This window comes from Bacillus sp. BP-3, from assembly GCF_028401955.1.
Lineage (GTDB): Bacteria > Bacillota > Bacilli > Bacillales > Bacillaceae_G > Bacillus_A.
Genome location: NZ_JAQOTJ010000001.1, coordinates 124909 through 182579 on the forward strand (window position 1 = coordinate 124909; position 57671 = coordinate 182579).

General features: G+C 35.0%; 57 protein-coding genes, 2 tRNA genes and 2 pseudogenes (2 of these 61 only partly in view). 41 read left to right on the forward strand and 20 right to left on the reverse strand.

The genetic code is table 11. The annotated features are described in order from the left end of the window. The 4 genes from PLX19_RS00670 to PLX19_RS00685 form a co-directional block, all read left to right on the forward strand. A protein-coding gene (locus PLX19_RS00670) for an MFS transporter (RefSeq protein ID WP_272186594.1) crosses the window boundary here: on the forward strand, nucleotides 1-390 show its end. Its footprint begins 798 nt before the window's first position; 390 of the gene's 1188 nt are visible here — the last part of the coding sequence; its start codon lies off the left edge, out of view; it ends in the stop codon at nucleotides 388-390. 853 nt (nucleotides 391-1243) lie between these two features. Next, nucleotides 1244-2464, forward strand: coding sequence for an AAA family ATPase (locus tag PLX19_RS00675; RefSeq protein WP_272186595.1), 1221 nt, complete (start codon nucleotides 1244-1246; stop codon nucleotides 2462-2464). Between the two features lie 185 nt (nucleotides 2465-2649). After that, the gene (locus tag PLX19_RS00680; protein ID WP_272186596.1) at nucleotides 2650-3228 is read left to right on the forward strand and encodes an HNH endonuclease; all 579 of its coding nucleotides are present in this window, start codon (nucleotides 2650-2652) and stop codon (nucleotides 3226-3228) included. Nucleotides 3229-3327: 99 nt separating this feature from the next. Beyond that, nucleotides 3328-3456: a hypothetical protein gene (locus tag PLX19_RS00685; RefSeq protein ID WP_272186597.1), complete on the forward strand. Its 129-nt coding sequence runs from the start codon at nucleotides 3328-3330 to the stop codon at nucleotides 3454-3456. A gap of 48 nt (nucleotides 3457-3504) precedes the next feature. On the opposite strand, the gene PLX19_RS00690 is transcribed toward PLX19_RS00685, so the two are convergent. Beyond that, complete coding sequence (locus tag PLX19_RS00690; RefSeq protein WP_272186598.1) at nucleotides 3505-3873, reverse strand: hypothetical protein; 369 nt, start codon at nucleotides 3871-3873, stop codon at nucleotides 3505-3507. Between the two features lie 255 nt (nucleotides 3874-4128). Between PLX19_RS00690 and PLX19_RS00695 the strand changes: the two genes are divergently transcribed. Continuing rightward, a complete protein-coding gene (locus PLX19_RS00695) occupies nucleotides 4129-5055 on the forward strand; it encodes a DNA-binding protein (protein WP_272186599.1) in 927 nt (308 codons plus the stop codon). A gap of 79 nt (nucleotides 5056-5134) precedes the next feature. Here the strand turns inward: PLX19_RS00695 and recJ are convergent, their stop codons facing one another. Then, nucleotides 5135-6796, reverse strand: a complete 1662-nt coding sequence (gene recJ / locus PLX19_RS00700; protein WP_272186600.1) for a single-stranded-DNA-specific exonuclease RecJ — start codon at nucleotides 6794-6796, stop codon at nucleotides 5135-5137. Between the two features lie 144 nt (nucleotides 6797-6940). Next, nucleotides 6941-7279, reverse strand: a complete 339-nt coding sequence (locus PLX19_RS00705; protein WP_272186601.1) for a helix-turn-helix domain-containing protein — start codon at nucleotides 7277-7279, stop codon at nucleotides 6941-6943. Nucleotides 7280-7318: 39 nt separating this feature from the next. On the opposite strand from PLX19_RS00705, the gene PLX19_RS00710 reads away from it, so the two are divergent. The 3 genes from PLX19_RS00710 to PLX19_RS00720 are packed head-to-tail and all read left to right on the forward strand — an operon-like array spanning nucleotide 7319 to nucleotide 10618. After that, on the forward strand, nucleotides 7319-7507 hold the full coding sequence (locus tag PLX19_RS00710) for a hypothetical protein (protein ID WP_272186602.1): 189 nt from the start codon (nucleotides 7319-7321) through the stop codon (nucleotides 7505-7507). Continuing rightward, a complete protein-coding gene (locus PLX19_RS00715) occupies nucleotides 7504-9039 on the forward strand; it encodes a recombinase family protein (RefSeq protein ID WP_272186603.1) in 1536 nt (511 codons plus the stop codon). Before PLX19_RS00710 ends, PLX19_RS00715 begins: the two co-directional genes overlap by 4 nt. Next, nucleotides 9026-10618 carry a recombinase family protein gene (locus PLX19_RS00720; protein WP_272186604.1) on the forward strand — a complete coding sequence of 531 codons (1593 nt, stop codon included), beginning with the start codon at nucleotides 9026-9028 and terminating at the stop codon, nucleotides 10616-10618. The genes PLX19_RS00715 and PLX19_RS00720 overlap by 14 nt, the downstream gene beginning before the upstream one ends. Before the next feature lie 826 nt (nucleotides 10619-11444). On the opposite strand, the gene PLX19_RS00725 is transcribed toward PLX19_RS00720, so the two are convergent. The 5 genes and pseudogenes from PLX19_RS00725 to arsB form a co-directional block, all read right to left on the reverse strand. Further along, nucleotides 11445-11615: a hypothetical protein gene (locus PLX19_RS00725; protein WP_170933246.1), complete on the reverse strand. Its 171-nt coding sequence runs from the start codon at nucleotides 11613-11615 to the stop codon at nucleotides 11445-11447. 280 nt (nucleotides 11616-11895) lie between these two features. Further along, nucleotides 11896-12408, reverse strand: a complete 513-nt coding sequence (locus PLX19_RS00730) for a ferritin (RefSeq protein ID WP_251228914.1) — start codon at nucleotides 12406-12408, stop codon at nucleotides 11896-11898. A 60-nt stretch (nucleotides 12409-12468) separates the two neighbouring features. Continuing rightward, complete coding sequence (locus PLX19_RS00735) at nucleotides 12469-13074, reverse strand: cupin domain-containing protein (RefSeq protein WP_272186605.1); 606 nt, start codon at nucleotides 13072-13074, stop codon at nucleotides 12469-12471. A gap of 416 nt (nucleotides 13075-13490) precedes the next feature. Beyond that, nucleotides 13491-15146 (reverse strand): annotated as a pseudogene (locus PLX19_RS00740) (FAD-dependent oxidoreductase). 30 nt (nucleotides 15147-15176) lie between these two features. After that, on the reverse strand, nucleotides 15177-16229 hold the full coding sequence (gene arsB / locus PLX19_RS00745; RefSeq protein WP_272186606.1) for an ACR3 family arsenite efflux transporter: 1053 nt from the start codon (nucleotides 16227-16229) through the stop codon (nucleotides 15177-15179). 277 nt (nucleotides 16230-16506) lie between these two features. On the opposite strand from arsB, the gene PLX19_RS00750 reads away from it, so the two are divergent. The 7 genes from PLX19_RS00750 (at nucleotide 16507) to PLX19_RS00780 (ending at nucleotide 21300) form a co-directional block, all read left to right on the forward strand. Then, nucleotides 16507-16836 carry an ArsR/SmtB family transcription factor gene (locus tag PLX19_RS00750; protein WP_272186607.1) on the forward strand — a complete coding sequence of 110 codons (330 nt, stop codon included), beginning with the start codon at nucleotides 16507-16509 and terminating at the stop codon, nucleotides 16834-16836. 25 nt (nucleotides 16837-16861) lie between these two features. After that, nucleotides 16862-17263 (forward strand): arsenate reductase (thioredoxin), encoded by a 402-nt coding sequence (gene arsC / locus PLX19_RS00755; RefSeq protein WP_272186608.1) that lies wholly within the window; start codon nucleotides 16862-16864, stop codon nucleotides 17261-17263. 56 nt (nucleotides 17264-17319) lie between these two features. After that, nucleotides 17320-17679 carry an arsenite efflux transporter metallochaperone ArsD gene (arsD, locus tag PLX19_RS00760; RefSeq protein WP_272186609.1) on the forward strand — a complete coding sequence of 120 codons (360 nt, stop codon included), beginning with the start codon at nucleotides 17320-17322 and terminating at the stop codon, nucleotides 17677-17679. A gap of 19 nt (nucleotides 17680-17698) precedes the next feature. After that, entirely contained in the window at nucleotides 17699-19465 is a 1767-nt protein-coding gene (arsA, locus tag PLX19_RS00765; RefSeq protein ID WP_272186610.1) for an arsenical pump-driving ATPase, read from the forward strand. A gap of 27 nt (nucleotides 19466-19492) precedes the next feature. Then, nucleotides 19493-19774 (forward strand): HesB/IscA family protein, encoded by a 282-nt coding sequence (locus PLX19_RS00770; RefSeq protein ID WP_272186611.1) that lies wholly within the window; start codon nucleotides 19493-19495, stop codon nucleotides 19772-19774. A gap of 40 nt (nucleotides 19775-19814) precedes the next feature. Then, a complete protein-coding gene (gene sigZ / locus PLX19_RS00775) occupies nucleotides 19815-20396 on the forward strand; it encodes an RNA polymerase sigma factor SigZ (RefSeq protein ID WP_272186612.1) in 582 nt (193 codons plus the stop codon). Between the two features lie 79 nt (nucleotides 20397-20475). Continuing rightward, nucleotides 20476-21300 (forward strand): arsenite methyltransferase, encoded by an 825-nt coding sequence (locus PLX19_RS00780; protein WP_272186613.1) that lies wholly within the window; start codon nucleotides 20476-20478, stop codon nucleotides 21298-21300. A 119-nt stretch (nucleotides 21301-21419) separates the two neighbouring features. Here PLX19_RS00780 and PLX19_RS00785 read toward each other — a convergent pair whose 3' ends face one another. Further along, nucleotides 21420-21878: a DUF2231 domain-containing protein gene (locus PLX19_RS00785; RefSeq protein ID WP_272186614.1), complete on the reverse strand. Its 459-nt coding sequence runs from the start codon at nucleotides 21876-21878 to the stop codon at nucleotides 21420-21422. Nucleotides 21879-22313: 435 nt separating this feature from the next. On the opposite strand from PLX19_RS00785, the gene PLX19_RS00790 reads away from it, so the two are divergent. The 3 genes from PLX19_RS00790 (at nucleotide 22314) to PLX19_RS00800 (ending at nucleotide 27105) form a co-directional block, all read left to right on the forward strand. After that, nucleotides 22314-24239: a heavy metal translocating P-type ATPase gene (locus PLX19_RS00790; RefSeq protein WP_272186615.1), complete on the forward strand. Its 1926-nt coding sequence runs from the start codon at nucleotides 22314-22316 to the stop codon at nucleotides 24237-24239. 489 nt (nucleotides 24240-24728) lie between these two features. Beyond that, a complete protein-coding gene (locus PLX19_RS00795) occupies nucleotides 24729-25295 on the forward strand; it encodes a hypothetical protein (protein WP_272186616.1) in 567 nt (188 codons plus the stop codon). A 337-nt stretch (nucleotides 25296-25632) separates the two neighbouring features. Beyond that, nucleotides 25633-27105, forward strand: a complete 1473-nt coding sequence (locus PLX19_RS00800) for a recombinase family protein (protein WP_272186617.1) — start codon at nucleotides 25633-25635, stop codon at nucleotides 27103-27105. Nucleotides 27106-27344: 239 nt separating this feature from the next. On the opposite strand, the gene PLX19_RS00805 is transcribed toward PLX19_RS00800, so the two are convergent. The 4 genes from PLX19_RS00805 to lgt form a co-directional block, all read right to left on the reverse strand. Continuing rightward, a complete protein-coding gene (locus tag PLX19_RS00805) occupies nucleotides 27345-27449 on the reverse strand; it encodes a YjcZ family sporulation protein (protein ID WP_272186618.1) in 105 nt (34 codons plus the stop codon). A 211-nt stretch (nucleotides 27450-27660) separates the two neighbouring features. Then, the gene (locus PLX19_RS00810) at nucleotides 27661-28371 is read right to left on the reverse strand and encodes a DUF421 domain-containing protein (RefSeq protein ID WP_272186619.1); all 711 of its coding nucleotides are present in this window, start codon (nucleotides 28369-28371) and stop codon (nucleotides 27661-27663) included. A gap of 681 nt (nucleotides 28372-29052) precedes the next feature. Continuing rightward, nucleotides 29053-29439, reverse strand: a complete 387-nt coding sequence (locus tag PLX19_RS00815; RefSeq protein WP_272186620.1) for a YidH family protein — start codon at nucleotides 29437-29439, stop codon at nucleotides 29053-29055. A gap of 15 nt (nucleotides 29440-29454) precedes the next feature. Then, nucleotides 29455-30267, reverse strand: coding sequence for a prolipoprotein diacylglyceryl transferase (lgt, locus tag PLX19_RS00820; RefSeq protein ID WP_272186621.1), 813 nt, complete (start codon nucleotides 30265-30267; stop codon nucleotides 29455-29457). Between the two features lie 444 nt (nucleotides 30268-30711). On the opposite strand from lgt, the gene PLX19_RS00825 reads away from it, so the two are divergent. Genes PLX19_RS00825 through PLX19_RS00855 form a run of 7 tightly spaced genes read left to right on the forward strand, consistent with a single transcriptional unit; the run spans nucleotide 30712 to nucleotide 34547 of the window. Next, entirely contained in the window at nucleotides 30712-31008 is a 297-nt protein-coding gene (locus PLX19_RS00825) for a rhodanese-like domain-containing protein (RefSeq protein WP_272186622.1), read from the forward strand. A 52-nt stretch (nucleotides 31009-31060) separates the two neighbouring features. After that, nucleotides 31061-31636: a sulfurtransferase TusA family protein gene (locus PLX19_RS00830; protein WP_272186623.1), complete on the forward strand. Its 576-nt coding sequence runs from the start codon at nucleotides 31061-31063 to the stop codon at nucleotides 31634-31636. A gap of 13 nt (nucleotides 31637-31649) precedes the next feature. Next, complete coding sequence (locus PLX19_RS00835; RefSeq protein WP_272186624.1) at nucleotides 31650-31883, forward strand: glutaredoxin family protein; 234 nt, start codon at nucleotides 31650-31652, stop codon at nucleotides 31881-31883. A 12-nt stretch (nucleotides 31884-31895) separates the two neighbouring features. Further along, complete coding sequence (locus PLX19_RS00840; protein WP_272186625.1) at nucleotides 31896-32291, forward strand: DsrE/DsrF/DrsH-like family protein; 396 nt, start codon at nucleotides 31896-31898, stop codon at nucleotides 32289-32291. A gap of 50 nt (nucleotides 32292-32341) precedes the next feature. Continuing rightward, nucleotides 32342-33478 carry an MBL fold metallo-hydrolase gene (locus PLX19_RS00845; protein WP_272186626.1) on the forward strand — a complete coding sequence of 379 codons (1137 nt, stop codon included), beginning with the start codon at nucleotides 32342-32344 and terminating at the stop codon, nucleotides 33476-33478. Between the two features lie 16 nt (nucleotides 33479-33494). After that, nucleotides 33495-33722 (forward strand): sulfurtransferase TusA family protein, encoded by a 228-nt coding sequence (locus PLX19_RS00850; RefSeq protein WP_272186627.1) that lies wholly within the window; start codon nucleotides 33495-33497, stop codon nucleotides 33720-33722. Nucleotides 33723-33770: 48 nt separating this feature from the next. After that, a complete protein-coding gene (locus PLX19_RS00855; protein WP_272186628.1) occupies nucleotides 33771-34547 on the forward strand; it encodes a sulfite exporter TauE/SafE family protein in 777 nt (258 codons plus the stop codon). 421 nt (nucleotides 34548-34968) lie between these two features. On the opposite strand, the gene PLX19_RS00860 is transcribed toward PLX19_RS00855, so the two are convergent. Continuing rightward, nucleotides 34969-35679: a DUF421 domain-containing protein gene (locus tag PLX19_RS00860; protein WP_272186629.1), complete on the reverse strand. Its 711-nt coding sequence runs from the start codon at nucleotides 35677-35679 to the stop codon at nucleotides 34969-34971. 990 nt (nucleotides 35680-36669) lie between these two features. On the opposite strand from PLX19_RS00860, the pseudogene PLX19_RS00865 reads away from it, so the two are divergent. Both PLX19_RS00865 and racE read left to right on the forward strand, forming a co-directional pair. Then, nucleotides 36670-36783 (forward strand): annotated as a pseudogene (locus tag PLX19_RS00865) (DNA-binding response regulator); the annotation flags it as partial. A 125-nt stretch (nucleotides 36784-36908) separates the two neighbouring features. Then, a complete protein-coding gene (gene racE, locus PLX19_RS00870) occupies nucleotides 36909-37763 on the forward strand; it encodes a glutamate racemase (protein WP_429757164.1) in 855 nt (284 codons plus the stop codon). A gap of 161 nt (nucleotides 37764-37924) precedes the next feature. Here racE and PLX19_RS00875 read toward each other — a convergent pair whose 3' ends face one another. Genes PLX19_RS00875 through nirB form a run of 5 tightly spaced genes read right to left on the reverse strand, consistent with a single transcriptional unit; the run spans nucleotide 37925 to nucleotide 43293 of the window. Further along, nucleotides 37925-38374 (reverse strand): precorrin-2 dehydrogenase, encoded by a 450-nt coding sequence (locus PLX19_RS00875; protein WP_272186630.1) that lies wholly within the window; start codon nucleotides 38372-38374, stop codon nucleotides 37925-37927. Next, nucleotides 38367-39077, reverse strand: coding sequence for a sirohydrochlorin chelatase (locus tag PLX19_RS00880; protein WP_272186631.1), 711 nt, complete (start codon nucleotides 39075-39077; stop codon nucleotides 38367-38369). The genes PLX19_RS00875 and PLX19_RS00880 overlap by 8 nt, the downstream gene beginning before the upstream one ends. Further along, nucleotides 39074-40498 (reverse strand): uroporphyrin-III C-methyltransferase, encoded by a 1425-nt coding sequence (locus PLX19_RS00885; RefSeq protein ID WP_272186632.1) that lies wholly within the window; start codon nucleotides 40496-40498, stop codon nucleotides 39074-39076. The genes PLX19_RS00880 and PLX19_RS00885 overlap by 4 nt, the downstream gene beginning before the upstream one ends. Before the next feature lie 59 nt (nucleotides 40499-40557). After that, nucleotides 40558-40875 (reverse strand): nitrite reductase small subunit NirD, encoded by a 318-nt coding sequence (gene nirD / locus PLX19_RS00890; RefSeq protein WP_272186633.1) that lies wholly within the window; start codon nucleotides 40873-40875, stop codon nucleotides 40558-40560. Between the two features lie 12 nt (nucleotides 40876-40887). Then, entirely contained in the window at nucleotides 40888-43293 is a 2406-nt protein-coding gene (gene nirB, locus PLX19_RS00895) for a nitrite reductase large subunit NirB (protein ID WP_272186634.1), read from the reverse strand. A gap of 312 nt (nucleotides 43294-43605) precedes the next feature. Here nirB and PLX19_RS00900 point away from each other — a divergent pair, with 312 nt between their 5' ends. The 7 genes from PLX19_RS00900 (at nucleotide 43606) to PLX19_RS00930 (ending at nucleotide 47610) form a co-directional block, all read left to right on the forward strand. After that, the gene (locus tag PLX19_RS00900) at nucleotides 43606-44646 is read left to right on the forward strand and encodes a GerMN domain-containing protein (RefSeq protein ID WP_272186635.1); all 1041 of its coding nucleotides are present in this window, start codon (nucleotides 43606-43608) and stop codon (nucleotides 44644-44646) included. 135 nt (nucleotides 44647-44781) lie between these two features. After that, nucleotides 44782-45519 carry a ribonuclease PH gene (rph, locus tag PLX19_RS00905; RefSeq protein WP_272186636.1) on the forward strand — a complete coding sequence of 246 codons (738 nt, stop codon included), beginning with the start codon at nucleotides 44782-44784 and terminating at the stop codon, nucleotides 45517-45519. 10 nt (nucleotides 45520-45529) lie between these two features. Next, nucleotides 45530-46141 carry an XTP/dITP diphosphatase gene (locus tag PLX19_RS00910; RefSeq protein ID WP_272186637.1) on the forward strand — a complete coding sequence of 204 codons (612 nt, stop codon included), beginning with the start codon at nucleotides 45530-45532 and terminating at the stop codon, nucleotides 46139-46141. A 65-nt stretch (nucleotides 46142-46206) separates the two neighbouring features. Then, nucleotides 46207-46713: a metallophosphoesterase family protein gene (locus PLX19_RS00915; protein WP_272186638.1), complete on the forward strand. Its 507-nt coding sequence runs from the start codon at nucleotides 46207-46209 to the stop codon at nucleotides 46711-46713. A 100-nt stretch (nucleotides 46714-46813) separates the two neighbouring features. Beyond that, a tRNA-Gly gene (locus PLX19_RS00920) sits at nucleotides 46814-46887 on the forward strand. A gap of 1 nt (nucleotide 46888) precedes the next feature. Then, a tRNA-Arg gene (locus PLX19_RS00925) sits at nucleotides 46889-46962 on the forward strand. 237 nt (nucleotides 46963-47199) lie between these two features. After that, entirely contained in the window at nucleotides 47200-47610 is a 411-nt protein-coding gene (locus PLX19_RS00930; protein ID WP_272186639.1) for a hypothetical protein, read from the forward strand. 559 nt (nucleotides 47611-48169) lie between these two features. Here the strand turns inward: PLX19_RS00930 and PLX19_RS00935 are convergent. Then, on the reverse strand, nucleotides 48170-48784 hold the full coding sequence (locus PLX19_RS00935) for a PH domain-containing protein (protein ID WP_272186640.1): 615 nt from the start codon (nucleotides 48782-48784) through the stop codon (nucleotides 48170-48172). Between the two features lie 159 nt (nucleotides 48785-48943). Between PLX19_RS00935 and PLX19_RS00940 the strand changes: the two genes are divergently transcribed. The 7 genes from PLX19_RS00940 to lon all read left to right on the forward strand — a co-directional run. Beyond that, complete coding sequence (locus PLX19_RS00940) at nucleotides 48944-49357, forward strand: group I intron-associated PD-(D/E)XK endonuclease (protein WP_272186641.1); 414 nt, start codon at nucleotides 48944-48946, stop codon at nucleotides 49355-49357. A 268-nt stretch (nucleotides 49358-49625) separates the two neighbouring features. Beyond that, the gene (locus PLX19_RS00945; RefSeq protein WP_272186642.1) at nucleotides 49626-49874 is read left to right on the forward strand and encodes a hypothetical protein; all 249 of its coding nucleotides are present in this window, start codon (nucleotides 49626-49628) and stop codon (nucleotides 49872-49874) included. A 206-nt stretch (nucleotides 49875-50080) separates the two neighbouring features. Then, on the forward strand, nucleotides 50081-51085 hold the full coding sequence (locus PLX19_RS00950) for a hypothetical protein (RefSeq protein WP_272186643.1): 1005 nt from the start codon (nucleotides 50081-50083) through the stop codon (nucleotides 51083-51085). A gap of 321 nt (nucleotides 51086-51406) precedes the next feature. Next, a complete protein-coding gene (gene tig / locus PLX19_RS00955; RefSeq protein ID WP_272186644.1) occupies nucleotides 51407-52690 on the forward strand; it encodes a trigger factor in 1284 nt (427 codons plus the stop codon). A gap of 264 nt (nucleotides 52691-52954) precedes the next feature. Then, complete coding sequence (gene clpX / locus PLX19_RS00960) at nucleotides 52955-54220, forward strand: ATP-dependent protease ATP-binding subunit ClpX (protein ID WP_272186645.1); 1266 nt, start codon at nucleotides 52955-52957, stop codon at nucleotides 54218-54220. A 155-nt stretch (nucleotides 54221-54375) separates the two neighbouring features. Then, the gene (gene lonB / locus PLX19_RS00965; RefSeq protein ID WP_272186646.1) at nucleotides 54376-56046 is read left to right on the forward strand and encodes an ATP-dependent protease LonB; all 1671 of its coding nucleotides are present in this window, start codon (nucleotides 54376-54378) and stop codon (nucleotides 56044-56046) included. A 203-nt stretch (nucleotides 56047-56249) separates the two neighbouring features. After that, nucleotides 56250-57671, forward strand: partial view of an endopeptidase La gene (lon, locus tag PLX19_RS00970; RefSeq protein ID WP_272186647.1) — the 5' portion only. Its footprint extends 909 nt past the window's final position; only the first 1422 of its 2331 coding nucleotides appear in the window; it begins with the start codon at nucleotides 56250-56252; its stop codon lies off the right edge, out of view.

Consider the following 57671-nt stretch of genomic DNA (forward strand, 5'->3'; position numbering starts at 1 on the left):
GGAATGCTTTTGTCCCCATTTGCAGGTAAGTTGGTAGGGGAATTTGGTGTTAATCATATTCTTCGTAGTGGAATAGTGATGGCTATTTTAGGTCTAGCGGTTCTTGGTGTTTGCACCAACCTTTCTCTTCTCATTGTAATGAGCATTATTTTTGTTGGTGGAATCTCACTTACTGTACCAACACTTATTGTAATGGTGGGACAATTTGGTGGGGAATATCGTGGAATAGCTGTTTCTCTTTATACCTTTATTTTGTTTATTGGTGCTACGCTAGGTCCTATAATTGCTATTACTCTTTTAGGAATAGGAAGTTATGTAATAACTTTTGAAACATTAGCTTTTTTCCTTGTAATTAGCTTAGTTATTTCGTTCTCAATTAAGCGCTTTTGAAATGATGGAAAATATGTCAGGGAATTTAGAGTTTAGTTTCTGAAATTTCTTGAAGTTAAAATTGCTCACTTATTTTTAGAGAAAGTTGAGCCTGGATTATTTCAGTGTTTAGAAAATCTTTGGATTCGACCACATGATGAATCAGTTATTATAAATGGGAAACAAACGATTGTGGCTGGTATGAAGTATAAATGTTACCTGCCAGATAAAGATAGCTATGCCTGGATAATCGTTGGATCTAATGATCAAGTGATAACATTTGAGCAGGGGATTAAGTGGATGAATGGTCGAGTAACAGAAAAATGGTTACAGGATTTATGGGTTTAGTAAGGTATTGTGTATTTTTAAAAATTTTATTGTGAACTGTGGAAAGTAAGATATATTATAGTTGGTTTTATACCTTATGTAACAAAACAAAATCTTTTTAAAATGGGTAGTGTTTGTTCGGAGCGTTGTGAAAAAAGTGAAAATCAATCACTCTTTATTTAAAAATAAGGGGTGATTTTTTATGTGTTATTAATAAAAGCTATCAACTACAAAAACTTAAATTTTATGTAACGACATATGTTACAAAAATTGTGTTATTTGAAATCAAAAAAATTGAAGATAAATTATTCAGTAACAAGAAGGCTTGTCCGTAATCATATCAATATGTGGTGTGTAGATTTTGCGAATATAAGAGGAGATATAGTAATGCCCAAATGTATAATTTATAATGGAAATATATTCATGGAAAAATAATGTTGATTAGTAGTAATCATCGATATCTATAAAATGTGATATACACATTAGATATGGAAATATTTTATTCAAATGAAAAGGGGCTTGTCTTGTTATGTTCAAAATAAGAACGATGGATATCCAAAGAATCAATGGTGTTAAAGACTTATTTATAGGATTCAATCCAGGTTTGAACTTTATTTGTGGACCTAATGGAATTGGTAAAACCACCATATTAAATTGTATATCCAGTGCATTTCGTAAGATGCCATCCTATAGAATATTTCCACATAATAATGCTGGATACGGTGAATTTACTATTGATATGGAATATGAGGGGCATTCAGAAAAAGGGGTTTTTTATGTTGGAGATCATCGTGAAGATATATTTGATCTACAAAGAACCGGAATGAGAGAACACAGATATAATAATGTTTTTAAGGGGAATTGTATTGATTTCAATATTCAATCCAGGCTTTTTGATTATAAACCATCTGGGGTTGGATCCGCATTTGATCGTATAAAGTCCTGGTTTTATAGGAATTATTATAAGGGAGATATGAATCTCGATAAATTTTACAATTTGCAGCTTGCCCAAGAATGTTTTAATTTATTAGATCCTAATATCAGCTTTGGTAGAGTTTCGGAAACAATTATTACAGAGGGGCATCCTTTGAGTAGGTTTCCGAAATACAAAAATCTGTTGGTGGATAATAACAATTTTAGATATAAAAATAATGAGCTTAAAACATTAGATATGTTTGTAAATACTTTTCAGGGTGAGGTGCTTGTAGAATGTCTATCTTCAGGATATAAGTCATCGTTAACCGTTTTGTTAGGAATAATTAAAGAGATAGAGATGTTTTCATCGAGTATTTTGGTTAATGAGTTTACCGGTATAATAGTTATTGATGAAATAGATTTGCATTTACATCCACAATGGCAGGCAAAGCTTGTGTATGCTATTAGGGAGTTGGTTCCAAAAGCACAAGTAATTTGTACAACTCATAGCCCTCATATAATTCAGGTTGCCAAACCAGAAGAAGTAATAGTTCTAGGTGGGGATTACGAAGGTAATATTTATGTTAAGGAAATCCCATCTCCTAGTGAATATGGTTTTCAAGGATGGACTATTGAGGAAATTCTTACAGATGTGATGGGATTAGAACAATCAATGTCACCTTTATTTCTAGATTCGTTAGAAAAATTTAATGTAGCTTTGCGAAGAGGTGATAGAGAAATGTTGATGCATGAATATAAGCGGCTTCGAAAAATGCTACATCCTAACAACCCATTAGCAACATTGCTCAGTGTACAAGCAGGAGAACTAATGATTTGGGAGGATTTAAAATGATATACATAGAAAGACCCTCAAAACCTTTAAAACTTACTGAGGAGCATAGGGAAGAACTTACTGATAAATTTTAAAAAACTAAAACGGCTGTATGGAAAAGTAAATATATAACTCAGCCTCTTATAGAAATGTCTCATGGTAAGTGTGTTTTCTGTGAATGTAGACTAGGTGAAGAAGAGAAATATATGGAAGTTGAGCATTTTTACCCCAAATCACTATACCCTAATAAAGTTATTTTATGGGGGAACTTATTTCCAATTTGTAGTCGTTGTAATAAAGCAAAAAGTAATCATGACACATTGAAATATCCCATTATCAATCCTTGTTTAAATAATCCTAAAGACCACTTATATTTTGAGAATTTCAATATATTTGGTAAGGACTCTAGTCCAGTAGGTTTATTAACTGAGAAAGTATTAAACTTAAATGATATGTTACAAGTAGTAACCCCTCGCTTTCAAGTTGGAATGCTTGTAATACAAAAACTTCAAGGTATAGCTCAAATGGTTAAAAGGTATGATCGTCAATATGCACCTGTTGGTGATGACTATGACATCATAAATAAGACAAAGGCTCTTTTACAACATGCATTACCTCAAATGGAATATAGTGCAACTGTAGCTACTGTTATAGTTTCTTCGAGGTTTTATGAACAAATGAAAGATGAAATGATCACTAAATCTTTGTGGGATGAGGATTTAGACCAATTAGATAGCATAGCGAGAGAAATTTCACTAGAAGTAGCTTATGCAGAGATGGCTTAATAGTATTGTAAAAATAATTCTCGAGAACAGGGTCTGTTTTTTAAAATAAGGGTAGTCCCATCACTCAGTATTCATATATTGGTGATGAGGTGATGCTTCATGACAACAAAAACATCCCCACTTAAACTTGGAAATGAGATATACGGTACGATAAAGATTGAGAAAGCATTTCTCGAAGCGTTGGAAATGTATTTTATAAAGAAGCCAGTTCAAAAAGCTCCTGAGTAACTAGGAGCTTTTTTACATTTTGGTGAAGAGTATGTATTAAAGATATGATTATGTAATTTTATAAATCCAAACAAATTTTTCCCCTACATAAATACCCCAATCTTTCCATTGCCAAGGAGGCGGAGGATTATCTTGATAATATAATTGATAAAAGATATTTAGCCATTTAAAGGAACATTGATCAATTTCTAAAGATTGATATAACACACTGGGAATAGGAAAAGCTAGTTGATAGCCATCGCTACCTTTTTTAGAATGGTGATAAATATGGAAATATTCATCCAAAGGTAAATTTTTTAAATCCGCTGTGTAAAAAAGAAATCCATAGCGTTTAGCTTTTTCGAAAAAATAGATAAGAGATGTGACATCTGAATATTGTGTGCTTTTTATTCCGGTATTCAATGTGAGCAACTTCATCAGAGAGACCTCCTAGCATGATACTGATTCCCTCTATATAGTTCCCATATTCAAGAAAATAATTCATTTTTATAAATTTGATTTATAAAAATGAATTATGGATAAATAACTGGTAAGCGATATATGTGTTATGTAAATAAGACTTTGTTCTTATCAGAACGAGGTCTTATTTTCTATGTTTCTTATTACTTTTGTGTAGTTATATCTGTCTTATTACATTCATAAGATGATGATAGAAATCACATGAGGTGACATATGACAAAATGGATTAATGTCCAAGAAGCAATAGAGATTTTGGAGGAGCATTATATACAAGTGAGTTATAAAACCTTTACGGATTGGCTTCGTAAATTAGAGATTCCAGCAATTCCGTCAGCAAATCGAAAGGAGGGATGGGCGATTCGAAAAGAAGATATTTTTGGGTTTATTGAGAAGAAACGTCCAGGTTTACGTCAAATTCTTGAAGAATATGATGGTTTGGTCGAGGATATGAATCAATTGAAGCAACAAGTACAAGTATTGAGCGGGAATAGGGAGGTTATGGATAAATATGAAGAAGAACTAAAAGAAAATAAATTGGTAGACCCGTTGCAAAGTGAAGGGAAGGTTGAGAATGAAGAGGAGTATTTGTTATATGATTTTCTAAATGTAATGTTGGGAGTAATACAGGAATTAAGAGAACAGAGTAAGTCGATAAATCAAGCATATGGACAAATAGTGAGTGATTATCATTTTTTATATAAAGAATTAAGAAAGTTGCATGTAAGTACAGAAAAAACAATTGAATTGGAAAGAGAAGAGGAAGAGGTAGAAGATGAAATCATTCCTATGATAAATGAAGATGAATTTCATGAGTTATTACAGGCTCAGATAAAACAAAAAATTCCTGATCAGCAAATTGTATTAGAACCAGAAGCAGTCAAACAGTTGTATATTTTGCTTTGTAATAAGCTGTTTTCAGAGGGAGAAAATAAGCAATTAGGTATTATAAAAAGAGGAGATATTTATATTTGTCCTAGTAATGGAACGCAGTATAAACAAATTAATCGAATTTATAATCCGCCTATTCGTACATTACTAGAAGAGTTTATGAAGAATAAAAATAATAGCGTTGATGAAAAAATTTCAGAAGGACCACCTATTCAAGAGAAAGCGGAGCATATCAAGGGAAATGAATCTTAGTTGGTTGATTATGTGTAAACCTAATAACCAAAGTACAGAGTCTTTATATAAATGAAGATGCTGTACTTTGGTTGTTTTTTTATGTAATCAATTGGATTCCTTTAATAAGAAAGTCTTGCTTTTCATAAGAATGAGGTGTATACAGCACATCCATTCGATTATTTCGATTCCAATTTTGAAATAAGTGACTATGCGAATAGGCAAACGCTCTCTTTTTAGAAAAGCAAAATTGAATATGTTCTTTATTCTTTCCAAAACAGGAATAACCACAAGAAAATGTATTTTGACTTCGAAAAGCAGGTTTTGGATGTCCGTTTCCAAACGGTTCTAATGCCAGTAAATCATCAAATAAATGATTGGGAAAATTATAGATTGGGAATTCGCTGATAAAATACGAGACAGGTTTCGAATTTGTTTGTTGGACAGCTACTTTTTGGATTTGCTTTCTAAATTGCTGGATGCTTTGGTCTGTTGGTTCAATGGATAATCCAGCGGCTGCCGCATGTCCTCCATACTTTTTCAAACATTCATTACAAGATTGGATCGCTTGCACAATAGAAAATTTACTCCCGTTTCCACTTCTGGCAGACCCCACCCCATCTTGTGTTAGTACAATCGTCGGCTTTTTATAATGATTCGCAAGTTTAGCAGCAAGGATACCGATGATCCCTTTATGAAATTCTCCTTGTACAACAAGTAATCGATCTTGCTCTAATGATTGTTGTTGAATGATGCGTATTGCTAATTGGAATTGCTCGTATGTTACTTGTTTTCGTTTGTTATTTAGATTAATAAGAAGTTGGACGTCTTCTTTTGTAGGTTCGTTCTTTTGTAAGATAGTCGCTGCAATGTTAGGATCGGATATACGACCGCAAGAATTTAGCATCGGTCCGATTAAAAATCCAATATTCGTGCTATCTATGTATTTGAGCCGTAATTGTTCACGAAATAAGCGGATAAGTGGATTGGGTGCGGTTCTCATTTTTTGAAGCCCATACCAACAAATCACTCGATTTTCTCCGATTAGCGGCATAACATCGGCTATGGTTCCAATCGTAGTGTACTCAATATAACTCCATGTTTCTTTTATCCAATCTTGTTTCAATGTAATAAATAGCGCTTGGATAAGTTTTAATGCTACACCAGCTCCGCATAAATGCTCGAAAGGATAAGTATTATCTTTTCGTTTTGGATTAATGAATGCCAAACAATCTGGATGTTTTCCTAATACTTCATGATGGTCTATGACAATTACATCTAATCCTCTTTCTTTTGCTCGTTGCATAGCTGAATGGGAGCTAGATCCATTATCGACAGTAAGTAATAAAGAAACGTGTTTCGGAATAGCGTTAACTGCAAGTGGCGATAATCCATAACCTTCTTCTCGTAAAGGAAGCCTTGTTTGCACATGTCCACCTAATTTTTCCAATGCTTGTTTTAAAATCGTGGAAGAAGTGATTCCATCGCAATCATAATCACCAAAAATATAGATTGTTTCGTTTTGATGAATGGCATGTAAAATGCGTTGTACTGCTTGTTTCATGTCGTTTAGCAAAAAGGGATTATGAAACTGTGAAACGCTTGGATAGAGAAAAGAAGAGAATTGTTCTTCTGTCGTCATGTCTTGTAAAAACAAATGGTAACCTAGTAAAGGATCAAGATTTACTTGTCGTGATAAATACAGGATACGTCCATGAAATGGGTGATTTTCAAACGGGACGTCGAGTTGTTTCCAATACATAAAGAACCTCCTACGTATGTAAATAAGAAAGAGAGCCTATCACGAATAGGCTCTCTTTCTCTATGTCTGTTTATTCATTTTTATAAAATAATTTTACGTGAATGAATATAAAATGATGATTTGGTAATAATAATCACAACAGCATCATTCCTTTTGGAACAATACTAATCCCTCCTCAATATGAGAAATGAAATAGTGAGCTAATTCTGGATTGGTATCATGTAGTGCTTTTAATAATTCGCACATACGGTCTAAACGAAAATGTAATTCATGGTGGGGAGAAGTTGTGTGATTCAGTGAAGGAAACAAATCAAACTCTTCATTGAGCTTTGCAAGTAACGTTAAAGAAATGGTATCTGTCTTTTGTGTTTCAAGATTGCTTAAATATCCTGGTGACACTTCTATTTGTTCAGCAAAGGCTTGAAGAGAAGTACCTTTTTGTTTTCGTAAATTACGAATGGTTTGTCCAAGATTTTGTATCATATAATATTCCTCCTTAAATGAATAAAGGATGTGTAAGAGATGGTAAAACGAAAAGAAGTAAAACAGGTAACATTAGGTTCTATTCAATATGTTCATGACCCGCAAGCTGCAGAAAAGTGGTTTGCTTTGTATTTAGAATGTTTGCATGAAAAAATTATGAACTTCTCTTCTAAAATATACGAGCAAACGTATATTGAAAATGAAAAGGGTGGTGATGATGAAGCGTGAAAAAGACAGTAACGTATTATCGAAACTCTGCAGATTTTCAAGAAAACTCCATTGAAATGCAACAAATAAAAGCATTTGAGTATAGCGTTAAGTATCAGCTTGCTATTGATGAAGAATATATAGATAAAGATACTTCTGCCCGTAAAAATACATTAATGCAACGACCAAATATGCACCGATTGATTAACGATATAGAAGCTGGAATTGTGGGAAGTATTATTGTTTATAAAAGAGATAGGCTGGCTCGTAAGTTACAAGAGCATATGCAGTTATATCATTTATTTCAAAAACATGGCATCGAGGTTCACTTTTCATCAGGTAGTGAAGTGAAAATGTATTATTCTCCTATTGGTGAATATGTGGAAGCGATTCTTGGGTCTATATGTGAAAATGAAGGTTCTTTAATCGCACAGCGTATTCAAGAAACGAAAATTGCAAAGTTTTTAAGTGGAAAGTATGCAGGGAATTTGCCATACGGCTATGAATGTGGTGACCCTGATCCTGAAGATGGTAAGGTTACGATTTTACCTATTCCTCATAAAAAGACAATGGTGAAGGCAATATTTAATATGTTGGTAAATAAAAAGTATGAGAGCATAAAAGAATTGTGTGACGATGTTAATCAAATACAAAAAACAAAAACTCAAGATCAAGATGATAAACCATGGGATCAATCGAGAATCATCAAGCTTATTTCGAACCCTATTTACTATGGTTTACGTGTTATGAAGTTTGGCGATGAAACGTACAAAAAGGCATATAAAAATACGAAAATCATTGAAAAAGAAGAATGGGATTTAGCAAATGAAAAATTGAACCAAATTGTTGTGAAAAGAGAATCTAATACAGAAAAAGTTCGATTTTTACTTGAAAATATCCTCTATTGTTACCAATGTCAAAAACCGCTTATCACGAAAACACGTATGAAGCAGTCCAAACCATACAATGTGTATGAGTGTAAAGAGCATGATGCCTGCGTGGAAGCGGGATACATAGAAGAGGAGATATTGAAGCATGCAAAGCAGTTTTTTAATTGTTTATTAGATACAAACTTTGATCAATTATATGAAAGAAGTAAGTATCAGAATATACAACGAATACAAAAACTGATTCGAAATCAAGAAAAAACAGTTGAGAACAATGAAAAGAAAGTTGGAAAGTGTGTAGATGCATGGCTTAGCTGTCAAAGAAGAATTCGGGAGTACGAGAGTAATATATGTGAGAAGTGTAAAAACAATCAGCATAAACAAGAAATAAAAGAAACAAACGAAGCGTTGAAAAAAGAGAAAAAGAAATTGAAGCATTTAAAATTACGACTACATGAAATTCGTAACTTTAGAGAAAAAGCAATAGAATGGATGTCTCACTTGGAGTGTCCAGCAGATCTTTTACTACTTGACAAAGAACATAGGGAACATTTTTATCGGGAAATGATTCATTGCATACATGTAGATACCTGGGAATATCATATTGTGTTTAAACATCCATTTATGCTTATACAGGAGGTACATCAAGAGAGTGAACAAATATGACCAAGCTCGTTTAGAAGATGTAGTACAACCAGGAAAAAGAATCGTCTTTTATGCACGCTATTCTACAGAAAAGCAAGAATATGACATGCAAAAACATTCTGTTGAAACATTTTTACAACGGTATGGGTGTCAAATTTATAAGGAATATGTTGACCGAGCGACATCTGCTATCAAAGTCCCTTTTGAAAAACGAGAGGATTTGCAAAATTTAATACGAGACGCAGAGAAAGGTGAATTTGATGTTGTTATAACGTATAAAAATGATCGCATTGCTAGGCGGATTGAAGAGCATCATCTATTTCGGGAGAAAATGCGTGAATTGAATATACATGTAGTAGTAAGCAGCACGAGTGAATTATATACGGTTGGCGAAGTTGTGTCGCAGGCTGTAAAAGATGGGCTAACCAGAATTGAAGCTGCTTTAATTCAAGACCGTACAAAGGATACATGTCGTAGTAAAACAAAAAGGGGGACTTGGTTGGGTGGTAAAGCCCCCTATGGATATACATATCAGGTCACAGAAAAAAACAATGGTGGAATAAAAACTCGGAAGGAAGAGTTTGGAGATGAGAAAGTTCAGCAAAAAGCTGTGAAGGAGATATTCCGTTTATTCGAAATAGGATATGGATTTCAGCAAATTGCAAATGAAATACACAGTAGAAAATTAGATGAAAACATGAAATGGACGAAAGAAAAGATACGATATATTATCACAAATCCTTTTTATTGTGGTTTTATTTCAATGAATCGTTATGATAACGGTGTATTGAACGATAAAAGTCAATGGGTGGAGGGAACACCGGAGAATATGACCCCTTTATTTACAAGGGAGTATTGGGAATATGTGATGAGGTTATTTGAAGAGCGTAAAAAAAGAAAAGTTCATTCAAGAGATTATAGTACACCGTTTCTATTGAGAGGTATTTTATATTGTAATGAATGTAAAGAGTTAATGTTAGCGAAAAACCAACAATCAGGAGGAGAGAAAAATAAGGGCAAGGAGAAAAAAGAGCAACGAAGAATTTATGAATGTAAAAATTGTGATTTCAAGTTGCAAGCTAATATGATTCATGAACGATTTCGAAAGGACTATATTCCTTATGTGCTGGATCAGGTAACGCAGGGGAAAAAGGAGAAAGTAGAATTTGCAATAGAAGAAAGATTAAAGAAGGAAATGCAAAGCTTGAAAGGTGCGAAGAAAAAATTAGATGAGGAAATCACCAAATTAAATCAGCAAATTGAAGCATTAAATGTAGAAATGAAATCTTATTATGACAAAGAAACAATTGACGAAAAAGTATTAGAATTTATGAGTATCATTATGTCGCATCGTACCAATAAGATACACGAATTACATACAGTACAGGATAAGAAAGTTGGACTACAGGAACGCATTGGTCATATCGCAGAGACTATACAACAAAAGAAATATCTTCCTCCGCACGATTTACTTCATGAATTCACCAATGAACAGGTAAACCAACAAAAGTTAAGAGCATTTTTGCTACAGTTTTTTAAATGTATACATGTAGCAAGGGATGGAAATTTGGTGTTATCGATAAATGAACATTTAATGTAACTAAAAAACCTCTTTCTGGAAAATAAGAAAGAGGTTTTTTTCATTGCATTTTTTCTTTGTGCTAAAATGAAAATAAGATTTGTGTGAAAAAGTCATTTGGGCTAGTCTAAATAAGACAAGGTAACAAGGGACTTTGGAAGCTTGTTTGAAAAATTTTCTTTTATATTTTTGTACTGAAATATTAGCGGAAAAAGAAATGACGATTGAAATGTCGAATAGCGAAGAATAGTACAAATTATTCTAGATAGACCGTAAAGTATCACAAAAATTACGTACCTAATCTACAAGGTTAGTAATTTTTTGCTATGAAAATATTATTTTTGGACAAGCGGTATTCGGTTTTGGGAAAGGTTACATGAAACTCAATTGTCCACTTCTTCGGTTTCTGGTTATGCTAGCCATCACTAGCATAACCCAAGACCGAAGAAGTGGACAAACAGAAGGCTTATCCCATGAGAATTCTAGCTTCTTGTCCATTTGTTATAAATATGGTGTTTTAATGAGGAATATATTTCGGTTTGGAGAGTGGGACAAATACGAACAAGCTATACAGGTTTCGGTTTTGAGTATATAGATATTAGAATGTATTTTCAAAGTTTGCTAGCAATTTTTGAAAAAAATTAAGTGTATATGTTGTATAAGTGATAATGCAGTAGAAAAAGTTTTTAATCATTAGACAAGTATCTTTGTATGAGTTGCATGTGGTACAGGTGTTATATAACTTTTGTGATATGAAGATTTTCTTTCGAGAAGTTTTTTATGAAAAAGGTTATATTAAACTTTTTATATTACGTCTGTTATTTAATAATAGATAGTTGTGGGGGAATTACTTTTCTTTTCTAACGCCTTTGAAAGGTGCTGGACTACTGGTTTTTTGATCAAGGAATCGTCCAGTTGCACTGTCACGCTTAATCCAATTTCCGTTTGGACCTTGCAATTGACTACGCCCTTTTACTGCACCAATGCGCCCTTTTCCAGGTTCACCGTTTTTCGCCATATGAATCCTCCTTTCCTATGTGCTTATTGTTGTATGTCTTGTTGTATATTGTTTATTTTATATAAAACCATGGAATTTTTATATTATTTTGTATCAGGGATAGTACCACATACCCATCAAGCTAAGATTTTGAAATATCCCCAAAACGAAAAAACGTTATTCTCTCTGTAGAAATATGCAGGAAGAATAGCGTTTTTTTGACTTCTTCTGTTCAATGTGCATGCTATATTTACGCATGAAGTTTGAGTCATTTCCAATGTTCAAAAGAAAGATTTGATTTTTATCCGTTTGCTTCTACTGCTCCACGGTTCTTCCTTTGCCCCAACTCTTGATCTAATAACAATAAAGCAGCTGGATTATCCTTTGCTATTTTTAACCGTTCTACAATGGTTAAGGTTTGATTTTCCTCTTCAATTTGTTCCCTTAAAAAATCTAGAATAATAATCAGGGTTTGAGAATCTACTTGAGTAATATAATCATAAGCTCGCCGGTATGCGTTTGTTACAAAACGTTCATGTTCTAACGCCTTCTCAAAAGTTTCTAATGGTGTTCCAAAATCTGTAGGTTGTGCTGGTATTGCAAGTATTTGTACGATTCCATCTTTTCCTGCTAGGTAATCAATAAGCTTTAACATATGTGTTCGCTCTTCGTCCGACTGAAGCTTTAACCAATGTGCCATACCAGTATAGTTTTTACGATTAGCATCGGCAGACATCGCTAAATAGATGGAAGACGATAAATTTTCGAGTTGAATTAAATCATTAAGAAGCTTTTGAACTTGTTCCTTAATCATTTGAATCACACCTTTTAGTTATTTGTCACAAAGTATCTTATGAAACTATTTTTTATACGGTTAATAACTAACTGTATTCCTATTGCCATGACTGTAGCCTTCTTCGACAGCCAATGCATCTGTTTTAGTAACATGAACGGTACCAAGTGGATGATTTGGAGGAGCATATATCGAGTAAAGCTTTAACGGAACATTACCTGTATTAGTTAGATTATGCCATGTTCCGGCAGGTATCATTATTGCAAAATCATCATAAACGTTTCTTTGAAAATTTAAATTATCTTTACTCTTGCCCATTTGAACAATCCCCTGACCTTGTTCAATACGTAAAAATTGATCAACACCAGGGTGTATTTCTAAACCGATATCTTCGCCAACATTGAGACTCATTAAGGTAACCTGTAAATGTGTTCCTGTCCATAAAGCTGTACGATACGTATTGTTTTGCTGTGTTGCCTCATTGATATTAACAACAAATGGTTCTGATCCATAATCTGTTAACAAAATACTTTCATCACCATTGGAAAAACTAAAAGAATCAAATCTGTTTGCATACTCTATCTCATTAGGAGAAGTCCAGTAAACAGACTGTCTTCCATAGCTATACATTGGTACATCAACATAATAAGGATATTGATATCGATACATAAAAGGAGCATAGTACATTTTTCTCAACCCTTCACAATTTTATAAAATCATCCTATGCACTGGTTAAGTGAATGTACTTAGATTCAAGGTAACTTTTGTAAAGAAAGCTTTTTAGCTTAAAACACTTATTTCATTTAAGCAAAATTCACATAGAAAAAGATGATTTCCTGTACTTAGAGGTAACCGACTTTGGATGGTTAATTACCAAAAAACTTAGCGGATTAAAATAAGGAACTTTGTTTTTTGAACTGGTAATGATATTTTATAAAAATGTTTAAAAGAATAACTGTAAGGTAGTGAGAGAAAATTCTTACTACCTTACAGTTATTTTTACACAGAGGTTAGTTCTTCTATTATTAATGGATTACAGAAATAGCATTAAGTTGAATAAAACCAAAAAACAAGCGCCTACTTAGGCGCTTGTTTTTTTTGTTTTATTTTAAAAATGTCATTTGATAATTTTTGTTTCCACCTGATAAATTGTATACTTCTTTGAATCCCATATTCAGTAGGACGTTTTGTGCTGCATTCCCAGTCACACCTTTATTACAGTATGTGACAACAGGGATGTCTTTATTAAATTCGTTCCCTTTTTCACGAAGCGAGCCAAGTGGGATATTGATTGCATTTGGAACATGGCTCTTTTCATAATCTTTGGATGAACGAGCATCAATAACTAACATTTCTTCTCCGTTATCGATACGTTCTTTTAATTCGGATGGTGTAATTAACTTACGGTTATGCTGAATCGCATTATCTAATGCCATCCCTGTGTACATAACAGGATCTTTTGTTGTTGCAAATGGTGGTGCATATGCTAAATCAAGATGGAATAAGTCTTCTGCTTTTGCACCAAATGTCATGGCTGTTACAAATACATTAATGCGTTTGTCTACGCCTTCTTTTCCTACAATTTGCACACCAAGCACACGACCATCCTTACGATCAGCAATTGCTTTAATCACCATTTCACTACTATCTTCCATATAAGCTGGTTTATTTGGTTTAATGTTGTATAGAACTTCAATATCATAACCAAGTGATTTTGCTTCTTTTTCAGAAAGCCCTGTTTGAGCAACTGCCATATCAAAGAATTTAAAAATACCAGTCCCAAGAATTCCTCGGAATTCTAATGTTCCGCCAGTCATAACATCCCCAGCGATACGCCCCATCTTATTCGCAGTAGAACCTAATGGGCGATAGATTGCTTTCTTGGTAATAAGGGAGAAGCTTTCTGCACAGTCACCTACTGCATATACATCAGGTACGTTAGTTTCCATCTTTGTGTTTACCTGAATCGCACGAGTTTCTCCAAGTGTAATCCCAGCTTTCGTCGCTAGTTGTGTGTTTGGACGTACACCAATGGAAAGAATGACAATATCAGTTTTAATTTCTTTTCCACTATCTGTTACAACTTTTGTTGCATGGTTATCGCCTTCCAATGCAGTAACTGTTTCACCAAATAAAAGTTCTACACCTTTTTCTTTCATATATTTTTGAAGCCATCCAGTCATATCTTTATCCATTGATGGCATGACTTGTTGTTCACGATCAATTAATGTTACTTCCATGCCGAGCTTAATAAATGCTTCTGCAACTTCTAATCCAATAAATCCACCGCCAACAATGACTGCTTTTTGAGGCTTCTGTGTTACTAAATATTGCTTAATATTTTGTGCGTTTTAGATATTACGAACAGAAAATACATTATGTTTATCTGCACCTGCAATTGGAGGAACAATCGGTGATGCTCCTGTTGCAATAACTAACTTATCATATGTGTCGATAAATTCTTCATTTGTAAGTAAATTCTTAACTGTTACTTGTTTCTGATTCGCATCAATATTCATAACCTCATGTTGTGTATGAATGTCGATATTGTAGCGTTTTTTAAACCATTTTGCATCGCGTGGTGTTAATTCTGCTACTGTCTCAATATCTGGACCTAAATAGTAAGGGATACCACAACCAGAATAGGAAATGTGTGTATCACGGTCATAGATTGTAATTTGTGCTGTTTCTGTATTTCTTCTTGCTTTTGCTGCAACTGATGTTCCAGATGCTACCGACCCAATAACGATGATTTTCATGATTGAGTTCCTCCTAATGGTTTCATATGATTAAGCTGATTTTGTGTTTGAGAATTTCTTTTGTAATTTCAATGCGACATTAACGAGTGCAATTAAAACAGGTACTTTTACTAATGGACCAATAACTGCAGCAAAGGCTGCCCCTGAGTGAATTCCAAATACCCCTACTGCAACAGCGATAGCTAATTCGAAATTGTTACTTGCTGCTGTAAAAGATAATGAAGTTGCGACAGGATAACTTGTTCCCATTTTCTTAGATAAGAAGAATGAAACAAAGAACATTAAGATAAAGTAGATAAGCAATGGAATCGCAATTCGTACAACATCTAATGGTAACTGAACAATCATTTCACCTTTGATAGAGAACATCACAACGATTGTGAAAAGTAAAGCAATTAAAGTTAATGGGCTAATACGAGGTACGATTGTTGATTCATACCATTCACGACCTTTTGCTTTTACAAAAATAAATCGTGTCAACATTCCGGCGATGAAGGGGATTCCTAAGTAAATGAAGACACTTTTTGCAATTTCTCCCATTGAAATATCAACGACAAAGCTTTCCATTCCTAACCATTTTGGTAAGACTGTGACGAATACATAGGTGTATACAGAATAAAGCAAGATTTGAAAAATCGAGTTAAATGCAACAAGTCCTGCAGTGTATTCACGGTCACCTTGTGCGAGATCATTCCATACAATAACCATGGCAATACAACGTGCTAGACCGATCATAATCAAACCAACCATATATTCTGGGTAACCTTGTAGAAAAACAATTGCTAATACAAACATTAAAATTGGTCCAATGACCCAGTTTTGAAATAGAGATAATAATAGCACTTTCCAGTCTTTAAATACGCGCCACATTTCTTCGTAGCGAACTTTTGCTAGTGGTGGATACATCATGACTATTAATCCAATTGCAATGGGAATAGAAGTTGTACCGACCTGTAAGGAATTTAAATTGTCAACAAAGTTCGGTGATATATAACCAATTAACACACCTAATCCCATAGCGAGAAAAATCCATAATGTTAAATAACGATCTAAAAAGGATAATTTTTTAGTTACATTACCCAATTTATTCCCCTCCTTGATATATATTATTGTTCACTTATATAAGTATACGCTTATATTAGCGGTTGATTATATGTTTTTCAAGTAATTTTTATTAAATGGGTTTTCGCCTATGAAAAATATGTAATCGTAATGTGTAACGGATTTATGAGTATGTTGTAAAAGAAAAGGGGAACTTAAAAGAAAAGATGAGTATATAGGAGTGTATATTTCGAGTATTTTTTAGTTGAACATATAAGCTAATGCTTATATACTTATGATAAGAAGAGGGGGTTGAGATATGCAAAAAACAGTATTAGAGATTGAAAAGGTATCAAGTATCCTAAAATTATTAGGAGATAAAACACGTTTAGCGATGATGCGAATGGTATATGAACAAGAATATTGTGTTTGTAACTTTGTAGATATATTCAAAATGAGCCAACCTTCTATTAGTCAACATGTACGCAAGCTAAAAGATGCAGGGCTTGTAAAAGAAGAGAGACGTGGACAATGGATTTATTACTCCATGAATATAGAAAGTGAATACTATGAATTGGTTCAAGATATGATTCGTCATGTAGACCTACCTCAAGGTGCAACTACTTGTGATGATAACTGCTGTGACTAACTGAAATATTAGGAGATGAACAGATATGACAAAGAAAACAATTTATTTCTTATGTACAGGTAACTCTTGCCGTAGCCAAATTGCTGAAGGATTTGGAAAAACATATCTAGGAGATACATGGAGTGTGTACTCTGCAGGAATTGAAGCGCATGGCGTGAATCCAAATGCAATTAAAGCAATGAATGAAGTAAATATTGATATTACAGGTCAAACATCAGATATAATCGACCTCGACATTTTAAATAAAGCAGACCTTGTTGTGACATTATGTGGACATACGAGAGACGTATGCCCAACAATTCCTCCTCATGTGAAACATGAGCATTGGGGATTTGATGATCCAGCAGGGCAAGATTGGTCAGTGTTTCAACGTGTGCGTAACGAGATTGGTGCACGCATTAAGAAATTTGCGGAAACAGGTGAGTAATCAAAAGCATAGCCGAGGGTAACATCTCGGCTTCTTATATAGGAGGGGAAAGAACTATGAAAACAATTGAAATTTATGATCCAGCAATGTGTTGTTCAACAGGTGTTTGTGGACCAAGTGTAGACCCAGAATTAATTCGAGTTTCTGTGGCTGTTAACAATTTGAAAAATAAAGGTTTTGATATCACACGCTATAACTTAGCGAGTGAACCAGATGCGTTTGCATCCAATGAAATCATCAGTAAATTGTTGATGGAAAAAGGTCCTGAAGTGCTTCCTATTACTCTTGTTGATGGTGAAGTAGTAAAAGAAAAAGAATACTTATCAAATGATGAATTTGTTGCATTAACAGGGTTAACAGAAGAAGAGTTAATTCAAAAGCCTCGTGTACGTTTAGGATTAAACGTTAAAAAGTAAAGAGAAAGAAGGAGTAGACATGACTCGTTTATATAACCCACAAACCATGCAATTTACACCATTTCTATTTTTCACTGGAAAAGGTGGTGTGGGGAAAACATCAACTGCATGTGCGACAGCAATCACATTAGCTGATAAAGGAAAGTGTGTGTTGCTTGTAAGTACAGACCCCGCTTCGAATTTACAAGATGTGTTTGGTATGGAACTAACGAATCAACCATTAGAAATTCCAAGTGTAAATAATTTATTCGTAGCCAATTTAGACCCTGAAACAGCGGCAAGTGAGTATAAAGAACGTGTTGTGGGTCCTTATCGTGGGAAACTTCCAGAAGCGGTTATTAATCAAATGGAAGAACAACTGTCGGGAGCATGTACGGTTGAAATTGCAGCATTCGATGAGTTTTCATCTTTACTAACAAATAAAGAACTAACAAAACAGTATGATCATATTATTTTTGATACAGCACCAACAGGACATACGTTACGTCTTCTGCAACTTCCAACGGCATGGAACGGTTTCTTAGAAGAAAGTACACATGGTGCTTCTTGTCTTGGTCCATTGGCTGGATTAGGTGAGAAGAAAAAACTGTATGAAGAAACGGTTGCCACACTGTCTAGTGGAGAACAAACAACATTGGTATTAGTAACACGTCCAGACATATCTCCATTACAAGAAGCTGCAAGGGCTTCAAAAGAACTTGGGGAAATTGGGGTGCAGAACCAAGTCCTACTTATCAATGGGACGATGCAAAATCATGTGAAAGAGGATGAAGTATCCCAAGCTTTTTATGATAGACAAACAAAGGCGTTAGAACAAATACCAGATGAATTAAAACAGGTTTCTACCTATGATGTTCCTTTAGCGCCGTTTAACATCACTGGTATTGAAAATCTTCGCAAATTATTTATGAACGGTGTGATACCTGATGTGATGACATTAGAATCAGAAGACATGAAAACAGCACCTTTAAAAGATTTGATTGAGAATATACACAAAACTGGTCAACGTGTTATTTTCACGATGGGGAAAGGCGGCGTGGGGAAAACAACGGTCGCATCTACGATTGCGGTTGGTTTAGCAGAAAAAGGACACAAGGTTCATTTAACGACTACTGATCCAGCAGCACACTTGGATTATGTCATGCACCATGAATCCGTACATGGCAACTTATCCGTAAGCCGTATTGATCCAAAAGTCGAAGTGGAAAAGTACCGAAAAGAAATTTTGAATCAATCAAGTGAGTTGTTAGATGAGGAAGGATTAGCTTATTTAGAAGAAGATTTACGATCTCCTTGTACAGAAGAAATTGCGATTTTTCGTACGTTCGCTAACATTGTAGAAAAGGCAAGTAACGAGATTGTGGTTATTGATACAGCACCAACAGGACATACATTATTATTGCTTGATGCAGCACATTCGTATCATAAAGAAATTGAACGTTCCTCTGGTGAGGTTCCAGTTTCAGTACAGCAATTATTACCACGTCTTCGCAATCCAAAAGAAACAGGTGTTGTGATTGTAACATTGGCAGAAGCTACGCCTGTGTTTGAAGCAAGTCGTTTGCAAGAAGATTTAAAACGAGCAAACATCACACCAACCTGGTGGGTAATTAATCAAAGTTTATATGCAACGCATACGAAAGATCCTATCCTACATGGCAGAGCGATGTCAGAAATAGAGTGGATGCGTGAGGTTGAAAAAAGATCAAATGGACAATATGTGGTGATTCCTTGGAAGGCACAAGATATTGTTGGCTATGAAAATTTAAAACACTTAACAGTGTAAAAGTATAAACGAAGAGGAGATAATAACATGATTATTACAGATGGAGCAAAAGCATATATTGAAGAGATTATGAAAGAACATGGTGTATCCACATTACGTTTTTCATTTGAAGGTGCTGGATGTTGTGGACCAAGTTGGGGAATGTCATTAGCTATGGCAGAAGAAGACGACATTGTACAAACAGTTAATGGGCTAGAGGTTGCAATAGATAAAAAGGTTTTAGAGACAGTAAATAAGTTTACCCTTGATTTTGAAGGCGCAGGAGAAGAAGCAGGATTAGTCTTCCACGGCGGAGAAAGCTGCTGTTAAAGATGGGAAAAGGTCTCCTTGTACAAGGGGACTTTTTCGTATGATGCAAACCAAGGAGGAAGGGTCTTATATGCAACGAAGTATGGAGTATATTTGGATGGAGTTTAGTGATCGTTTACTATATTTTATTCAACGAAAAGTTTCTAATACGGGTGATGCAGAAGACATTTTGCAAAATGTATTTATAAAAATTCAGAAGAGTATTGGTCAATTGAAAGATGATACAAAATTAAAATCATGGTTATTTCAAATTGCAAATCATACCATTATTGATTATTATCGTCGCCCACAAACAGAATATAATATGGTTTACGAATTCAATCAATTTGTAACAGAAGATGATGAGGAAAATGCGAATCAAGATATCGCTTCTTGCTTACAAGATTTTATTGTACTTGTGCCAGAAAAATATCGTCAGGTCATGGTTATGTATGAATTTCAAGGTTTAAAACACAAAGAAATTGCAGAACGATTAAATATTTCTGTATCAGCATCTAAATCAAGACTGCAACGTGGAAGACAAAAATTAAAAGCCTTATTAGAGGATTGCTGTCGTTTTGAAATAGATAAGTATGGGAACATTGTTCACTACGAAAAAAAAGAAATATGTTGTGAATCGTAAATTTTTTTAAAAAAGTTGCGACCAAATATATTTTCATTCGTCTTACTAAGTGAAAACAAAAAGAAATGAGGTAAGAACGATGAAAGAACTTGAAAAAGATCAAATTCGAAATACAGTTCGTGAAAATTATAAAACAGTTGCATTAAAAGTAAATAAAGCAAGTAATTGTTGTGCGCCAAGCTGTTGTTCACCAGAAGAAAATCTGGATGTGCAATTAAAGGAACTATCAACAAAGATAGGATATTCGGAAGAAGAATTATCTTCTGTCCCACTAGGTGCAAATATGGGGTTAGGTTGTGGAAATCCGCAAGCAATTGCAAATCTAAGAGAAGGTGAAGTTGTATTAGACCTTGGGAGTGGCGGAGGATTTGATTGCTTCTTAGCCTCTAGAAAAGTTGGGGAAACAGGTGTAGCAATTGGTGTAGATATGACACCAGAAATGGTAAGTAAAGCTCGTGCTAACGCTGAAAAAAACAACTATAAAAATGTTCAATTCCGACTTGGTGAAATTGAACACCTTCCCGTTTCAAATGATTCAGTGGATGTTATTATTTCAAATTGTGTAATTAATTTATCGCCTGATAAACAACAAGTATTTAATGAGGCATTTCGTGTCTTACATTCAGGTGGACGTTTAGCAATTTCTGACATTGTACTCACAGCAGAATTACCAGAAAATATTCAAAAAGATTTACGTTTCTATTCAGGTTGTATTTCAGGTGCATCTTATATTGATGATTTGAAGGTTTATTTAGAAGAAGCTGGCTTTGAATCTATTCGTATTGAACCAAAAGATGAATCAAAGGAGTTTATCAAAGATTGGGTCCCAGGTAAAAGTGTTGACGAGTATATTGTATCGGCAGTTATAGAAGCTATAAAACCAAAATCAGTCTATCCATCATAATGGATAGGCTGATTTTATAAGAAAAAGGGGATGGAGAAATGTTAATTCGAAATGCACAAGCACGAGATATTGAACAAATCAATGCAATTTATAATCAAGGGATACAAGATAGAAACTTCTTATTTTGGGGGATTTACATAAGTATTATTTACTTTTACGCCTATGCCCTGGTCATAAACCATTTTTCCGCCGAAATATCCTACAGAAAGGATGGCACTAGAACATATTAATGAAAGTAAACAATACACAATCAGTGTAGATTTTTGAAATAGCTTCTTTTTAAAAAGAAAAAGGGTACGGAAAGCAACTACAAGAAAGGTTAGTACAGTAGTAAGGTCCGCCAAGTTTTCATGATACTTGAAAATATTTGTATTTCCTCCGACATCGTCTTCTGTCCCAGTACCAACCGCAATCCAGGCAAAAATAAAAGCTAGGATCCACAGCCAAAAACCCTGTTTCGGCGAAAGCTCCCGTTTTATTATAATCAAAAATAAGTCATAACATGTAGCCATAATAATTAATACAATAGGGAAATGCACCATAATAGGATGAATATGAGAAATCAATTCTTCAAACATCATTTTTCCTCCTCCAGAAAAGATATACATGGGTAATTTTACTAACGTATTTTTAAAATTTCTTTAAAAATACATTAACCTTGTCATGAGGATAAATTTTTGTAACAAAATTTAGGATGTTTTTGTGATAAAATGGTGTATTTTTGTTGATTTGAAGCTATTTATTTCTGTTATTGTATGGTGGTGTGTTGTTCTTATCTCAAAATGAATGACCAATAAGTTTCTTATATTTAACATTTGATTTCTGTGTAAAAAATACTACAAACGAGAATAATCTATGCTATAGTAATAAAGAATAACTATAAAACAAATAACCACAAATAGTGTGATTATTTAAAAAGCTGCTATCCATATGGATGGCAGCTTTCGTCGTTTTATAGGGATTTCGATTTTGATTCTTTTTCTCAATAAAAAATGACAAGGGAGCGAATAAGAATGAATTCAGAAGGAAAAACATTATCAACAAATAACAATATTTCTCGTTCAACTTGGGGTCAAATGTGGGGAAAACACCATGAACTGATCCTTGCTATTATATCTGGTGTTTTTATTTTAGCTGGTTGGATCTTAACAAAAAACGAAGTAACAACAGCTGGGATTATCTTTTATATTCTCGCATACCTCACTGGAGGTTACGTAAAAGCCAAAGAAGGTATTACAGATACGATTGAGGAAAAAGATTTAAACGTTGAGATGCTTATGCTTTTTGCCGCTATTGGTGCCGCTATTATTGGTTACTGGGCAGAAGGTGCAATTTTAATATTTATTTTTGCATTAAGTGGTGCAATGGAGACTTATACACTAAGTAAAAGCAAAAAAGAAATTTCAGCATTGTTAGATTTACAGCCGGAAGAAGCTTTACGTATTTCAAATGGAACGGAAGAACGCATTCCAGTAGATCAATTACAAATCGATGACATTATTTTAATTAAACCAGGTGAACGTTTACCTGCTGATGGTATTGTTTACGCTGGTGAAACAAATATTGATGAGGCTGCGATTACAGGGGAACCTATCCCAAATAGCAAAACAATAGGTGATGAAGTATTTGCTGGAACTGTGAATTTACGCGGTGCAATTGAAGTGAAAATTACGAAGCGTAGCGATCAAACATTGTTCCAAAAAATTATTCGTCTTGTGCAAAGTGCTCAAAGTGAAAAATCACCATCACAGCTTTTTATCGAAAAATTCGAAGGAACATATGTAAAAGGCGTGCTTATTGTTGTTGCTCTTATGATGTTTGTTCCACACTATTTATTACATTGGAGTTGGAATGAAACATTTTATAGAGCTATGATTTTACTCGTTGTTGCATCTCCTTGCGCACTTGTAGCAGCGATTACACCGGCTACGCTAGCTGCTATTTCTAACGGAGCACGTCATGGTATTTTATTTAAAGGTGGCATTCATTTAGAGCGACTTGCTTCTGTAAAAGCAATTGCTTTTGATAAAACAGGCACATTAACACAAGGAAAGCCATCTGTAACAGATGTATATGTGAGAAATGGCATAGCAGAAAAAGAGGTATTGTCTATCACAGCCTCCATCGAAAGCCATTCAACACATCCATTAGCAGAAGCAATTGTTAAACATGCCGAACATGCATACGATATTAAATTAACAAAACCAGAAAATGTTGAAGATGTAACTGGATTCGGCTTAAAAGGGACACTTGGGAATAAAGCTTATAAAATCGGAAAAGCCGATTTTATTGGCGAAGAAGCGAATTTGTTCCATGATGGTATTGCTACTACACTCGAACAAGAAGGAAAAACAGTCGTGTATATTAGTGACGAAGAAGGAGTTCTTGGTCTAATCGCATTGAAAGATACATTACGTCAAGAAACGATTGCCGCAATTCGTGACTTACAAAGCCTTGGTGTAGAAGCAATTATGATTACTGGTGATAATCAACAAACGGCAAAAGCAATTGCCTCTGAAAGTAACATCAAAGAATTTTATGCGTCATGTTTACCAGAAACAAAGGTGGAAACAGTAAAACAACTAAAAGAAAAATATGGTGTAGTTGCTATGGTTGGTGACGGAATTAATGATGCTCCAGCACTTGCCACAGCAAGTATCGGTGTTGCTATGGGGGGAGGAACAGATGTTGCTTTAGAAACAGCTGACATTGTTCTGATGAAAAATGAACTCTCTCGCCTTTCTCAAGCAATTCGTTTATCAAAACGAATGAATCGTATTGTAAAACAAAACGTTATCTTTTCACTAACAGTAATTGCAATGCTAATTTGCTCGAATTTCTTACAATTTTTAGCCCTTCCACTTGGCGTTATCGGTCACGAGGGAAGCACAATTCTTGTTATTTTAAATGGATTACGATTATTAAAAGAAAATAAATAAAATGTTTATTATAGATTTGCGATACAAATCAAATCTAAAAATAAAAATTTGGTTTTGGAAAACAATCGATCGATTTTGTTGTTTGAACTTTAGCCAAGAGAGTCTTTCATATAACAAATGTTATATAATATTTGTTATATGAAAGCTTTAATATAAGAGAGTTAAACAAAGATAAAAAAATTTTAATTTTATTTATTATCCGACTACCCACCACTTAGATGTTAATGCGTCTTGAAGTGAGGGCTTCGAAAGATACAATACCTTTCTCTTTTATTCCTGGGTCATCCACAGGGCTAACACCCCATGTCACCAGGCTTAGATTCGCGACGTCCCTACCGCAGGGTAATCGCCCTGCACGCGTTTGATGAAGGAGAATTCTTTCGGATAAATCGTTAAATGAATATGGGAGTTTTTTAAGTTTGTTTTAAGAATAATCTAATATTATAACTGTACAATAAGAGACTATTGTACTAAGTTAGGAGTTTTTTTATGCTAAAACAGTGGATTAAAAATCCAAAAGAGAGGAAATTAATTTATGTTGCAATCATAGCAGCTTTCGTTATTCTTGCATGTGGATTTTGGACAATTGAACACAGAGATTCATTAACAACACATATATTAACAGATGTAAACCATCAATATGAGCACCAAATGAAAAGTCCTTTGAAATCTTATGCTAAAAATAAAGCTTCTTTAGGTCGAATTGGTATTTTTGCTGCATTTGCCATGTTTCCTCTTTATTTTTTATTAAGACTCAAAAAAATAAAATTAGGCAAAGAGATCAAAGCACTCATTTCAAAAATTTTGAAGTGGGTGAAGTTATTTCATGTTCCTATTGCAGTTCTTGCATTCGCATTAATTACTGTCCACTCATTCATTATGGTATTTTATGAATGGAAAACAGATGCAGTGTCTATATCAGGCGTTATTTCGTATATTTTATTTCTTGCATTAGGAACATTGGGATTTCTACGATACAAACGAAAAGATAAAAATTGGCATTACTATCTTTCATTTGCTTTTGTATGTTCAATGCTGATTCATACGTTTTTCTAAATTGAACTACCTCCACTTAGACGCAGACGCGTCTTGAAGTGGGGGTATACGATAAATGCTAAAAATCTCCCAAAACTCATTAATGGGAATACACTAGAAGTTGTAAAAAAGGAACTAGGGTAGTTCCTTTTTTATTTATATAAAATTCATTTTTGTAAATAATATTTATGAAAATGAATTCATTGCGTAGTTAAAGACATACTAATATTAAAACGAACTGTTTTTCCTTTTAGTAATGAAAGAAAGGTAATGTGTCATATCTTTTATAAAAGAAGAAACGTTACAGTAAAAGTGCTTTGTATGATGTTCGGTAGTCTGGTGGTTCGGGGATGGGAAGGTGAAAGAATTGGAGTCTTATGCAGTTTATGTTCGTGTATCAACTGACCGAGATGAACAAGTTTCATCTGTCGAAAACCAAATAGATATCTGCCGAAATTGGTTAGAGCGGAATGGATTTAGATGGGATGAAAAACGTGTTTTTAAAGATGAAGGAATAAGCGGTACTTTATTCGTAGATCGTCCTGCTATTCAATTATTATTGCAAAAGGCAAAAGCGAAAGAAATTGATATGGTTGTTTTTAAATCTATTTCTCGTTTGGCGCGTGACCTAAAGGACTCATTGGAGATCAGGGAAGTATTTCTCGCTCATAATGTTCGGATTATTTCTGTAGAGGAAGGGTATGATTCTGTAAAAGCAGGGAAAAATGATATGGCGTTTGAGCTGTGGTCATTGTTTTCTGCTCAATATAGTAGAACTCTCTCTTCTAGTATTACTGCAGCTTTAGCAGTAAAAGTACGCCGCGGGGAGCATATCGGTAGGGTACCGTATGGATATGATCGTATAAATCAAAAGTTAGTCATTAATAAAGAAGAAGCAAACGTCGTTAAAAGGATTTATGATTGGTATAACAGCGGTTGGGGATTTAAAAAAATTACAAATGAGCTCAATCGATTAGGAATAAAACCTAAAAATAAAAGTGTCTGGCAAATGACATCTGTGCAAAGAATTGTTCGAAGTCCTATTTACAAAGGCACTTTTATTTTGAATCAATATACATCGGTTAAAGTTGGTGGTAAGAAAAAACAAATTCGAAATCCAAAAGAAAAGTGGTTTGTTTTTCCTAATCATCATCCAGCGATTGTAGATGAAGAAACTTGGAGTCAAGTTAATGAGAAAAATATAACGGATAATAAAACGAAAATTACAGCCTGGAATGAATTTCGTAATTTAGCAAAATGTGCAGTCTGTGGTTCGAATATGGTTATTGTACAATCTCATTTGAAAAAGAAAAATGGGGAACGAACAGAATGGAAATATTTAAAGTGTTCACAATATAGAAGAGCTGGGAAGCATGGTTGTGTAAACCATGTGCCTATTCAATACCATGATTTTCGTCAGTTCATTATTGATTTGTTAGTGAAAAAAGGAGAGTCTATTACTTTAAAACTTCAAAGTAATGTCGAAGAGGGACAAGAGAAAAAGATAAAAAAGTTACAACAGCTTATGAAAGTGAACGAACAAAAGAAAAAGGCGCTACTGGATCTGTATTTGGAAGGACTTATCAATAAAGAAGAATTTGAAAAAAAACGGAACGATCTTGAAATAGAAATAACGAAAGCGACTCATGAATTACTTATCATACAAAATAGTGATGCTGTGCAAATGGATATTAAAACAATAAAACAAGCTTTTGCGCAGTTGCAATACCAAGAGCAAGATTTGATCCATGTATTCCAGACGTTGATTCAAAAAATTAGTATTCATCAAGATGGGACGGTGGATATTACATATACGTTTGAGAGTCCGTAAGACAGGGGATGTGATTTCATCTATCTTCTTTTTATTTGCGGCAAGGTTATCGTTCCTAAAAATGTAATGACTACGAGATAGAATAGTCATGTAGAAAAATAAGATAATTTAAAGTGAAAATTACAAAATTCATTCAATTACGAAGATGGTATTTATGAATTAGTCATTGATAATATACGTTAGGGGGTACTTAATGTATGTAAAAATATTAAAAAAGACACTCAAAATGAGTGTCTTTTTTAATAGCCATATCCGCCTCCAAAGCAGCTACATCCAATGATGATTAACAAAATGAATAAAACAATTAATAAGGCGAAGCCACCACATCCAGCTCCAAAACCCATATAAACTCCTCCTTTAGATAAGGAAGTCAAACTATGCGAGGTAAACGGCGAATTTAAAACTTCTTATGTTGTAATGTTATACACAGTGCAAGTCTCTGTGTATAAAAGCAAAGATTTCAGAGATGAACAAAAATGTTGCTGTTATTTTGTTTTCTATCATGTGTTTTTGCAATCTTATAATTTTGTACTACTTTGATATTCTTATTTGTGATTATTCTATATCAACAGGAGAGGTAATCTTATCTTTATATAAATCAAAATATAATTGATCATTTGTTCCTCGAACGCAATATGAAACATCAGGAAGGGTCAATCCTCGTCGTGCTAATTCGGTAAATAACCAATTTTTTGTTAGATTGTTTTGAGTAAAATTTTTATCAATAATTTGACCATCCATAATTAATTCAATAGGAAAAGATGCTTTGATAGGATTAAAAATTCCCAAGTCTTTTTTGGTTACATTTTTATGCTCAGGCTTCTTTAATACTGATAAGTTTCCGTTAGTTTCGATAATAGCATATTCTACCTCATCAATATCAAATACATCTTTGTTTCTTAAAGCTTGATTTAACGAATCGATTGTAAATTTTAATTTCTCCATATTTTTCTCAAGTATTTTTCCATCTTGGATAACTACAGTGGGCTCTCCAGAAAGTAATGCCCTAGCATTTCTATTTTTGAGTGAAATTAAAGCGAAAATGAACATAATAGCACTAAAGGTTATTAATGCAATAATAAAATTTCGGGAATGTATTGAAGTATTAAATGTTAAATTTCCTGCAATAGTTCCTAACATAATTGAAACAATAAAATCATGATAAGTCATTCGTGAAATAATTTGTTTTCCAAGTAATTGAGCAATACATACAAGCAAAACAGCTGCTATAAGAGTTCGGGTTATGACTTCTAAAGCTGTAATCAATTTTGTGTCTCCTTTCAATCTTTTACTTACTATCATATGTTTTAAACTCTTTGTTAAAAAAAGCCTGAAAGGTGTGTAATGAAAAGTTGTCACAAAAATAATACGTAACAATGTTAGTTTCAAACCTTTTATAGATAAAATACTGGATTTTATGAATAATAACGAAAATATAGATTGTTTTCATGTTACATACGTGATGAATACTATTCCATATTAAAAAGTATCCCAATGTAAATGTGTTAAGAGTGAAGTCCCTAATTTTCTTATTTAATTTCTCTTTAAAAACAGAAATACTTTTGAGTTGTTACGCAGGAATTCAACAGCAAACGAGAAAATCTTTCTAAATTCCATTTTGTTCTCTAAGGTGTTTTTTATACATGACTTTTTCTAAGATTGTATGAAAGACCAAACTACTGAAATAAGAGTTTGTTTCAGTAGTTTCTTTATAATCTTCTTCCAAAAAAATTATTCAGTTAACGAAGAAAAAGCTAATTTCTTTAGTGTACAAGAAATTAGCTTTTTCTTCGTTAAATTTGCTTAGTATGAGTTTTATGTTAGAGAGTTAGTTTCACAAAAAAGTGATAAATAGAAATTAAAAAACAGAATATGATTCGTTTTAACACGTTTTTCAGCTGAACCCTTTTCAAATGGGAACGTCTGGCGGAAATGAACACTTTTTTCTTATACCAGCAACATAAAATAAAATGCAATGATTATAATGGTTATCATAACTAATAAAGACACCCATATAATCAATGTTTTAGGGGGTTTAAATGTCTGAGAATTAATCCTTTTATGTTTATCAAGATAATTGATTGTTGCAAAAATAATAATTACAATTCCAAATAAAATTGAACCTAATCCAATTCCAGTAGCAAATTCATTATACACTTGCGTAAGTTCCCCGCGTATGGCATGATGTAAATTCGCTACAAGAAAACCCAGACCACAAATTGTAATAGCGGTGCGTATCCATGCTAAATATGTTCTTTCATTTGCTAAATGTTGTTGAATGTATTTAGAATCTATGGTTTCTAATAACTTTTCTTTTGTATCAGGCTGTTTCATTAAAAATTTCTCCAATCAATCAGAGTTATATGAAAAGACAGCATATCCTTTTTTACGTCTATACCACATAATAAACAAACTTCCAATGATACAAATAAGAGATACTAATTGAGCAATTCGTATGTGAGAAGTCAACATTAAACTATCTGTACGCATTCCTTCGATAAAAAATCTTCCAATTGAATACCAGATCAGGTATGTTAAAAATATTTCACCTCTTCTAACATTCACTCTTCTTAACAAAAGTAATCCTATTACACCAATAAAGCTCCAAATAGACTCGTACAAAAAAGTTGGTTGATAATATGTGCCATGAATATTCATTTGATTAATAATAAATTCTGGTAAATGAAGAGATTCAAGAAAAGCTCTAGAGGTAGGTTCCCCATGTGCTTCCTGATTCATGAAGTTTCCCCATCGTCCAATTGCTTGTCCAAGTAATAAACTAGGTGCTAATACATCAGCTAACTTCCAAAAAGATAGTTTTTTCTTTTTACAAAACCAAATAGAAGTCAAAACTGCTCCAATGATTCCACCATGAATTGCAATACCACCATGCCAAATAGCAATAATCTCACTTGGATGATTTTTATAATAACCCCATTCAAATACGACATAATAAATTCGAGCAGTAAGTATTGCAATAGGAAGAGCTAACATAATCAAATCTAAAATTAAATCTGAAGAAATTCCTCTTCTGTTTCCTTCTTTGCTAGCTAATAAAATTCCAAGTATAACTCCTATACCAATGATAATTCCATACCAATGAACAGAAATAGGTCCAAATTGAAATGCAATTGGATCCAATGGTTTAATATGTTCTGTCATGTAAAGTTTCCGCCTTTCATCATACAATATCTTTTTAGAACATGTGCAATGTATTAAATCCATTTCATTATAACAAATCTGAAAGTTTACAATTGTAAAAAATACATAACTGTAAATTTTATTCATCAAGGATTAAGCTTTTTCTCTTTTTAAAAACAAAAAGTTTGTGTTAAAACCTACCAAGTAAAGAAGCTAAAAAGTATATTTGACATTATACCCCTATAGGTATATTGTTGTATTTGTTAAAGCTATTCCTTTTGTTTTAAATTAATCTTTTAAGACAGAAGTTTTTTAGGTCATCGTATATAAAATAATGTCTAAAAATATAGAAACAAATAGTCAAAGAAGTAATTAAGTTGTTAATAAAAAACTAACACAAAAGAGTTGACACTCTATTTTATTTTGATTAATATTATACCCGTAGGGGTATATGGAGGTGAAGGTATGAAACAAATAGCTGTAAAAGAAGTAGAAGCAGTATTAAACGAAGGAAAGAAATTAAATATTATTGATGTACGCGAAGTGGATGAAGTAGCGGCTGGCAAAATCCCAGGGGCAGTAAACATCCCTTTAGGACTCATTGAGTTTCGTATGAATGAATTAGATAAATCGAAAGAATATATCATGGTTTGTCGTTCGGGAGGCAGAAGCGGTCGTGCTACACAATTTCTTGAAAATCATGGATTTATTGTAATGAATATGACAGGTGGAATGCTTGCTTGGAAAGGTAAAACAGAATAAATTTTTTTAAATAAATATATACCCGTATAGGTATATAGGATGGAGGTTTATGATGGGAAGCATAAAAGTAAATGAAATTTTAGATGCAAAAGGATTAGCATGTCCAATGCCGATCGTAAAAACAAAAAAAGCAATGAATAATTTAGAAGCAGGGCAAGTATTAGAGGTTCAAGCTACAGATAAAGGATCAAAGGCGGACATAAAAGCATGGACTGAAAGTTCAGGACATCAATATTTAGGAACAATTGAAGAAGGAGAAATGTTAAAGCATTATCTAAGAAAGTCTTCTAATAATGAGACAAATGAAAAAAAGCATCCAAATGTGATTAATAATGAAGATTTCGAAAAAAGACTTGAAGCTAATGAGAATATTGTTGTTCTCGATGTAAGAGAAACCGCAGAATATGTTTTTAATCATATTCCAAATGCCATCTCTATTCCTTTAGGTGAATTAGAAGAACGTTTTGATGAACTAAATAAAAAAGACGAAATCTTTGTTGTGTGTCGTACAGGGAATCGAAGTGATCTAGCATCACGAAAATTAACAGAAAAGGGATTTGCGAATGTAATGAATGTTGTGCCAGGTATGAGTGAATGGACTAGTAAAATGGTAGGTATCAATAAATAACGGAGGTATAAGTATGAATTCTATTACAGTTTATACTACAACACGATGTCCTTATTGTGTAAGGTTAAAAAATTTTTTACTAAATCAAAATATTTCGTTTAAAGAAGTGAACATTGAAAACAATCCTGAAATTATGCAACAACTTGTAAAAACAACAGGACAGATGGGTGTGCCTCAAACTGAAGTTAATGGGAAATGGATTGTTGGTTTTGATCCTAATAATATTATGATGGCATTAAAAAACTAGGAGGAATAAGCAATGAATAAAAAAGTAGCTATTATTGCAAGTAATGGTGGATTATTTGATGCATACAAAGTGTTTAATATTGCAACTGCAGCCGCAGCAACTGACCAAGAGGTAGCCATTTTCTTTACATTTGAAGGGTTAAACTTAATTCATAAAGAGGCATATAAGCAACTTCCAATGCCTGAAGGAAAAGAACATTTTGCAGAAGGTTTTGCAAAAGCAAATGTGCCTGCTATTCCTGAATTAGCTGCAATGGCACAAGAAATGGGTGTTAGATTTATTGGATGCCAAATGACAATGGATGTAATGGGATTAGAAAAAGAAGATTTTGTTGATGATATTGAAGTGGGCGGAGCTGTCACGTTTTTAGAATTCGCAAAAGATGCAGATGTAACTTTAACTTTTTAATGAGATATATTTTTTAAAAAATAATAATACAATAGGGGGTAATTCGAAAGATGACTTTAAAAGTAATAACTCCACAACAATTAACGGAAAAGTTGTTAAATAAAGAAAACCTATTTATTTTGGATGTACGTAATGAAAGTGATTTTCAGGATTGGAAAATAGATGGGGAGAACTTTAATTATTTAAATATCCCATATTTTGAGCTAATTGATGGGATTGAATCAATTGTTGATAAAATGCCAAAAAACCAAGATGTTGTTGTTGTTTGTGCGAAAGGTGGATCCGCTGTATTTGTTGGTGAGCAATTAGCTGAGGCAGGATTCGATAATATTTACACATTAGAAGCTGGGATGCAAGGCTGGAGTCAGCATTTAGAAAAGGTTCAGGTATATGAAGATAATAAGGTAAAAGTATACCAATTTATACGAGTGGGGAAAGGATGCCTATCATACATGGTGGTATCTGGAAATGAAGCCTTAATTATTGATCCTGCTCGCTTTGTAGACGATTATATAAGAGTAGCCACGGAAGAAGGAGCGAAGATTACTCATATATTAGATTCTCATTTGCATGCTGATCACATTTCAGGTGGTAAAGCTCTTGCAGAAAAAACAGGGGCTAAATACTATTTAATGAAGAGTGAAGGTGCTGTATTTGATTTTGAAGCTTTAGAAAGCTACGAGAAGATTGAATTCAATCAAGTTCAACTTGAAGTTTTAGCTGTAAAAACACCTGGTCACACGCCTGGTAGTGTATCATTTCTTGTTAATGATAAACTCTTGTTCTCGGGGGATACCATTTTTATAAGTGGATTAGGTCGTCCTGACCTTGGAAATAAAGTACGTGAATGGGCAAATGACTTATACAACACTGTGCATAACAAGGTTTCAAAAATTACGGATGATGTGATTGTACTTCCTGGTCATTATGCTGATTTGGATACTGAGATTAACTCAAACAGATATATTGGAGATCAGCTTGGAAATATTAGAAAACGGAATGAAAATATGTTTACTACCCCAAAAGATGAATTTATAACTAATGTTGAAAAGTCAGCGAGTTCTGTTAAACCTCCAAATTTTGAAGAAATTGTTGCGATTAATCGTGGTGTGGAGCAAGTAGATACTACTAAAATGATGGAATTAGAAATCGGACCAAATCGTTGCGCTGTTCATCACACTGCATAATAGGAGGCATAGGGAAATGAAAACAGATAAAGTATTAGACGCAAAAGGATTGGCATGTCCAATGCCGATTGTTAAAACGAAAAAAGCTATTGAAGAAATGGAAACAGGTCAAGTATTAGAAATTCATACAACTGATAAAGGGGCTAAGAACGATCTAACAGCCTGGACTAAATCAGGTGGACACGCACTCTTAAAAAACGAAGAAGAAAACGGTGTTTTGAAATTTTGGATTAAAAAAGGTTAAAACTCAAAGGGAGCCAATTAAGGTTCCCTTTTCTAAAAGGAGGACAACATGGATATTAGCTTTATAATTACAATCTTCCTAATTGGGTTTGTAGGCTCATTTATTTCAGGGATGTTAGGAATAGGTGGAGCCATTATTAATTTCCCAATGTTGTTATATATTCCAGTTATTCTTGGTGTAGGACACTTTACAGCACATGAAGTTTCGGGAATTACAGCAATACAGGTTTTCTTTGCGACAATCGGTGGTGTTTTGGCTTATCGTAAAGGTGGATTTTTAAATAAGCCATTAATTATTTACATGGGAATTAGTATTTTAATTGGAAGTTTTATAGGAGGATTCAGCTCTACTCACATGCCAGAAAGTGGAATCAACATTGTATATGGGATTTTAGCGTTGATTGCTGTTATTATGATGTTTGTTCCAAAGAAAGGAATTGATGATATTCCTTTAGAGCAGGTGACATTTAATAAATGGCTTGCAGCACTATTTGCTTTCATCGTAGGGATCGGAGCTGGTATTGTAGGTGCGGGAGGTGCATTTTTGTTGGTACCCATCATGCTTGTTGTTTTAAAAATTCCAACAAGAATGACGATTGCCTCTTCCTTAGCTATCACACTAATTTCATCAGTTGGAACTGTTTCTGGAAAAATCACAACGGGGCAAGTGGAAATCCTACCTTCACTAATTATGGTTATTGCTAGTTTAATTGCTTCACCACTAGGGGCTAACTTTGGAAAAAGGATGAATACGAAAGTTTTGCAAGTTATTATGGGGATTTTAATCTTGGCTACTGCAGTAAAGACGTGGATGGAAATTTTATAAGTTCTCATTAGTTAATGAAGATAGAGGGAGAAATGACAAACAAAAGCATAATGTAATTTGTATTATTAAGTTCCAATAGTAATCGTTGTGGGGATATTTGGTGTTTGTTTTTGTGTAGTCCTTGCTGCTGTTATCGAGATACTACTAGAAGTACCAGTTATTTAAGTCAGAAGCCGATTTTTATTAGCATATAGAAAATCGGTTTTTTTTCTTATCGGAATTTTCTTAGCGTATGAAACTCGTCTTTTGTTAGTGGGACCCTATGACCATCAACTTAAGAAATTTTAACACCCCAATTTTATTTTTTAACAAGCTAGATTTAGAAAGGATGATGTTTTCTTATGAATCATTCAAGATGAACTACAACCATTTGTGGAAGGATTACAACGATATGTTCACCTGTGTTTTTAGAAGAAATATCCTATTCTTGGTCCATTGGAGAAGTAATGTTATCTTTATATGTATCAATATAAATATTTCCATTTGCAGCAAGTACAGCATACGTAACATCTTGGTAGCGGAGGTTACGTTTTTTTAATTCATATTGTAATCCTAACTTCGTCTGATTGTTTTGCTTTAGATTTTCTGTCATAATTTCTCCATCCATAATTAGCTCAATAGGGAGTTTATGCTCTTTTTTTGTCGGTATATTTAAATCTTGTTTTGTAACAGTACGATATTCGGGTTTTTTCAAAACAGATATCTTACCATTTGTTTCAACTACGACATAAAGAACCTCTTCAATGTTAAAAATACCATTTTCTCTTAACTGTTGGTTTAAATAATCTAGGGAATAGCGCATTTTTCGCATATTATTTTCTAAAATCTTTCCGTTTTCAATAATGACTGTTGGATTTCCAGCAAATACTTTTCTGCCTATACGACTTTTCATGGAAATATAACTAACCATTAGAATAATTAATACTAAAATAAGAAAAGCGATGACTGCATGGTGAGTTTTTATATTTAAATTAAATGCCAAATTTGCAATAATACTTCCGATAGAGATAGCACCAATAAAATCAAAGGTATTCATTTCAGCAATAATTTGCTTTCCTAGTAATTTAGCTCCGATAAATAAAATTGAAAAAGATAAAAGTGTTCTCAAAATAATCTCTATATGCTCAGACACAAGTAGCTCCCACCTTTTGGATTGAGTCTTCGTAGTATAACAACTTATCTAAGGATAGTATGTATCATTATAAAAGAATTTATTATGTTCAATAGTATTAGATAGTTCTTATAGATGATTAATCTCGGTTCTGATGCAAAGTTTCTCAAGAGATAAAAAGAGGCATGAATGCACGTGGAAATATAATGATGTTAAATGTTTAAATATAGAGTACAATTTTTGAAATAGAATAAAATATGAATTATCAAAAAGAGTTTGGATTCCCTTAAAGTTTTTTAACTAAATAAATATGAACTTATTTGCATTACCGGGATATGTTTTCTACCTACAATCCTGTATCACTCTCACCTGTCCAGAAAATCATAACTCTTTAAACTTGTGATTTCTTTGAGGAAAATAGATATTATTATTTTAAGAACGTTCCTAAAATATATTTTTAATGTTTTAAATTAAATGAGAAGTTTGGAGCACCCGGCTGCTCATTTTTTCGTTTTGGGTAACATTAAATTTTTTTACTTGATGGCGATGGGGTGGGACCCTACCTTATCCTTTAATAAAGTAAAGAAGAGAATGGATTCAATACTTGCTGTCTCTTTCGAAAATGTTAAAAATTAAGCAGTGATAAATTACTCTTTATCTAACAATCCTTTGAATATTGTTATTATAGCTAGCATTAAAAAGCATAAAGCGGAAATATATCCTACTCTTAACCAAAGATTAAAGATATGATAATAATTAAAAAAACCATTTAATAGTGGAAATAATAAAATGATGTAACTTATTAGCATCACATTCCATACTCTCAATATTTTCCCTCCCACATGTAAGTAATAACAACTATAATGATGGACGTAAAAGTTAGGTTTTATAACTTTTGGTACTTTTTATTTCCAGAAAATTCCCGCTCAATTATAAATAAGAATTCTTTATCGGATATTTTAGGTAATGATATTATGAAGGTTAGTCATGATTATTGTAGTTAGTGTAGGTTTGTTTTATTCTTTGCAAACACTACGCATTTCAAATGCAATGCAAAAGCTAGGAGTTAAAGGACGCTCACAAGCAGTTGTCGAGCTCCTTCGTATGGGAGAGCTTGAACTATAAAGGATAAAACCGGCTTTCAGGTGAAGAAAAGCCGGTTATTTTTGTATCTTGCAAATTACTAGGAAAAGGAGGAAAATGAAAAGGTCTATTCATGTACATAAGGTGAACCTTCTATTATTCTATGAATGAGTGCACTATTTGGAAATGTACAGTTAGATTATGAAAGAGAAAACGGGGCGATTGTTTTGAATAGAGCGATTGGTGTAATTGATTCAGGTGTTGGTGGTTTAACAGTAGCGAAAGAATTAATTCGACAATTACCGAAAGAGCGAATTATATATTTAGGAGATACAGCACGTTGCCCGTATGGTCCGCGATCTCGTGAAGAAGTAAGACAATTTACATGGGAAATGACAGAGTATTTACTAGCACAGGATATTAAGATGCTTGTAATTGCTTGTAATACTGCAACGGCAGTTGTGCTTGAAGAAATGCAAAAGAAATTATCTATTCCAGTTGTAGGTGTCATTCATCCAGGTGCGCGTACAGCACTTAAAGTGACAAATACGTACCATGTGGGTGTAATTGGAACGATTGGAACAGTGAAAAGCGGTGCATATGAATACGCGTTAAAATCGATTAACAACCGCGTATTAGTAGAGAGTTTAGCTTGTCCGCCGTTTGTTGAGCTTGTAGAGAGCGGGAATTTTGAGAGCGAAATGGCGTACGAAGTGGTAAGAGAAACATTGCAACCATTGAAGAACACGGAAATTGATACGTTAATTTTAGGTTGTACGCATTATCCGATTTTAGGACCAGTTATTGGGCGGGTTATGGGCGATTCCATACAATTGATTAGTTCAGGTGATGAAACAGCTCGTGAAGTAAGTACGATTTTGTATCATAGTAAGATGCTGTATGATATAGAAGAGCAAAGTGATCATCTTTTCTTAACAACAGGAGAAATTGATGTGTTTAAAGAAATTGCTTCAAAATGGTTCGGACAACCGATTGAGAATGTGAAGCATATCGTTTTATAAAGCTACTGTTTATGTAAAATATATAAAAGACCAGCCTTATTCAATGTGTATTTGAATAAGGCTGGTCTTTTGTTTGACTGGAAATCATAGTTTAAAGATGAATGAGTCAATACTGTTCATAAGAGCTCGATTGATGAAACGAACCCAACTGATGGTTAGTTTCACTTGATAAGTTGCGGAAGAACAGCTGTTAGTTCTTGTTTGATTCGTTTTGCAAATGCTGGATGTTTACCTGAAGTAGATATACTTACAATATACTCATGATTTCGAATAACAGCAGGTGTGTGAAAAGATGATTGTGTGCCGTCACTTACGATATTAACCCACTGAAAATCATGCGCTGCTTGTTTGACCCTTATATTTACATCGTGATGATTTGTTGCGGCATAAATGAGATGAGCATCTTGTATGTCTTCATCTGTGAACGCTTTTTGTTTCCATGTAATATAGGAGAGTTGCTTCATTTCCTCGCAAATGTCCGGACTCACAACGGTGACAAGGGCTCCTGTATCCTGTAATCCACACGCTTTTCGGTATGCAATTTTGCCGCCTCCGATAATGACAACACGCTTGCCTTGTAGATTACATATAAGGGGATATAAGTTACACATGTACATATTCCTCCATTCGTTCTAATAATGCGGACTTCATATAAGGATCAAATTGAAGGCAGTTACATGTTGTCACGTTCGTATATGTGTGTGCATGGCGCTCAATTTTTCGAAGTAATAATCCGGTAAAGAGAAGGTATGGCATGACATATACATGCTCGGCCGCTGCTGCTATACGATCAAGTTCTTCGGTAAAAGAAGGTGATCCTTTTGTTAAAAAAGAGCAGGAAACTCGTATGCTGATTTTTCGCTCAACTGCTTCTCCAATTTGCTGTAATTCATGTATAGGCTGAGGGTCGCTACTGCCTCGGCCGACGAGTAGAATTTCGCTATCTTGTATAGGCAATGCTTCTTGTATTCTTTTGATTACAAGTTCAATCATGAGCGGGTGTGTACTAAATGGTGGTACAACTGAAAATATAATATGCGGATAGCGCTTTTTCAGCTGATCAATTTCGAAAGGAACGTCACGTTTATAATGAGCCGCTGCAAATAATAAAACAGGGACAAGTAAAACTTCAGTTGCTCCATCTAAAATTGCTTCTGTAATTGCATCCTGGACAGTTGGTGTTGTGAGTTCAAGAAAGCCGATTTTTTGAATACCTTCATTTCGCTCCTTTATAACGGACTGGACAAAGCGGATGAATTGCTCATTGCCTTCTTGTAATCGACTGCCGTGCCCAATATAAACAATTCCTTTCATTGTGCCGTCACTTCTTTCTCGTTAAAAATCGCTTGTAATTCATAATCGATGTTTTGGAATCCGACTTTATTTGCGTACTGTAAAGTTAGTTCATCAGTATACGAGAATGGTAAATTGACAATATGCATGAAACCAAGGCGTCTGGCTTCCGCTATAAATGTATCAATTGCGGCACGTCCTTCAAATACAATGCTATCCCATGTAAATTCAGAGAGCATACGTGTATGAATTTCATCAAAACGATGATCTATTTTATATTCATGTGTCATTATATAAGAACCAGGGCCGATTTTTTCTTGAATAACAGCAATCCGGTTAATATTCCGTCCGAGATACACAGTTGATTTTGTAGAAAAACTTGCTTGTTCACTGATAAGCCCATATTTCATAAGTGCTTCCTCGGCAGCATGATTCATATGCTGGAGAACTCCTTGTAAGGAACGGATATCTTTCCGATGCTGTGTACATGATTGTAACAAGATTGCAACGCTTTCGGCTGAACAGAAAACAAGACGCTTGGCATCGAATATTTGACGGAGTTGTTCCTGCGTTAACGCGTAATCTCGTTTTTGGAAAGTTGGAATTTGATAAGTTTCTGCTCCAGCTTCTTGTAATGTTTGCTCTGCTTTACTTGTTTTATTTGATGAAGAGGCGAGCAAAACTTTTTTTCCGTGTAATGGCTTATGTTCTTTCCAAGCGATTTGTTTACGTAAGGATACGACATCCCCAACAATTGTCATGGAAGGATTTGAAATGTGTTCCTTTTTGACGCTATCAACAATTGTGGAGAGCGTACCTGTAACAACTCGCTGTCTTCCGGTTGTCCCCCATTCGATGACTGCTACTGGTGTATCTTTTTTCTTTCCGGTTTGTAGTAAGTTTTCGCAAATGGTTGGTAAGTTTTTAATACCCATATAAAAGGCAACGGTATCACTATTTAAGAGTGAGTTGTAGTTGACATGATCCTGAATTGGTCCTTTTGTATGACCAGTTAGTAATGTCACGCTATTACTGTAATCGCGATGGGTGAGAGGGATGCCGGCATACGCGCTTGCGGCGATGCTAGATGTAATACCTGGTACAATCTCATATGGAATGTTTTCTGCTGCTAAAGCGGCTGCTTCTTCACCAACTCGGCCAAAGATAGAGGGGTCTCCTCCTTTTAAGCGGACAACAGTCTTACCTTCTTTGGCAAATTGAAGTAAATGCGTGTTAATCATTTCTTGGCGCATCACATGATTTGTTGGCATTTTTCCGCAGTAGACAAGTTCGCATGTTGACTTCGTATAGCGAAGTAAATTTTGATTCAACAAGCGGTCATATAAAACAATGTCTGCTTGTTGTAAGCACTCGATTGCCTTTTTTGTAATAAGCCCTTCATCACCAGGTCCTGCACCAACTAAATATACGTATCCGTTCATCTCTACACCTCATCTGTTTTTACTGGAAAGGAAGCCGAGAAGGGGCTTCCTTGTATAAGTTACATGTATATATAAATATCGCCATTAATAATTTGTACTTCATACGTTTGAATACAGCCATCATCAGGTTTTTGTACTTCACCTGTTCGTAATGAAATTTTCCAATCGTGCAGCGGACAAAAGACAAATTCGCCAGAAACAATTCCTTCTGCTAATGGGCCATTTTTATGAGGACACCGATTTTCTACAGCGCGAATGTCACCGTTTGCTAGACGAAATAAGGCAATAGACATGTCCTTTATGCGCACTTCCTTACCGATTTGTACAGGAAGATCCGCGGCAGCCATAATTTTTATTTTTTCTTTCGTTTGTAACATATGAATCGCTCCTTATTTTACACTCTCTACTTCATACATCGTTTTTAGTGACTCGGTTTCTAGTGCTTGTCCCCAAGCTTCTTCGTAGGTATTTCGTGCTGTTTGGAAGCGTTCGTTTAATATAGCGACCATGCTTTCATCTTGCAGCACTTCTTTTATTTGATCTAAGCCTATTCGTTCTACCCAAGGAGCTGTACGTTCGCCGTAAATACCAGTTTCACGATAGTATTGTACGTACGCTGTGGCGATGCGAAGTACATCTTCTTCTGAAGGGACAATCATTACAAAGTCAGCTTCACGTACTTCTGTACCGCCGTTACCCCCGATATAAAGCTGGAAGCCATTTTCGACACAAACGACGCCAAAGTCTTTCGTTAATGCTTCTGCACAGTTGCGCGGACAACCTGTTACACCCATTTTCATTTTATGTGGTGTATCTACCATTTCTAATGACTGCTCAAGCAACATGCCAAGTCCTAATGAATCCTTTGTACCGAAGCGGCAGAAGCGGGAGCCAACGCATGATTTTACATTGCGAAGAGACTTCGAATAGGCGTAGCCAGAATTCATATCAAGATCAGCCCACACTTTTGGTAAATCTTCTTTTTTAACACCATATAAACCGATGCGGCTTGCACCTGTTATTTTCACGAGCGGGACGTCGTATTTCTTAGCAACTTCTGCGATTTTCATTAAATCATCTGCTGTTGTAACGCCGCCGTACATACGTGGAATCACAGAAAATGTTCCGTCATGTTGAATATTTCCATTCATTCTTTCGTTAACGAAGCGGGATGCTTTATCATCGGCATACTCTTCTGGACAAATCATACGTAAATAATAATTTAATGCAGGGCGGCATTTTGAACAGCCTTCTTCGTGCGAGAAGTTAAGAACGTTTCGTACTTCTTTCGGTGACTTTAACCCTTTCTCATGAATTGCAGCTACAACTTCATCGCGAGATAAGGTTGTACACCCGCACATGCCTGCAACTTGGACAGAAGCGTCAAAGTTATCTCCAAGTGTATGAGATAAAATTTGTTCCACAACTGGGCGACATTTACCGCAAGATCCTGCTGCTTTTGTACACCCTTTTACTTCTTCGAATGTCTTTAAGTCTTGTTCTAAAATAGCGTTAACAATTGTTCCTTTTGTGACACCGTTGCATCCGCAAACAGTTTCATCAGCACTCATACTTGCAACGTCAAGTCCGTTATCTTCACCAGCTTTATGAAGAAGAGAAGCAGGTGTATATTCTTGTATATCTTCTTCTTTTTTTAACATGCTGAAGAGGCGTGTGCCGTCAGTTGTATTTCCGTATAAAACAATACCAACAACTTTATTGTCTCGGATGAGTACCTTTTTATAGGAACGTGTACATTCATCGAAAATGGAGATTGCTTTTGTCTTATCATCTTCATAAATTTGACCAGCAGAGAATAAATCGCATCCTGCAACTTTTAGCTGTGTACCGACGATGCTGCCAGTATATCCACTTGTTTGTGTATCTGTAATGTGTTTTGCTAATATAGCACCTTGTTCATAAAGTGGTGCAACAAGTCCATATGCAATCCCGTCATGTTCTGCGCATTCTCCAACTGCATATATTGCTTCATCATTTGTTTGCATATAGTCATTGACTACAACACCACGGTTTACAATTAAATCAGTATCTTTTGCTAATTGTGTATTCGGACGTATTCCAACAGCCATCACAATTAAATCGCATGTTACAATATCGCCATCTGCAAATTGAATGCCCTCAACGTGGTTTGTACCAAGAATTTTTACTGTTTTCTTTTCCATAAGGAACTTCATACCTTGTGATTCTAAATCTTCGCGTAGTAGTGAAGCTGCTTTAGCGTCGAGTTGTTGTTCCATTAAGTGCGGCATTAAATGAACAACATGTACGTCCATTCCTAAGTCAATAAGTCCTCGTGCTGCTTCTAAACCAAGCAATCCCCCACCAATGACAACAGCTTTTTTATATTGTTTAGCGGTATCCATCATAAATTGTGTATCTTCAATTGTACGAAAACCTGTTACACCAGGGAGGTTTGCACCTTCCACTGGTAAAATAAATGCACTGGATCCTGTTGCGATTATGAGTTTGTCGTACATAACAAGACGATTTTTTTCTGTAACAATGACTTGTTCTTCTCGATCAATTTTCAGCACTTTTTCATTTGTATACAACGTAATATCATTTTCTTCGTACCAACTATATTCGTTCATAATGATATCTTGCATGTTTGTCTTTCCTTGTAGGACGTGGGAGAGCATAATGCGATTATAGTTTGGATGCGGTTCATCTCCAAAAATGGTAATGTCATATAAGGTATCGTTTTGTTTTAAAATTTCTTCGATGCAGCGTATTCCAGCCATACCATTCCCGATCATGACTAAACGTGTTTTCATATTTATTTCCCTTCTTTTATGTGAAATGTTTAACAAACTTTTATACTTGTATTATAAAAGTTTTGGAAAATAAGGAGATGTGATATTTATCACATCTTTGGAGGATTCATAAATTGTTCAAAAATGTATATAATTTATTTTTGCATTTGATGATTGGATCCTACTAGTTATAGGTAGTAATCCGCGGCTAATAGAAAATTCCCTTTATCTAGATGTTTTTTTAAAAAGATAAGTTGTCATTGCTTGTTCTAAAGTGAAAACGAGGCTCGTATATATATAGTACAAACTTAGATTTTTTTAGGGGGAAAGCGTATGCCTAAATCGACTTTCAAATGGATTGTTTGTGCTACATTAAGTACAGTTTTATTAACGGGATGCGGTTTGTTTAGTAAGGAAAAAGGGACAGAGCAAATTGATCCACCTAAGAAAGTAACATATACGGATGGTGAGAAGAAAGAAACTGCAAAACAAGGGGAAACAAAAAAATTAGATTTATATCTTGTAGATAAAAATGGTTATGTTGTGCCGCAAACGGTACAGTTACCCGCTCCGAAAGATAACGCAGTAATTAAGCAGTCATTACAATACCTAGTGAAAGACGGATCGGTAACAAATGTATTGCCAAATGGATTTCAAGCTGTGCTCCCAGCGGATACAGAAATGACAGTTGATGTGAAAAAAGATGGGACTGCAGTTGTTGACTTTTCAAAAGAACTGAAAAACTATAAAAAAGAAGAAGAACGCCGCATTGTAGAAGCGGTTACTTGGACATTAACGCAGTTTAAAGAAGTAAAGAATGTGAAGTTCAGCATGAATGGGCAAGATTTAGCGAAAATGCCTGTTGCTGGTACGCCGATTGGTAATGGATTCAGCCGAGCGAATGGTATTAACTTTGATGATGAGCAAGTTGCGGATCTTGCAAATACAAAACCAATTACGCTGTATTTCTTAGCGCAAAATAATAAGCAAACGTATTATGTGCCGGTAACGCGCCGCGTTGCTGAAGGGAAAGAAAATGAAGCTGCGACAATTGTAAAAGAACTTGTGAAAGGACCGTCGCAGAAATCGGCGTTAACATATGATTTTAATCCAGATGTGAGGTTAATTAATGAACCAAAACTTGAAAAAGGGACCGTGACATTGAACTTTAATGAAAATATTTATGCAAATAAAGATAAAAGCGCGATTTCCAACTATGTATTACAGTCGCTTGTATTATCTTTAACAGAAAAACAAGGTGTGGAAAAAGTGTCCATTCAAGTGAATGGAAAGGCAAATCTTGTTACAGAAAAAGGTGATAAATTAATAAAACCGGTCGATCGACCACAAAACGTGAATACAGGTGGTTTTTAAACAGAAATAATTTGATATACTGAATGTAGGAAGAGAAGGGGAATGCAGCTAATTCCCCTTCTTTTATTTCAATACATAACATAAATTTTGAATGGGCTATACTAACAAGTAGTAGTTACAAGGGGGTTATTTTTTATGCGAGTAGATGGTAGACAAGCATCAGATTTGCGTCGTATACATATTCAAACGAATTATTTAAAACATCCAGAAGGATCGGTACTAATTGAAGTTGGTGATACGAAGGTGATTTGTACAGCAACGATTGAAGATCGAGTTCCTCCGTTTATGAGAGGGGAAGGAAAAGGATGGGTTACAGCGGAGTATTCCATGATTCCTCGTGCAACAGAACAGCGTACTATCCGTGAATCAAGTAAAGGGAAAGTAACGGGACGTACAATGGAAATTCAACGTTTAATTGGACGAGCATTGCGTGCTGTTGTTGATTTAGAAGCGCTTGGTGAAAAAACAATTTGGATTGACTGTGATGTCATTCAAGCTGACGGCGGAACGCGAACTGCTTCGATCACCGGTGCGTATGTAGCGATGGTATTAGCATTTGAAAAGCTTGTGGAAGCAGGGAAAGTATCGAAACTTCCAGTGAAAGATTTCTTGGCGGCAACGTCTGTTGGGATCGTTGATGAGCATGGAGTTGTATTAGATTTAAATTATGCAGAAGATTCTAAGGCGAATGTTGATATGAATGTCATTATGACAGGAAAAGGACACTTTGTTGAAGTACAAGGTACAGGAGAAGAAGCGACATTTAGCCGCGGTGAATTGAACGAGTTGCTTGATGTAGCAGAACAAGGGATTTTACAGCTTGTTGAAATACAAAAAGAAGCATTGGGTGATATTGTAACTCATATGGAATAGAGGTGGAAATATGAAACAAGTTGTCGTAGCAACAAAGAATGCCGGGAAAGTACGTGAATTTGCCGAGCTATTTGAAAAATTTGATTTAGAAGTAAAATCACTTTATGATTTTCCTCATATTGAAGAAGTAGAAGAAACAGGTGAAACGTTTGAAGAAAACGCGATTTTAAAAGCGGAGCATCTGTGTAAACAGCTAGATGAAATTGTCATTGCTGATGATTCTGGTTTAATTGTAGATGCATTGCAGGGGAAACCAGGAGTACACTCTGCTCGTTATGCAGGTGAGGAAAAGGATGATCAAGCTAACATTCAAAAAGTGTTAGACGGATTAAAGAATATTTCAATGGAGAAACGTACGGCACGTTTTTACTGTGCATTAGCTGTTGCATTCCCGCAAGAAGATAAAGAACCATTGATTGTAAATGGAACGTGTGAAGGGAAGATTTTAGAACAGCAGCGCGGGGAAAATGGTTTTGGATATGATCCTATTTTTTATGTAGAAGAATACAAAAGCGCGATGGCGGAATTGTCGTCGGATGAGAAAAATAAAATTAGTCATCGCGGACGTGCGCTTCGTAAATTAGAAGAAAAAATTCCAGTCTGGTTTTTAGGGGAAGAATAAAGTGAAACTGCTATTCGTGGGGTCTTACTGCCCACGAATAGCAGGATAATAAGGGAGCGAAACCGATGAAGGCGTTAATTGTGAGCGACAGTCACGGTTCTGTAAAAGAGTTAAAGCAATTAAAAGAGCAGTACGAGGGAAATGTAGATGTGATGATTCATTGCGGTGATTCGGAATTAACATCGCAGCACGCTGAACTAGAAGGATTTCATGTAGTGAAAGGAAACTGTGATTTTACGGGAGACTTTCCAAATGATATTCTTACAGAAGTACAACATACACGGTTTCTTATCACGCATGGACATTTATACAATATTAAAATGACGCTGCAAACACTTTTATATCGCGCCAAAGAAGCTGAGGCAAATGTCGTTTGCTTCGGTCATTCGCATATATTAGGAGCAGAAATCATAGACAATGTTTTATTTATCAATCCAGGAAGTATTCTCTTGCCTCGTTCGAGAAGAGAAAAAACATTTGCCTTATTTGAAATAGAAGAGGGTATAATGGACATTCGCTTTCTTACTTTAGAAGGCACAATCGTAGCGCAAAAAACATTAAAAATAGGGTGAAAAATTCTTTACCCTATTTTTAAAAAATGGTGTTGACTTTCATTGGTATCGATAATATAATGAATAATGTCGATGAGGCAATTAGAAAAAATCATATCATGCGGGTGTAGTTTAGTGGTAAAACAAGAGCCTTCCAAGCTCTGGTCGAGAGTTCGATTCTCTTCACCCGCTCCATGTCCCAGTAGCTCAGCAGGATAGAGCAACGGCCTTCTAAGCCGTCGGTCGGGAGTTCGAATCTCTCCTGGGACGCTACAGAGAAGTGCACGAGTGCACTTCTTTTTTTTATACCTCTTATATCGTTTGTTTAAACGGTGTGAGAGGTTTTTTGTTTGGGTTAAAAGAAAAGGTAGTAAAGGAATCTGTAATTTGCTTAACTTTTGATTATGTTAAAAATTAAAGCAGGTTATTTGAATAATGAACAGAATATTTATTTTAGTAGTAGAAATATCGAATGGGAAGATTTGTAGTTCGCGAGGGGATAAATAAGTGAAACAATTTTTAGTTGTAATAACGGTTATGGTCATAGGGATTGTAGGGCTTGTGGGCTATGTTCTTGTGCAAGATGGATTTGATATTAAGGTGAAAAATCAAACAAATAAAGAAGTGTCGGGTTTATATTTGACTTATGATAATATTAAATCGGATATTAAGATACCCTTAACTGCATCAGGTGAAATTTATAAACTCAATGTAAATCCAACCGAGAATTCGAATAAGGATTTTGATGAGGGTGCAATGAAACTTCAATATAAAGATAACAAAGGAATTTTACACACAGAATATGTGATTGGATATTTTGAAAAAGGTTATTCTGGAAATGCTGTAATAACTATAAAATCTATTGATGACAATGGAAAACTTGATATAGAAATTAAAGAAAATACATCTTTGTATTAAAATGTGCAATTTTGGTTCGTCACCGTAACATGGGGTTGATTTTTTGAAAGTGAATCATTTTCAATACACGGAACGGAGAGTGGCGACTCCTGCGGGAATAGCGAGGAAAGTGAGACCCCGCAGGCTTGCCGAGGAGGCTCGCTCTCGCCCACGGAAAGCGTCCACTCGGAGTGGAGTGTACATCTATCTAAATGTCACCCCCGTCTTTTGGTGATGAACCGCAATTCTTCATTAAAAGTTATTTTTTAGTACTAAGGTTTTTATTTGTTTCTTGAACGTATTCTTTTTTGCATCAGCCAATAGAATGGCAATGCTAGAAAGAACGGCAGGGTAGATTGCGTTGTTTGTTTCAAAGAACCGTCAGAGAAGTAAAGTGTATTTGGGTACATAAGCCAACTAATTTGAAACATATACCCAAAATGTATAAAGGATGATTATAGCTAGTAAATAAATAGAGGGATTATCGATATGTTAAGTTTCATGTGATTTTCCTTCAAAAAGATATAGAGCAAAAAAGGAAAGTGTCCTAAAGGATACTTTCCTTTTTTGTGATGTCACATTAATTGTTAATAAACTTCTCAAACACAAACCCAAAATCTTTTACATTGTACTGTTTTTTCGTATCCACAAGCCAGTTGAACGCAATTTGATTAATTTCTTTAAACTGTGCTGCAAGATATACTTCGGCATTTCGTACATTACCTAATGTAGAAGATGCCATTTCTAGGCTTTTATGAGCGTATTGCGTTGCGATGTCATTTTCGTGAGTAATTTCAGCAATTTTTAGAAGTGCCTTATATAAATCTTTCACTTCTTCAATATGTTTTTTATGTATGTCAATGGAGTAATGTTCCCCGCCCATAGTAAATTTAATTTCGATATCTAAATCGACGGTTCCAGCTGTTTCAAGCAGGACGTTCGAAATTTTATGTGTGTTGTAATTATAACGGCGAAGTGTACGTTTCTTACTTACCGCACTCGTGCCGTCAACGTGAATAAGAGCGGTATTTGTAAAGCAATACTCGTCTGTTTTTGATTTGATTAAAAAATAAATTTTTTCATTTTCTTCATGCATCACATAATCGTCAGCATCTACTTTATCGTAATCAGCAGGGGTAATAACGGATCCAATATCACTTAGGCCAAGCATATCAGCTGCAACTTTTTTGAACATAGTGAATCATCCTTTCGCTATTGTTTTCAGAATCATCGCAATAATATTATATCATTTACATGGAAAGAAATGTTAAATATAAGAAGGAAGAAACGAACGATGGAATGAAATTTTATAGTGGTAATTCTGTTTGAGAAAATCTCTATAGGTGGTGTTATTGTGTATCATCATACAAAAACAAAAGGAGATTTAGGAGTTTTAAAAGCACAAGTTGATTTGTATGAAAAGGGTTATATGATACTTGTTCCTCATACTGAGCATGCTCCTTTTGAGCTTGTTGCTTATAAAGATGGCGTGTTTACACGGATTCAAGTGAAATATAGAGAATTGAATGACAAAGGAATTCTTGAAATAAGGTTTCGCTCCAGTTATTCAACTGGAAAAGGGACAACTATGAAAAATGTAGATAAAGAAGAAATTGATGTTTATTGTGTGTATTGTCCTCAAACTGATTTGTGTTATTATTTCGATCCTAAAGTCTTTCGGAAATCAATTAGTTTAAGAGTTAAAGCTCCGCAAAATTATCAAGAAAAGTATATAAATTTTGCGGATAAATATAGGGAGATACTATAAAACTACCCCAGTATATGTTAACTGGGATATTGTTTTTTGAGAAATCTTACAATTCTGTAAGGTACATGTAAGGTAGTTCGATGGTAACTATTTCTAAACATTTTATAATAAAGGTAACAAAGACGAATCGAGGAGGAAAAGTAATGAAAGGATTAGCTGTAGCGGCTTTAACAATTGCTTTTGGTGTTGCTGCGTATGACAAACTAGCGCACATGATCGAGGTTGTGAAACAGTTAATAGCATAAATAAAGACTTAAGGGGACAGAGAATGGAATGGCTATTAGGAATGATTGGCGTTTGTAGTGTAATCTTATTATTCATGCTTCCGGGCGGATTATTAAGTTCAAGTGTAAGTGTACTTTTCGTCTGTTCAATTATCTGTACAATTATAATTATTATGTTATTGATGAAACGTAGTAAGCTTATTTTCTTTTTTGGCGTCATTGTGATGACGTTTATTGTTCTTCAAGTCATAACCCTCTTTATATATCCTACTATTATAAAAGCTTTCCATTAGAACTCTCCGCACCGATAGCAGAGAGTTGTTTATTTTATTCATGAAATTTCTGCTTTCGTATTTCCCGCTGGTATATTCTATTTTTATATAGAAGAAATTGATATTTTCTCAATAAAAACGAACAGATTCCAATTATTGTGTTCCGAACTGTCATTTGTTATATTAACTTTAAAGTGTATTGAAAATCTAAAAAAAGAGGCGAGCGTATGGATAAAAAAGAAAGTACGGTCGTATTGTTTCCGCAATTGTCAGTGCGATTTACCGACGAAGGGTTTATTGCTTTACGTGAACGTCGGTTTGAGGAAGCGTTAAAAAACTTCGAAATGTTGCGCCAATACGGAGCACAGACAGAGCAATCAGAATTAGCTTCTGTTATTTGTTTGCTAGAATTAAAGGAAATGGAAGAAGCGAAAGAACGATGCGAGAAATTACTTGAAACAGGGGAGTTCTTATTTCAAGATATTCTCGAAACGTATATTACGATTTTAGTGCAAACAAATGATTATGAAGGTATTATTGAAACAGTGCAGTCTGTTTTACAAACGAAAGAAATAACAGTAGAACAAAAGGAAAAATTAGCACAACTTGCCTTGTTTGCGAAGGGTATGCTAGAGAGTGAAGAAGTAGTAGAGATTGATGAAAGTTTATCTTTTGATGAACCTGCGTTTGCAGATGCTTTGTTGAATGGTGACTACGGAGAGCAGCTGCGCGCGGTGAATCGTCTTGCGACTAAACATGTTGAGAAGGCGTTGCCGACGTTGCGCATTTTTTTATTAGATGAAACGAAACACCCATATATTAAAACTTCTATCTTATACGTACTAATGGACTTTGGAATACAAGAGAAGGTAGATATAGAGAAGTTTGGCGATACAATAACAGTTATACCGGCTAATTTGGCTTATAATCAATATGATACAGAAAAAGTGTTACATATATTGTCTGAACGATTAGAGCATGATAACCCATCGATGTATGGGGCGATTATTACATATTGGAAAGAAATGCAGACAAGTCTCTTCCCGTTTCCTCTATTAACGGACAAAGATGAGTTATGGGCAGCTGTTTTAGAGAGAGTTGGAAGGAAACGCTTTGGAATGCCAATTCATGAAGAGAAGCTTCTTCGTGAGTATGGTATTACACTGGAAGAATACCATATTGCATATCAGTGGTTTTTACGTATTGAGAAAGAAGGGTTTATGCCAGTATAATGAAAAAGAATGTTTCAGTTATTGAAACGAGAGTATTCTATGTTATAATGTAAGGGTTGCAAAAGGCTTAAATATGCCTTTTTATAAGAGAATAGAAACAAATATTCTCTTACTTATATGTTTCATATTATTCTCGAACAAAATATACCGCATTTGTCTTTTCGACAAATAATAGATTGAGAAGTATATCCAAAGCTTTTTATAGTGGGTAGAAGGCTGAATTTATCAGTTTGCGTTTTTTGTTTCTATATTGAGAAACGATAAAGGCTTCGATTTCTAAAGGTATGTGCATACATTATTATAGTTGGAGGGAAAGAATAAATGGCTGCAAAATGGGAAAAATTAGAAGGTAACGTTGGCGTTTTAACAATCGAAGTTGATGCGAAAGAAGTAAACAACTCTTTAGACGCTGCGTTCAAAAAGGTAGTAAAAACAATCAATGTACCAGGCTTCCGTAAAGGGAAAATGCCTCGTCCTCTATTCGAACAACGCTTCGGTGTAGAATCTTTATACCAAGATGCTTTAGATATCATCTTACCAAAAGCATACGGAGAGGCAATCGATGAAACTGGTATCTTCCCAGTTGCTCACCCTGAAATTGACATCGAGAAATTCGAAAAAGGTCAAAACTTAATTTTCACTGCAAAAGTAACTGTAAAACCTGAAGTGAAATTAGGCGAATACAAAGGTTTAACAGTAGAGAAAATCGATGCTACTGTAACTGAAGAAGATGTAGAGAACGAATTAACATCTTTACAAGAGCGTCAAGCTGAGCTTGTAGTGAAAGAAGATGGCACTGTTGAAAACGGTGATACAGCTGTAATCGACTTCGAAGGTTTCGTTGATGGCGAGGCATTCGAAGGTGGAAAAGGCGAAAACTACTCTTTAGCAATCGGTTCTAACACATTCATCCCAGGATTTGAAGAGCAATTAGTTGGTCTAAAAGCTGGGGAACAAAAAGAAGTGGAAGTATCATTCCCAGAAGAATACCATGCAGCTGAACTAGCTGGTAAACCAGCAACATTTAAAGTAACAGTTCATGAGATTAAAGTGAAAGAACTTCCTGCTTTAGATGACGAGTTCGCAAAAGATGCAAACGAAGAAGTTGCAACTCTTGATGAGTTAAAAGCAAAAATTCGTGAAAACTTAGAAGTAAGCAAAAAGCAAGAAGCTGAGCAAAAAGTTCGTGACGAAGTAGTAGAAAAAGCTTCTGCAAATGCAGAAATCGAAATTCCAGAAGCTATGATCGAAACTGAGTTAGATCGTATGGTTCGTGAATTCGAGCAACGCCTAAGCTACCAAGGCATGAACTTAGAACTTTACTACCAATTCACAGGTACTGATGAAGAGAAATTAAAAGGACAAATGAAAGAAGACGCTGCAAAACGCGTAACAACTAACCTTGTTCTTGAAGCTATCATCGAAGCTGAAAAAATTGAAGCAACAGAAGAAGAAGTAAATGCAGAAGTTGAAAAAATGGCTGAAATGTACAACATGCCAGTAGACGCTGTGAAACAAGCTCTTGGTAACGTTGAAGGTGTAAAAGAAGAACTTCAAGTTCGTAAAGCTGTAGATTTCTTAGTAGATAACAGCAAGACTGCATAATAAAATAACAAGGCGCGACATTGCTCGTGCCTTGTTTTATAAATATAAATATATTTGTAAAACATTTTGTTATGAAGAAGGAAATGATTCTTCGAAAGTCGAATATACATATTTCAAAAGTTTTAAAAATTTTTTATTTGTACATAACTAACCATATTATTTGTATTTCTCGCCACGTAGTGACATAATATGTATTTACATACGATACATTTATCGTGTACATACGAAGGCAAGGTTTTAGCACTTTGTAAGGGGTGTGAAAATATGTTTAAATTTAATGATGAAAAAGGACAATTGAAATGTTCTTTCTGTGGTAAAACACAAACGCAAGTTCGAAAACTTGTGGCAGGTCCTGGGGTTTACATTTGTGATGAATGTATAGAACTTTGCACAGAAATCGTGCAAGAGGAGCTTGCAAAAGATGAAGAAGTAGAATTCAAAGATGTACCGAAACCGGTAGAAATTCGTGAGATTTTAGATGAATACGTAATCGGACAAGATCAAGCGAAGAAAGCATTAGCGGTGGCGGTATATAATCATTACAAGCGCATTAATTCTAGCAGCAAAATTGATGATGTAGAATTAGCGAAAAGTAATATTGCCTTAATTGGGCCAACAGGTAGCGGTAAAACGTTATTAGCTCAAACGTTAGCACGTATTTTAAATGTTCCATTTGCAATTGCTGATGCAACATCTTTAACGGAAGCTGGATATGTAGGGGAAGATGTAGAAAACATCTTATTAAAACTTATTCAAGCAGCTGATTATGATGTAGAGAAAGCAGAAAAAGGAATCATTTATATTGACGAGATTGATAAAGTGGCTCGTAAGTCAGAAAATCCGTCAATTACGCGTGACGTATCTGGTGAGGGTGTGCAACAGGCACTTCTTAAAATTTTAGAAGGAACTGTAGCGAGCGTTCCACCTCAAGGTGGTCGTAAGCATCCGCATCAAGAGTTTATTCAAATCGATACAACAAACATTTTATTCATTTGTGGCGGTGCATTTGATGGTATTGAACCAATCATTAAACGCCGTCTTGGTGAAAAAGTGATTGGTTTCGGTTCTGAGAAGAAAAATGCTGATGTAACAGAAAAACATGTTTTATCGCATGTATTGCCAGAAGATTTATTAAAATTCGGATTAATTCCAGAATTTATTGGTCGTCTTCCAGTTATTGCGAACTTAGAGCCACTTGATGAAGGTGCTCTTGTTGACATCTTAACAAAGCCGAAAAATGCGCTTGTGAAGCAGTTCCAAAAGTTATTGGAGCTTGATGATGTTGAATTAGAGTTTGAAGAAGGAGCTCTTGTTGAAATTGCCAAAAAAGCAATTGAACGTAAAACAGGTGCACGTGGACTTCGTTCTATTATTGAAGGTTTGATGCTAGATGTGATGTTCGAACTTCCATCTCGTAAAGACATTGAAAAATGTGTGATTTCAAAAGAAACAGTAACAGAAAATGCTACACCAAAATTAGTGTTGCAAGATGGTACTGTACTTGAGCAAGATACAAAAACATCTGCATAAAGTGTTTTGAATAATGGGGGCTTTGGCCCCCATTATTTATGAAGTGGAATATAAACGATAGAAACAGCAATTATATAATTGCTGTTTCTTCTTATGTTTAGCGTGTTTCCTCCCAGGGGATACTGAAGAGTAAAACATAGCGGGAGGAAATGAATATGAGCTGGACAAATATTTTTTTAATCGTTCAACTAGTCTTTGGTGTAATTGTCGGATTATATTTTTGGCATTTACTCCGTAACCAGCGAACGCAAAAAGTTTCAATCGATAGAGAATCAAAGAAAGAGCTGGAGCAACTTCGGAAAATGCGAGAAATTTCTTTAACAGAACCGCTTGCTGAAAAGGTTCGTCCGACGTCATTTGCCGATATTGTCGGACAAGAAGATGGCATTAAATCATTAAAGGCAGCTTTGTGCGGACCAAATCCACAGCATGTCATTATATATGGACCACCAGGAGTTGGGAAAACAGCAGCGGCTAGGCTCGTATTAGAAGAAGCGAAGAAAAATATGAAGTCTCCGTTTCGCATGAATGCAACATTTATTGAACTTGATGCCACTACAGCTCGGTTTGATGAACGAGGGATTGCTGATCCGTTAATTGGTTCTGTTCATGACCCGATTTATCAAGGGGCTGGTGCGATGGGACAAGCGGGTATTCCTCAACCGAAAAAAGGAGCGGTCACAGATGCACATGGAGGCATTTTGTTTATTGATGAGATTGGAGAGCTTCATCCAATTCAAATGAATAAAATGTTAAAAGTGTTGGAGGATCGCAAAGTGTTTTTGGAAAGTGCATATTATAGTGAGGAAAATTCCTTTATTCCAACGTATATACACGATATTTTCCAAAAGGGATTACCAGCTGATTTTCGTCTTGTTGGCGCAACAACACGTTCACCGGAGGAAATTCCTCCAGCGATTCGCTCGCGTTGTTTAGAAGTCTTTTTTCGTGAATTAGATACAGACGAGATTGAAGCGGTAGCTAGAAACGCTGCTGAAAAGGTAGGTATGGAGATAGGGAAACAAGGCGTAGAAATGATTGGGATGTACGCACGAAATGGAAGAGAAGCCATTAACCTTGTACAAATCTCTGCTGGAATGGCAATTAACGAGGGACGCTCTTCCATAAAGGATGAAGATATTGAATGGGTGATTCATTCCAGCCAACTGACTCCTAAATATGAAAAACGTATATATCCAATTCCGAGAATCGGCCTTGTAAATGGTTTGGCTGTATATGGACCCAATACAGGAGCATTACTCGAAATGGAAGTAACAGCAATTCCAGCAAAGGAAAAAGGGTCTGTAGTGGTAACAGGGATTGTTGAAGAGGAAAGTATCGGCAATCAATCAAAATCGATTCGCCGTAAAAGTATGGCGAAAGGTTCTGTTGATAATGTTGTAACTGTCCTTCGTTCCCTGGATTTATTACCAGAAGGATATGATATACATATTAACTTTCCAGGTGGTGTTCCAATTGATGGTCCATCTGCCGGCATTGCAATTGCAACAGGTGTATATTCTGCAGTTCATCGTATGTATGTCAATAATGAAGTAGCGATGACCGGTGAAATTAGTATTCACGGGGAAATAAAACCAGTTGGCGGCGTTTATGCGAAAGTAAAAGCTGCGAAAAAGGCTGGGGCAAAGAAAGTGCTCATCCCAGCAGAAAATATGCAACCTCTTCTTTATACAATTAAAGGTATTGAAATTGTTCCTGTACGAAAATTAAAAGAAGTATTTGTATTAGCATGTATACAAGAGAAAATAGAGCGAACAGACGATACGTTGCTTGCTTTTGGGGAAGATGATGCACAATCGATTTGAAGAAATTTGTTAGCAAATCAAATCGGGCCGTTTTCGTTAAAAAGAAAGTTAAATCACTCGAATATTTTAGACTTCGCTAAAGTCATTATATGCTTAAGCGAAGTCCTTTTTCTTGAACAGGAAACAGTGTATTAAGTCTCTGCGATTGCATAAGGCTTTATTGTAATATAAAATAGGGAAACAAAGATATTTATGGAGGTGCTATGTCTAATATGAATGCAAACGAAAGAATCGTGCCCCTCCTACCATTAAGAGGCGTTCTCGTATATCCGACGATGGTTCTGCATCTTGATGTAGGACGTGATAAATCGATCAAAGCGCTTGAGCAGGCGGCTATGGATGAAAATGTGATTTTTTTAGCGATGCAAAAAGACGTGAATATCGATGATCCGAAAGAAGATGATGTTTATAAAGTAGGTACGTTAGCAAAAGTGAAGCAAATGCTTAAATTACCAAATGGGACGATGCGTATCCTTGTTGAAGGTTTACATAGAGTAGAAATGACAGAGTTCATTGAAGAAGATGATGTAATTACAGCTAATGTCCGCATGTTAATTGAAGAAGAAGAAGGCGATTTAGAAGAAAAGGCGCTTATGCGTACATTAATTGAGTATTTTGAGCAATATATTAAGCTGTCTAAGAAAATTTCTGGTGAAACATTTGCGACAGTTGTTGATGTTGAGGAATCAGGTCGATTAGCTGATCTCATATCATCTCATTTGCCGCTCAAAATGAAGCAAAAGCAACAAATTTTAGAAATTACTGCAGCGAAAGAACGATTACATACGCTTATTTCTTTTATTCAAGATGAAAAAGAGTTATTAAACTTAGAAAAGAAAATTGGTCAACAAGTGAAACGTTCTATGGAGCGTACACAAAAAGAGTACTTCTTACGTGAACAAATGAAAGCTATTCAAAAAGAGCTTGGTGATAAAGAAGGAAAAGGCGGCGAAGTAGAAGAGCTTCGCGAAAAGATTGAACAATTAGGAATGCCGGAAGAAACGATGAAAGCGGCATTGAAAGAGCTAGATCGTTATGAGAAATTGCCGGCAAGTTCAGCGGAGAGCGGTGTCATTCGCAATTATATTGATTGGTTATTATCTCTTCCTTGGACGGAGGCAACGGAAGATCGTATCGATCTTGTACGTGCTGAAAATATTTTAAATGAAGAGCATTATGGACTTGAAAAAGTGAAAGAACGTGTGCTTGAATATTTAGCGGTACAAAAGCTTACTAATTCGTTAAAAGGGCCTATTCTTTGTTTAGTTGGTCCTCCTGGGGTTGGGAAAACATCGTTAGCTCGTTCAATTGCGACATCAGTGAATCGTAATTTTGTTCGTGTATCACTTGGCGGTGTACGTGATGAATCGGAAATTCGTGGTCATCGTCGTACGTATGTCGGTGCGATGCCCGGTCGCATTATTCAAGGGATGAAAAAAGCAAAAACAATCAATCCTGTCTTCTTATTAGATGAGATTGATAAAATGTCCAATGATTTCCGCGGTGATCCTTCAGCAGCATTGTTAGAGGTATTAGATCCGGAACAAAATCATAATTTTAGTGATCATTACATTGAAGAGCCGTATGATTTATCAAAAGTGATGTTTGTTGCAACTGCAAATACG

What these genes read in the sequence shown, in the direction of transcription:
- PLX19_RS00685 (WP_272186597.1), top strand. Translation starts at nt 3,328, where the DNA reads ATGACAACAAAAACATCCCCACTTAAACTTGGAAATGAGATATACGGT.
- PLX19_RS00675 (WP_272186595.1), top strand. Translation starts at nt 1,244, where the DNA reads ATGGATATCCAAAGAATCAATGGTGTTAAAGACTTATTTATAGGATTC.
- PLX19_RS00695 (WP_272186599.1), top strand. Translation starts at nt 4,129, where the DNA reads ATGACAAAATGGATTAATGTCCAAGAAGCAATAGAGATTTTGGAGGAG.
- PLX19_RS00795 (WP_272186616.1), top strand. Translation starts at nt 24,729, where the DNA reads ATGCTAAAACAGTGGATTAAAAATCCAAAAGAGAGGAAATTAATTTAT.
- PLX19_RS00900 (WP_272186635.1), top strand. Translation starts at nt 43,606, where the DNA reads ATGCCTAAATCGACTTTCAAATGGATTGTTTGTGCTACATTAAGTACA.
- PLX19_RS00845 (WP_272186626.1), top strand. Translation starts at nt 32,342, where the DNA reads ATGACTTTAAAAGTAATAACTCCACAACAATTAACGGAAAAGTTGTTA.
- rph (WP_272186636.1), top strand. Translation starts at nt 44,782, where the DNA reads ATGCGAGTAGATGGTAGACAAGCATCAGATTTGCGTCGTATACATATT.
- sigZ (WP_272186612.1), top strand. Translation starts at nt 19,815, where the DNA reads ATGATGCAAACCAAGGAGGAAGGGTCTTATATGCAACGAAGTATGGAG.
- PLX19_RS00815 (WP_272186620.1), bottom strand. Translation starts at nt 29,439, where the DNA reads ATGAAACAGCCTGATACAAAAGAAAAGTTATTAGAAACCATAGATTCT.
- PLX19_RS00840 (WP_272186625.1), top strand. Translation starts at nt 31,896, where the DNA reads ATGAATAAAAAAGTAGCTATTATTGCAAGTAATGGTGGATTATTTGAT.
- PLX19_RS00875 (WP_272186630.1), bottom strand. Translation starts at nt 38,374, where the DNA reads ATGTGTAACTTATATCCCCTTATATGTAATCTACAAGGCAAGCGTGTT.
- PLX19_RS00935 (WP_272186640.1), bottom strand. Translation starts at nt 48,784, where the DNA reads ATGTTCAAAAAAGTTGCAGCTGATATGCTTGGCCTAAGTGATATTGGA.
- PLX19_RS00855 (WP_272186628.1), top strand. Translation starts at nt 33,771, where the DNA reads ATGGATATTAGCTTTATAATTACAATCTTCCTAATTGGGTTTGTAGGC.
- PLX19_RS00725 (WP_170933246.1), bottom strand. Translation starts at nt 11,615, where the DNA reads ATGGCGAAAAACGGTGAACCTGGAAAAGGGCGCATTGGTGCAGTAAAA.
- PLX19_RS00750 (WP_272186607.1), top strand. Translation starts at nt 16,507, where the DNA reads ATGCAAAAAACAGTATTAGAGATTGAAAAGGTATCAAGTATCCTAAAA.
- tig (WP_272186644.1), top strand. Translation starts at nt 51,407, where the DNA reads ATGGCTGCAAAATGGGAAAAATTAGAAGGTAACGTTGGCGTTTTAACA.
- PLX19_RS00735 (WP_272186605.1), bottom strand. Translation starts at nt 13,074, where the DNA reads ATGTACTATGCTCCTTTTATGTATCGATATCAATATCCTTATTATGTT.
- PLX19_RS00710 (WP_272186602.1), top strand. Translation starts at nt 7,319, where the DNA reads ATGGTAAAACGAAAAGAAGTAAAACAGGTAACATTAGGTTCTATTCAA.
- lgt (WP_272186621.1), bottom strand. Translation starts at nt 30,267, where the DNA reads ATGACAGAACATATTAAACCATTGGATCCAATTGCATTTCAATTTGGA.
- clpX (WP_272186645.1), top strand. Translation starts at nt 52,955, where the DNA reads ATGTTTAAATTTAATGATGAAAAAGGACAATTGAAATGTTCTTTCTGT.
- PLX19_RS00945 (WP_272186642.1), top strand. Translation starts at nt 49,626, where the DNA reads ATGGAATGGCTATTAGGAATGATTGGCGTTTGTAGTGTAATCTTATTA.
- PLX19_RS00705 (WP_272186601.1), bottom strand. Translation starts at nt 7,279, where the DNA reads ATGATACAAAATCTTGGACAAACCATTCGTAATTTACGAAAACAAAAA.
- nirB (WP_272186634.1), bottom strand. Translation starts at nt 43,293, where the DNA reads ATGAAAACACGTTTAGTCATGATCGGGAATGGTATGGCTGGAATACGC.
- recJ (WP_272186600.1), bottom strand. Translation starts at nt 6,796, where the DNA reads ATGTATTGGAAACAACTCGACGTCCCGTTTGAAAATCACCCATTTCAT.
- lonB (WP_272186646.1), top strand. Translation starts at nt 54,376, where the DNA reads ATGAGCTGGACAAATATTTTTTTAATCGTTCAACTAGTCTTTGGTGTA.
- nirD (WP_272186633.1), bottom strand. Translation starts at nt 40,875, where the DNA reads ATGTTACAAACGAAAGAAAAAATAAAAATTATGGCTGCCGCGGATCTT.
- PLX19_RS00850 (WP_272186627.1), top strand. Translation starts at nt 33,495, where the DNA reads ATGAAAACAGATAAAGTATTAGACGCAAAAGGATTGGCATGTCCAATG.
- PLX19_RS00680 (WP_272186596.1), top strand. Translation starts at nt 2,650, where the DNA reads ATGGAAGTTGAGCATTTTTACCCCAAATCACTATACCCTAATAAAGTT.
- PLX19_RS00885 (WP_272186632.1), bottom strand. Translation starts at nt 40,498, where the DNA reads ATGAACGGATACGTATATTTAGTTGGTGCAGGACCTGGTGATGAAGGG.
- PLX19_RS00825 (WP_272186622.1), top strand. Translation starts at nt 30,712, where the DNA reads ATGAAACAAATAGCTGTAAAAGAAGTAGAAGCAGTATTAAACGAAGGA.
- arsC (WP_272186608.1), top strand. Translation starts at nt 16,862, where the DNA reads ATGACAAAGAAAACAATTTATTTCTTATGTACAGGTAACTCTTGCCGT.
- PLX19_RS00830 (WP_272186623.1), top strand. Translation starts at nt 31,061, where the DNA reads ATGGGAAGCATAAAAGTAAATGAAATTTTAGATGCAAAAGGATTAGCA.
- PLX19_RS00785 (WP_272186614.1), bottom strand. Translation starts at nt 21,878, where the DNA reads ATGTTTGAAGAATTGATTTCTCATATTCATCCTATTATGGTGCATTTC.
- arsA (WP_272186610.1), top strand. Translation starts at nt 17,699, where the DNA reads ATGACTCGTTTATATAACCCACAAACCATGCAATTTACACCATTTCTA.
- PLX19_RS00880 (WP_272186631.1), bottom strand. Translation starts at nt 39,077, where the DNA reads ATGAAAGGAATTGTTTATATTGGGCACGGCAGTCGATTACAAGAAGGC.
- PLX19_RS00730 (WP_251228914.1), bottom strand. Translation starts at nt 12,408, where the DNA reads ATGATTAAGGAACAAGTTCAAAAGCTTCTTAATGATTTAATTCAACTC.
- PLX19_RS00780 (WP_272186613.1), top strand. Translation starts at nt 20,476, where the DNA reads ATGAAAGAACTTGAAAAAGATCAAATTCGAAATACAGTTCGTGAAAAT.
- PLX19_RS00835 (WP_272186624.1), top strand. Translation starts at nt 31,650, where the DNA reads ATGAATTCTATTACAGTTTATACTACAACACGATGTCCTTATTGTGTA.
- PLX19_RS00950 (WP_272186643.1), top strand. Translation starts at nt 50,081, where the DNA reads ATGGATAAAAAAGAAAGTACGGTCGTATTGTTTCCGCAATTGTCAGTG.
- PLX19_RS00910 (WP_272186637.1), top strand. Translation starts at nt 45,530, where the DNA reads ATGAAACAAGTTGTCGTAGCAACAAAGAATGCCGGGAAAGTACGTGAA.
- arsD (WP_272186609.1), top strand. Translation starts at nt 17,320, where the DNA reads ATGAAAACAATTGAAATTTATGATCCAGCAATGTGTTGTTCAACAGGT.
- PLX19_RS00915 (WP_272186638.1), top strand. Translation starts at nt 46,207, where the DNA reads ATGAAGGCGTTAATTGTGAGCGACAGTCACGGTTCTGTAAAAGAGTTA.
- PLX19_RS00805 (WP_272186618.1), bottom strand. Translation starts at nt 27,449, where the DNA reads ATGGGTTTTGGAGCTGGATGTGGTGGCTTCGCCTTATTAATTGTTTTA.
- PLX19_RS00770 (WP_272186611.1), top strand. Translation starts at nt 19,493, where the DNA reads ATGATTATTACAGATGGAGCAAAAGCATATATTGAAGAGATTATGAAA.
- racE (WP_429757164.1), top strand. Translation starts at nt 36,909, where the DNA reads ATGAGTGCACTATTTGGAAATGTACAGTTAGATTATGAAAGAGAAAAC.
- PLX19_RS00690 (WP_272186598.1), bottom strand. Translation starts at nt 3,873, where the DNA reads ATGAAGTTGCTCACATTGAATACCGGAATAAAAAGCACACAATATTCA.
- PLX19_RS00790 (WP_272186615.1), top strand. Translation starts at nt 22,314, where the DNA reads ATGAATTCAGAAGGAAAAACATTATCAACAAATAACAATATTTCTCGT.